General features: G+C 61.5%; 56 protein-coding genes (1 of these 56 only partly in view). 37 read left to right on the top strand and 19 right to left on the bottom strand.

All coding sequences use genetic code 11. The features are described 5' to 3' along the window. The 11 genes from prcA to CVS27_RS10420 all read left to right on the top strand — a co-directional run. On the top strand, window positions 1-212 hold the final stretch of the coding sequence (prcA, locus tag CVS27_RS10470) for a proteasome subunit alpha (RefSeq protein ID WP_103465687.1). It extends 535 nt beyond the left edge of the window; only the last 212 of its 747 coding nucleotides appear in the window; its start codon lies off the left edge, out of view; the stop codon is at window positions 210-212. A 14-nt stretch (window positions 213-226) separates the two neighbouring features. Next, complete coding sequence (gene pafA / locus CVS27_RS10465; RefSeq protein WP_103465686.1) at window positions 227-1600, top strand: Pup--protein ligase; 1374 nt, start codon at window positions 227-229, stop codon at window positions 1598-1600. A 178-nt stretch (window positions 1601-1778) separates the two neighbouring features. After that, window positions 1779-2762 carry an FKBP-type peptidyl-prolyl cis-trans isomerase gene (locus CVS27_RS10460; RefSeq protein ID WP_103465685.1) on the top strand — a complete coding sequence of 328 codons (984 nt, stop codon included), beginning with the start codon at window positions 1779-1781 and terminating at the stop codon, window positions 2760-2762. 21 nt (window positions 2763-2783) lie between these two features. After that, window positions 2784-3179 carry an FKBP-type peptidyl-prolyl cis-trans isomerase gene (locus CVS27_RS10455; RefSeq protein ID WP_103465684.1) on the top strand — a complete coding sequence of 132 codons (396 nt, stop codon included), beginning with the start codon at window positions 2784-2786 and terminating at the stop codon, window positions 3177-3179. Window positions 3180-3312: 133 nt separating this feature from the next. After that, complete coding sequence (locus CVS27_RS10450) at window positions 3313-5367, top strand: helix-turn-helix transcriptional regulator (RefSeq protein WP_103465683.1); 2055 nt, start codon at window positions 3313-3315, stop codon at window positions 5365-5367. 9 nt (window positions 5368-5376) lie between these two features. Further along, complete coding sequence (locus CVS27_RS10445; protein WP_103465682.1) at window positions 5377-5748, top strand: hypothetical protein; 372 nt, start codon at window positions 5377-5379, stop codon at window positions 5746-5748. Between the two features lie 21 nt (window positions 5749-5769). After that, window positions 5770-6081, top strand: coding sequence for a Sec-independent protein translocase subunit TatA (tatA, locus tag CVS27_RS10440; RefSeq protein ID WP_103465681.1), 312 nt, complete (start codon window positions 5770-5772; stop codon window positions 6079-6081). 59 nt (window positions 6082-6140) lie between these two features. Then, entirely contained in the window at window positions 6141-6935 is a 795-nt protein-coding gene (gene tatC / locus CVS27_RS10435) for a twin-arginine translocase subunit TatC (RefSeq protein WP_103465680.1), read from the top strand. Window positions 6936-6954: 19 nt separating this feature from the next. Continuing rightward, a complete protein-coding gene (locus CVS27_RS10430) occupies window positions 6955-9816 on the top strand; it encodes a DEAD/DEAH box helicase (protein WP_103465679.1) in 2862 nt (953 codons plus the stop codon). 80 nt (window positions 9817-9896) lie between these two features. Next, entirely contained in the window at window positions 9897-11540 is a 1644-nt protein-coding gene (locus CVS27_RS10425) for an amidohydrolase (RefSeq protein ID WP_103465678.1), read from the top strand. Between the two features lie 422 nt (window positions 11541-11962). Further along, window positions 11963-12694 carry a polyprenol monophosphomannose synthase gene (locus tag CVS27_RS10420; RefSeq protein WP_103465840.1) on the top strand — a complete coding sequence of 244 codons (732 nt, stop codon included), beginning with the start codon at window positions 11963-11965 and terminating at the stop codon, window positions 12692-12694. 440 nt (window positions 12695-13134) lie between these two features. Here CVS27_RS10420 and CVS27_RS10415 read toward each other — a convergent pair whose 3' ends face one another. Both CVS27_RS10415 and CVS27_RS10410 read right to left on the bottom strand, forming a co-directional pair. Beyond that, on the bottom strand, window positions 13135-14613 hold the full coding sequence (locus tag CVS27_RS10415; RefSeq protein ID WP_103465677.1) for an MDR family MFS transporter: 1479 nt from the start codon (window positions 14611-14613) through the stop codon (window positions 13135-13137). Between the two features lie 154 nt (window positions 14614-14767). Beyond that, on the bottom strand, window positions 14768-15187 hold the full coding sequence (locus CVS27_RS10410) for an Lrp/AsnC family transcriptional regulator (protein WP_103465676.1): 420 nt from the start codon (window positions 15185-15187) through the stop codon (window positions 14768-14770). A 68-nt stretch (window positions 15188-15255) separates the two neighbouring features. Between CVS27_RS10410 and CVS27_RS10405 the strand changes: the two genes are divergently transcribed. The 3 genes from CVS27_RS10405 (at window position 15256) to CVS27_RS10395 (ending at window position 17650) form a co-directional block, all read left to right on the top strand. Then, window positions 15256-15882, top strand: coding sequence for a LysE family transporter (locus tag CVS27_RS10405; protein ID WP_165788290.1), 627 nt, complete (start codon window positions 15256-15258; stop codon window positions 15880-15882). A 122-nt stretch (window positions 15883-16004) separates the two neighbouring features. Beyond that, on the top strand, window positions 16005-16382 hold the full coding sequence (locus CVS27_RS10400; RefSeq protein WP_103465674.1) for a YciI family protein: 378 nt from the start codon (window positions 16005-16007) through the stop codon (window positions 16380-16382). After that, window positions 16364-17650, top strand: coding sequence for an RNA polymerase sigma factor (locus CVS27_RS10395; protein WP_243400136.1), 1287 nt, complete (start codon window positions 16364-16366; stop codon window positions 17648-17650). The genes CVS27_RS10400 and CVS27_RS10395 overlap by 19 nt, the downstream gene beginning before the upstream one ends. On the opposite strand, the gene CVS27_RS10390 is transcribed toward CVS27_RS10395, so the two are convergent. Next, window positions 17619-18008, bottom strand: coding sequence for a VOC family protein (locus CVS27_RS10390; RefSeq protein ID WP_103465673.1), 390 nt, complete (start codon window positions 18006-18008; stop codon window positions 17619-17621). The two genes, CVS27_RS10395 and CVS27_RS10390, sit on opposite strands and share 32 nt — an antisense overlap. 484 nt (window positions 18009-18492) lie before the next feature. Then, a complete protein-coding gene (locus CVS27_RS10385) occupies window positions 18493-18837 on the bottom strand; it encodes a hypothetical protein (RefSeq protein WP_103465672.1) in 345 nt (114 codons plus the stop codon). A gap of 305 nt (window positions 18838-19142) precedes the next feature. Between CVS27_RS10385 and CVS27_RS10380 the strand changes: the two genes are divergently transcribed. From CVS27_RS10380 to CVS27_RS10365, 4 genes are all read left to right on the top strand, one after another. Continuing rightward, complete coding sequence (locus CVS27_RS10380; protein WP_103465671.1) at window positions 19143-20117, top strand: metal ABC transporter substrate-binding protein; 975 nt, start codon at window positions 19143-19145, stop codon at window positions 20115-20117. Beyond that, window positions 20114-20857, top strand: a complete 744-nt coding sequence (locus tag CVS27_RS10375; protein ID WP_103465670.1) for a metal ABC transporter ATP-binding protein — start codon at window positions 20114-20116, stop codon at window positions 20855-20857. The genes CVS27_RS10380 and CVS27_RS10375 overlap by 4 nt, the downstream gene beginning before the upstream one ends. After that, a complete protein-coding gene (locus CVS27_RS10370) occupies window positions 20854-21723 on the top strand; it encodes a metal ABC transporter permease (RefSeq protein WP_103465669.1) in 870 nt (289 codons plus the stop codon). The genes CVS27_RS10375 and CVS27_RS10370 overlap by 4 nt, the downstream gene beginning before the upstream one ends. Before the next feature lie 182 nt (window positions 21724-21905). Further along, window positions 21906-23099, top strand: a complete 1194-nt coding sequence (locus tag CVS27_RS10365) for a GDSL-type esterase/lipase family protein (protein ID WP_243400135.1) — start codon at window positions 21906-21908, stop codon at window positions 23097-23099. Between the two features lie 14 nt (window positions 23100-23113). On the opposite strand, the gene CVS27_RS10360 is transcribed toward CVS27_RS10365, so the two are convergent. Continuing rightward, complete coding sequence (locus CVS27_RS10360; RefSeq protein WP_103465837.1) at window positions 23114-23686, bottom strand: NADPH-dependent FMN reductase; 573 nt, start codon at window positions 23684-23686, stop codon at window positions 23114-23116. Window positions 23687-23873: 187 nt separating this feature from the next. Here CVS27_RS10360 and CVS27_RS10355 point away from each other — a divergent pair, with 187 nt between their 5' ends. The 5 genes from CVS27_RS10355 to CVS27_RS10335 all read left to right on the top strand — a co-directional run bounded on the left by CVS27_RS10355 (window position 23874) and on the right by CVS27_RS10335 (window position 27998). Further along, window positions 23874-24635, top strand: coding sequence for a dienelactone hydrolase family protein (locus CVS27_RS10355; protein WP_103465668.1), 762 nt, complete (start codon window positions 23874-23876; stop codon window positions 24633-24635). A 148-nt stretch (window positions 24636-24783) separates the two neighbouring features. Further along, window positions 24784-26103 (top strand): hypothetical protein, encoded by a 1320-nt coding sequence (locus tag CVS27_RS10350; RefSeq protein ID WP_103465667.1) that lies wholly within the window; start codon window positions 24784-24786, stop codon window positions 26101-26103. 21 nt (window positions 26104-26124) lie between these two features. Beyond that, window positions 26125-27126: a phosphoribosylaminoimidazolesuccinocarboxamide synthase gene (locus CVS27_RS10345; RefSeq protein ID WP_103465666.1), complete on the top strand. Its 1002-nt coding sequence runs from the start codon at window positions 26125-26127 to the stop codon at window positions 27124-27126. A gap of 18 nt (window positions 27127-27144) precedes the next feature. Further along, window positions 27145-27453 (top strand): AbrB/MazE/SpoVT family DNA-binding domain-containing protein, encoded by a 309-nt coding sequence (locus tag CVS27_RS10340; RefSeq protein WP_103465665.1) that lies wholly within the window; start codon window positions 27145-27147, stop codon window positions 27451-27453. Further along, complete coding sequence (locus CVS27_RS10335) at window positions 27444-27998, top strand: P-loop nucleotide/nucleoside kinase family protein (RefSeq protein WP_103465664.1); 555 nt, start codon at window positions 27444-27446, stop codon at window positions 27996-27998. Before CVS27_RS10340 ends, CVS27_RS10335 begins: the two co-directional genes overlap by 10 nt. A gap of 138 nt (window positions 27999-28136) precedes the next feature. Here CVS27_RS10335 and CVS27_RS10330 read toward each other — a convergent pair whose 3' ends face one another. From CVS27_RS10330 to CVS27_RS10295, 8 genes are all read right to left on the bottom strand, one after another. Continuing rightward, a complete protein-coding gene (locus CVS27_RS10330; protein ID WP_103465663.1) occupies window positions 28137-31250 on the bottom strand; it encodes a family 20 glycosylhydrolase in 3114 nt (1037 codons plus the stop codon). A gap of 56 nt (window positions 31251-31306) precedes the next feature. Beyond that, window positions 31307-32830 (bottom strand): sulfatase family protein, encoded by a 1524-nt coding sequence (locus CVS27_RS10325; protein WP_103465662.1) that lies wholly within the window; start codon window positions 32828-32830, stop codon window positions 31307-31309. A 6-nt stretch (window positions 32831-32836) separates the two neighbouring features. Next, window positions 32837-33859 (bottom strand): aliphatic sulfonate ABC transporter substrate-binding protein, encoded by a 1023-nt coding sequence (locus tag CVS27_RS10320; protein WP_103465661.1) that lies wholly within the window; start codon window positions 33857-33859, stop codon window positions 32837-32839. Window positions 33860-33928: 69 nt separating this feature from the next. Next, on the bottom strand, window positions 33929-34726 hold the full coding sequence (locus CVS27_RS10315; protein WP_103465660.1) for an ABC transporter ATP-binding protein: 798 nt from the start codon (window positions 34724-34726) through the stop codon (window positions 33929-33931). A 9-nt stretch (window positions 34727-34735) separates the two neighbouring features. After that, the gene (locus CVS27_RS10310) at window positions 34736-35626 is read right to left on the bottom strand and encodes an ABC transporter permease (protein ID WP_103465659.1); all 891 of its coding nucleotides are present in this window, start codon (window positions 35624-35626) and stop codon (window positions 34736-34738) included. 193 nt (window positions 35627-35819) lie between these two features. Then, window positions 35820-36986 (bottom strand): ROK family protein, encoded by a 1167-nt coding sequence (locus tag CVS27_RS10305; RefSeq protein ID WP_165788289.1) that lies wholly within the window; start codon window positions 36984-36986, stop codon window positions 35820-35822. Window positions 36987-37094: 108 nt separating this feature from the next. Further along, window positions 37095-37709, bottom strand: coding sequence for a phosphoribosylanthranilate isomerase (locus CVS27_RS10300; protein ID WP_103465657.1), 615 nt, complete (start codon window positions 37707-37709; stop codon window positions 37095-37097). 97 nt (window positions 37710-37806) lie between these two features. Next, entirely contained in the window at window positions 37807-38619 is an 813-nt protein-coding gene (locus tag CVS27_RS10295) for a metal-dependent hydrolase (protein ID WP_103465656.1), read from the bottom strand. A 372-nt stretch (window positions 38620-38991) separates the two neighbouring features. On the opposite strand from CVS27_RS10295, the gene CVS27_RS10290 reads away from it, so the two are divergent. Continuing rightward, window positions 38992-40179 (top strand): phosphotransferase, encoded by a 1188-nt coding sequence (locus CVS27_RS10290; protein WP_133162914.1) that lies wholly within the window; start codon window positions 38992-38994, stop codon window positions 40177-40179. A 53-nt stretch (window positions 40180-40232) separates the two neighbouring features. Further along, complete coding sequence (locus CVS27_RS10285; RefSeq protein WP_243400134.1) at window positions 40233-40448, top strand: helix-hairpin-helix domain-containing protein; 216 nt, start codon at window positions 40233-40235, stop codon at window positions 40446-40448. A gap of 7 nt (window positions 40449-40455) precedes the next feature. Here CVS27_RS10285 and CVS27_RS10280 read toward each other — a convergent pair whose 3' ends face one another. Continuing rightward, window positions 40456-41163 carry a YceI family protein gene (locus CVS27_RS10280; RefSeq protein ID WP_103465836.1) on the bottom strand — a complete coding sequence of 236 codons (708 nt, stop codon included), beginning with the start codon at window positions 41161-41163 and terminating at the stop codon, window positions 40456-40458. A gap of 206 nt (window positions 41164-41369) precedes the next feature. On the opposite strand from CVS27_RS10280, the gene CVS27_RS20780 reads away from it, so the two are divergent. From CVS27_RS20780 to CVS27_RS10270, 4 genes are all read left to right on the top strand, one after another. After that, window positions 41370-41534, top strand: coding sequence for a hypothetical protein (locus tag CVS27_RS20780; protein WP_165788288.1), 165 nt, complete (start codon window positions 41370-41372; stop codon window positions 41532-41534). Window positions 41535-41882: 348 nt separating this feature from the next. After that, complete coding sequence (locus CVS27_RS10275) at window positions 41883-42662, top strand: hypothetical protein (RefSeq protein WP_103465653.1); 780 nt, start codon at window positions 41883-41885, stop codon at window positions 42660-42662. Further along, window positions 42659-42790 (top strand): hypothetical protein, encoded by a 132-nt coding sequence (locus CVS27_RS21475; RefSeq protein WP_279325109.1) that lies wholly within the window; start codon window positions 42659-42661, stop codon window positions 42788-42790. The genes CVS27_RS10275 and CVS27_RS21475 overlap by 4 nt, the downstream gene beginning before the upstream one ends. A 26-nt stretch (window positions 42791-42816) precedes the next feature. After that, window positions 42817-44448, top strand: coding sequence for an HD domain-containing phosphohydrolase (locus CVS27_RS10270; protein ID WP_243400133.1), 1632 nt, complete (start codon window positions 42817-42819; stop codon window positions 44446-44448). Between the two features lie 4 nt (window positions 44449-44452). Here CVS27_RS10270 and CVS27_RS10265 read toward each other — a convergent pair whose 3' ends face one another. Next, window positions 44453-45130: a TetR/AcrR family transcriptional regulator gene (locus CVS27_RS10265; RefSeq protein ID WP_103465652.1), complete on the bottom strand. Its 678-nt coding sequence runs from the start codon at window positions 45128-45130 to the stop codon at window positions 44453-44455. A gap of 98 nt (window positions 45131-45228) precedes the next feature. Between CVS27_RS10265 and CVS27_RS10260 the strand changes: the two genes are divergently transcribed. Next, window positions 45229-46272, top strand: coding sequence for an NAD(P)-dependent alcohol dehydrogenase (locus tag CVS27_RS10260; RefSeq protein ID WP_243400132.1), 1044 nt, complete (start codon window positions 45229-45231; stop codon window positions 46270-46272). An 8-nt stretch (window positions 46273-46280) separates the two neighbouring features. Here the strand turns inward: CVS27_RS10260 and CVS27_RS10255 are convergent, their stop codons facing one another. Further along, entirely contained in the window at window positions 46281-47048 is a 768-nt protein-coding gene (locus CVS27_RS10255; protein ID WP_207767496.1) for a DUF427 domain-containing protein, read from the bottom strand. Between the two features lie 346 nt (window positions 47049-47394). On the opposite strand from CVS27_RS10255, the gene CVS27_RS10250 reads away from it, so the two are divergent. The 6 genes from CVS27_RS10250 (at window position 47395) to CVS27_RS10225 (ending at window position 51330) form a co-directional block, all read left to right on the top strand. Next, a complete protein-coding gene (locus CVS27_RS10250; protein ID WP_103465651.1) occupies window positions 47395-47859 on the top strand; it encodes a GatB/YqeY domain-containing protein in 465 nt (154 codons plus the stop codon). Window positions 47860-48153: 294 nt separating this feature from the next. Further along, window positions 48154-49656, top strand: a complete 1503-nt coding sequence (locus CVS27_RS10245) for a collagen-like domain-containing protein (protein WP_103465650.1) — start codon at window positions 48154-48156, stop codon at window positions 49654-49656. A gap of 2 nt (window positions 49657-49658) precedes the next feature. Further along, on the top strand, window positions 49659-50075 hold the full coding sequence (locus tag CVS27_RS10240) for a hypothetical protein (RefSeq protein ID WP_103465649.1): 417 nt from the start codon (window positions 49659-49661) through the stop codon (window positions 50073-50075). Window positions 50076-50158: 83 nt separating this feature from the next. After that, window positions 50159-50584: a phage tail protein gene (locus CVS27_RS10235; protein WP_243400131.1), complete on the top strand. Its 426-nt coding sequence runs from the start codon at window positions 50159-50161 to the stop codon at window positions 50582-50584. A gap of 6 nt (window positions 50585-50590) precedes the next feature. Beyond that, window positions 50591-51070, top strand: a complete 480-nt coding sequence (locus CVS27_RS10230) for a GNAT family N-acetyltransferase (RefSeq protein ID WP_103465647.1) — start codon at window positions 50591-50593, stop codon at window positions 51068-51070. Beyond that, window positions 51067-51330, top strand: coding sequence for a hypothetical protein (locus CVS27_RS10225; protein WP_103465646.1), 264 nt, complete (start codon window positions 51067-51069; stop codon window positions 51328-51330). Before CVS27_RS10230 ends, CVS27_RS10225 begins: the two co-directional genes overlap by 4 nt. Here the strand turns inward: CVS27_RS10225 and CVS27_RS10220 are convergent. Next, window positions 51327-52427, bottom strand: coding sequence for a hypothetical protein (locus CVS27_RS10220; protein WP_103465645.1), 1101 nt, complete (start codon window positions 52425-52427; stop codon window positions 51327-51329). The two genes, CVS27_RS10225 and CVS27_RS10220, sit on opposite strands and share 4 nt — an antisense overlap. Further along, window positions 52424-54262: a hypothetical protein gene (locus tag CVS27_RS10215; protein WP_133162913.1), complete on the bottom strand. Its 1839-nt coding sequence runs from the start codon at window positions 54260-54262 to the stop codon at window positions 52424-52426. The genes CVS27_RS10220 and CVS27_RS10215 overlap by 4 nt, the downstream gene beginning before the upstream one ends. 187 nt (window positions 54263-54449) lie before the next feature. Between CVS27_RS10215 and CVS27_RS10210 the strand changes: the two genes are divergently transcribed. Continuing rightward, entirely contained in the window at window positions 54450-55991 is a 1542-nt protein-coding gene (locus tag CVS27_RS10210) for a flotillin family protein (RefSeq protein WP_103465643.1), read from the top strand. 92 nt (window positions 55992-56083) lie between these two features. On the opposite strand, the gene CVS27_RS10205 is transcribed toward CVS27_RS10210, so the two are convergent. Continuing rightward, on the bottom strand, window positions 56084-56820 hold a 737-nt coding region (locus CVS27_RS10205), incomplete at its 5' end, for an HNH endonuclease signature motif containing protein (RefSeq protein ID WP_133162912.1).

Raw genomic sequence — 56820 nt, 5'->3', positions numbered from 1 at the left:
TGCGCTGGGCTGTCAGTGCCTTGGAGGCTCCCCGGCTCGAGGCCGCCACGACGGGTGCCGCCACAGCAGGTGCCGGCCCTGCGGTCCGGCTGGGGGCTCCTACCTTGGAGGTTGCGGTCCTGGATCGCAATGCGGCGGCTGTGGGTGGCTCGCACAGGGCCTTTCGGCGTTTATCCGCTGCAGATGTTGCAGCGCAACTGAGAACAGACTAGAGGGGAATTAGCTGGTGGACAGGCGAATTTTTGGCATTGAAACCGAGTTTGGTGTGGCCTATTCAGCCCCAGGCTCACGGCCTTTGTCGCCGGAAGAAGTTGCCAGGTACCTTTTTCGCAAGGTGGTCAGCTGGGGACGCTCCTCCAACGTGTTCCTGCCCAACGGCTCACGGCTGTACTTGGATGTGGGCTCACACCCCGAGTACGCCACGGCAGAGTGCGACGGGATCGCCCAGCTTATAGCCCACGACCGTGCCGGGGAAGCCATCCTGAACGATCTTGTCCACGAAGCCCAGGCACGGTTGGAACTGGAGGGTTACAACGGGCAGATCTTCCTCTTTAAGAACAATGTGGATTCCGCCGGAAACTCCTACGGCAGCCACGAGAACTATCTGATCACCCGCAAGGGCGAATTCAACCGTTTGGCGGATATCCTCATCCCGTTTCTGGTCACCCGGCAGCTCATTTCCGGGGCCGGGAAGGTGCTGCCGGCCCAGCAGGGCGGGCAGTATGCGTTTTCCCAGCGCGCCGACCATATTTGGGAAGGCGTCTCCTCAGCCACCACCCGCTCCAGGCCCATCATCAACACCCGTGATGAACCCCATGCCGATGCCGAGCTGTACCGCCGCCTGCATGTGATTGTGGGGGATTCCAACATGTCTGAAACCACCACCATGCTCAAGGTAGGCAGTGTCGACTTGATTCTGCGCATGGTTGAGGCGGGCTCCATCATGAGCGACATGCGCCTGGAGAACCCCATCCGCAGCATTCGCGAGATTTCCCATGACATCACGGGCAAGCATCCGCTGAAGATGGCCGATGGCCGCACCATGACAGCGATCCAGATTCAGCGACACTATTTGGACAAAGTGAGCGCTTTTGTCCGCTCGCACGGAGCACACCATGATTTGGTGCCCCGAATCCTGGATCTCTGGGAACGCACCCTGGATGCCGTGGAAAGTGAAAACTATTCCAGCATCGACACCGAAATCGACTGGGCCATCAAGGCCAAGCTGCTTGGCGCCTACGCTGACCGGCACAACGTCACGTGGGGCTCACCCCAGGTGGCGCAACTCGATTTGCGCTACCACGACATCTCCGCGGACAGGGGCTTGTTCAACATGCTCGAACGGCGCGGCGCCGCCGCGAAGGTGGCCACCGCCGAAGAAATCCTTGCTGCAGTGGATACGGCGCCGGCCACAACACGCGCCCACTTGCGCGGCAAGTTTGTCAGCGCGGCCAGGGATTCCGGACGGGACTACACGGTTGACTGGGTTCACCTGAAACTCAATGACCGCTCCCACCAAACAATTCTCTGCAAGGACCCGTTCAAGAGCAGCGACGAACGCGTCGATGAACTCATAGCATCCTTGCGCCACGAGTACTAAAAAAACCGTGTAGCAGTAGCCCAACCAAGGACATGTTGGGCTGCCACGCAGCTTTCGTTCAGTTTCAAGCGATAAGCTGGACGCAGCCCTTTTCATCCACGTGCTTGATGGGGCACCGTGTCATAGGGCGCCGCGTTATTGCCCTCCCCCCATCAAACCTGCAATCGAAAGAGTTTCTGTGCGCCGACTTCTTGCCCTGCTTCTTCCAGTGCTGTTGCTTGCAACAGCGTGTGCACCCGGTTCAACGGACTCCGCCGCGCCGGCACCCAGCGCCTCGGTGTCGATTCCGCCGTCGAACGCGGAGGCCTTGGCCTCCGTCAAGGTGGAAGACCTCGGCAAGGGTAAAGCACCCAAGGTCACCTTTGACATGCCGTTGGAGATCAAGGCCGAGTCCATGCGCCTGGTCACCCCCGGTGACGGCGAGCAGATCAAGGCCGGCCAAATCGTTGCGTTCCAGCAGGTCATGCTGAACGCCACGGATGGTGAGACCATCGGCGAGTCGTTCACCAAGGAACAGTCCAACAAGATCACCTTGGATGATAATTTCAAGACCCAGTTCGCCCTGGTCTACTCGACCTTTGCCGGTGCCAAGGTAGGCGCCTACATCGCCTACGCAACCCCTGCCGTGCCTGCCGGTGCAGGGTCAACGGAGGCCCCGGAGCAGCCCGAGCAGCCTGCCGCCATGAGTGTCTTCAAGGTCGTCTCCGCGACGGATGCGCCGGCGCCGGCAAAGCTCATGAGCGCTGATGACGTTGCGGCTCTTGCCAAGGACGGCAAACTGCCCGTTGCAAAGTTTGATGACAAGGGCGTCCCCAGCATCACCATCCCCAAGAACGATCCGCCGGCAGACATGGCCGTCCAGGTTCTCACCGAAGGTACGGGCGACGTCCTGGCCGCCAGCGATTCAATCTCCGCCCTGTACACCGGCTGGACCTGGTCCGACGGCAAGCAGTTCGACTCCGCCTATGAGCGTGGCGAGGCTGCAACATTCAGCTTGCAGGGAGTTATTGAGGGCTGGACCAAGGGTCTGACAGGCCAAAAAGTTGGTTCAACTGTGCAGCTGACCATCCCGGCGTCGTTGGCGTACGGCGAGGATGCAGCGGCCGGCGGCAAGCCTGCCGGAACTCTGGTATTTGTTGTTAAGATTGAAGCGAAGAAGTAACTAAAACCCGCAAGGAGAACCATGTCTTTTGGAACACGCGACTACGATCGCACCAAGCCCGAAATTGAATTCCCGGCACACGCCGTTCCCACCGAACTGGTCATTGAAGACCTCATCGAAGGCACCGGCACCGAGGTAGTCCCCGGCAGCACCGTTTCCACCCACTACGTGGGCGTCGCATTCTCCACCGGCGAAGAATTTGATTCTTCCTGGGGACGCGGCAACCCGCTGGAGTTCCGCGCCGGCATCGGCCAGGTCATCCAGGGCTGGGACCAGGGCTTGATCGGCATGAAGGTGGGCGGCCGCCGTCGTCTGGAAATCCCCTCCGAGTTGGCTTACGGCTCACGCGGTGCTGGTGGAGCCATTGGCCCCAATGAAGCGTTGATCTTTGTGGTTGACCTGGTGGCCGTGCGCTAAGCACCCCCACTCCAACTGACCCGCAGTAGTGGTCGAAAAACGGCGCGAAATCGCGTTTTTTCGACCACTACTGCGGGTCAGTTGTTTAAGAGCGGGTCAGTAACACAGTTCCGCTGCCGGTACGCTGGGCTGTGTGTCCACAAAAATTGATGCCACTGAACGCCTGCTGAATCTGGTGATTGCCCTTTTGGGGACCCGGCGCGGCCACAGCAAGAGCTACCTCCGGGAACGAATCAACGGCTACCCGCCGGTGGCTTCAACCTCTGCCGAGGAAGAGAAGGTCCAGGCGTCCTTTGAGCGGATGTTTGAACGGGACAAGAAGACCCTGCAGGAGCTGGGCATTCCCATGACTGTGACCACCAACTATGACACCGATGCCCAGGATCAATCGCTGTACCGCATTGATCCGGTGGACTACCGGGTTCCCGAGGTCCGCCTCGACGAGTCGGCCATGACGCTGCTGGCAGTTGCCGCCAATGTCTGGGCCGAAGCAAGTTTTGGTGCCGCGGCCCAGTCAGCGCTGCGCAAGATTGCCACCCGGGCAGGAACCAGCTGGTATGAGGATGCCGCCACCTCGCAGTCGCGCATCCGAACCGCCGATCCTTCCTTCGAGCCTCTTTGGACAGCGCTGCGCAGCCATCACCCCGTGACCTTTGGCTACAGCGCTGCCGGGGCCGCCACCACCACTGTGCGCACCGTTCAGCCCTGGGGCCTTGGCAACAAGTATGGCCAGTGGTACCTCTCAGGCTTTGACCTGGACAGGGGAGAGCAGCGCAGTTTCCGGCTCTCGCGCATCGCCTCTGAGGTCAGCGTCCACGCCCATGAGACGTTCAAACGTCCCGAAGAGTTCACCATCGCCTCCGTGTTGGATAGCCTGGGCACCGGCACCCCGCACACGGCCCAGATTGCTGTGCCGCGCGATGCTGCTCATTGGTTGCGCGGCCGCCAAGACACCGAACGGGTCACCGACGGCGCCTGGCACCGTGAGGGCTGGGAAGTGCTGGAGGTCAGCTATCGTGAGCCGGAGTTGATGGCCGACGACGTCGCCGCCATGGGTGCCCAAGCGCTGGTTATTGCTCCGCCCGCCTTGCGCGACGCCGTGGCCGCCCGCTTGCAGCGCGCTGCAGTGGCCGCCGATTCCGAACAGGGTCCCCTTGACTGGACCGTCCCGCTGCCGGGCCCCGCGGCCAAGAAAAAGGACTCACGGGACCGGCTCATCCGGCTGCTGTCCATGGTGCCGTATTTGGTGGCCAATCCGGGGGTGGAAGAAGCTGAGGTCTTGGCGGAATTCAACATCACTGCCAAGGAGTGGGAGAAGGACCGGGACACGCTGACCGTCTCCGGCCTGCCCGGCTACCTCCACGGCGATCTGATGGATGTCACCACGGAGGCCGGGCACGTATTCATCAGGGATGCCGAGACCCTGTCCAACCCGCTGCGCCTGACCCAGGAAGAAGCCTGCTCAGTTCTGGTGGGCCTCCAGGCGCTTACGGCGCTGCCCGGCACCGAGCAGGCCCATACACTCAACGCTGCCATCACATCGCTGCGCGCCGTGGCGGGGGAGGACGCCTGGCTGGCCAACGCCGTCGGGCTTCAACTGATCACCGGCCCCGAGGTGGAAACCATAGCTGTGCTGCAAGACGCCATCATCAACAAGCGTGCCTGCACCATGACCTATCTGGTCCGGGCCCGTGATGAACTGGGCGAACGCAGGGTGGAACCCATTCGGCTCTTCTCGCTCGATTCGCTCTGGTACCTGCGTGCCTGGTGCCACAAGGCGGGGGAGCTGCGCAGTTTCCGGGTGGATGCCATCAAGGAACTGGCCGACGCCGGAGCGCAAGACCATGTGCCTGCGGCGGGGCTCCCGTGGCAGCTCAACACCGGCATTTATGATCCCGGCAGCAACGACCACGCTGTGCAGGTGGTGGCAAGCGCCGCCGCCGTGCAACGGTTGGGGCCGGCTTACAACGCCTCGCTCTTTGCCCTGGCCGGCGGTGAGGTGGGTATGCGCCTGCTGGTGGGGGACATTGCCACACTCGCCCCGCTCATGGCCAGGCTGGGCGGGCAGGCGCGCGTGGTGGGTCCGCCAGCGGCCACTGCTCAAACGGCCGCCTGGCTAGCGCAGGCCGCGGCCAGCTATCACGCTGTGGGCGAAAACACCCCGGCTGTTCCCAGACTGGACGGCTAGACTCAAAAAATGCCTTGGTGGTTTTGGATCCTTCTCTGGATTGCGCTGATTGCGCTGTCCCTGCTTTTCATGGCCTTTTTGGGTCTCAAGCTCTGGCGCCAGGCGTCGGCAACCATGCGCACTTTCACAGATGTGAGTGATGAGCGGGCAGCGTACTGGGACCAGCAACTGTCGAAAGCCACAGTGGAGCACGTCACAGAAGAGCGAACGGTGGTTCCCGGCAGCGCCGTTTTTGCGTCACCTGAAGAAATGAAGGATGATTACCTAGCTACCAAGGAGGAACGGCGTTTTGCCCGACTTCAGCGGCGCGTCGCCCGCAGGAAAGAACGCGGACAGCTCCAATCCTTGCGCGACATCGAAGCATTACTAGACGTAGGATGAACCAAAAGGAAAGGCGTTACCGTGGGAAGACTTTTTGAGAGCCCCTGGGCTATCACCATCATCATCATTGTTGTTCTCTTGCTCTTCGCAGCCCCGAAGTTGCCCGGCATGGCCCGAAGCCTGGGACAGTCCATGCGGATTATCAAGTCCGAGGTCAAGGAAATGAAGAACGACGGCAAGGACGAGAAGCCCTCAACCACGCCGACCGCGTCAGCGGCCCCTTCGGCCACGGCCGCCCCTGAGGCCCCCATGGAAGGCAAGATCGTTAACAACCCGGCACAGGGCAACGTCTCGGGCGACGGTACCGGAACCGGTACTGGCGCTCAGTCATAGAAACGGTCGAAGAGCCGGTGGGCGCCACAAAGGGCCGTAAAGCCAATCCTGAAGGCAGGATGCCGCTTAAAGCGCACCTCATTGAGGCCCGCAACCGGCTTTTCAAGAGCGCCCTGGCGATGATCCCCGGCGTGATCATTGGCTGGATTATTTATGATCCGCTCATGTATGCCATCACTGAGCCGCTGCGTGACATCAGCCAATCCCGGAACATTGATGCTGCCCTGAACTTTGAGGGTGTCACCACTTCCTTTGACCTGAAGATTCAGATCTCCTTGATTCTTGGCCTGGTTTTGGCATCCCCCGTCTGGATTTATCAGCTGTGGGCCTTCATCACCCCAGGGTTAACCAAGAAGGAACGCCGCTACACGCTGTCGTACATGTTCGCCTCCGTGCCGTTGTTCCTTGCCGGCATTTACGCGGGCTGGTTGATGTGGCCCAACATTGTGCGTGGACTGACGTCCTTCACGCCCGAGGGCGGCAGCAACATCATGAAGGCAGTTGACTACTTGCAATTTGCCTTGCAGTTGATGCTCTTCATGGGCGTGGCCTTCCTGGTACCGGTTCTGCTCTTTGCGCTCAATGCAATCGGCATGGTGCGTGGAAAGACGTATCTGAAGGCCTGGCGTTTCACTATTTTGGGTGTCACGATCGTTGCTGCCATGGCAGCACCGGGCTCGGATGTCATGAGCATGTTCTTCCTGGGCGCCCCCTTGTTGGTTCTGTATTTTGGTGCCATTGGACTGTGCGTTCTCAACGACAAGCGCCGCGACCGGCGTGATGCGAAGAAGGTCAAGGAATCAGAGTCGATGGCCGATGTGGCCACGCCCTCAACGGATCTGGAAGTGCTCTGAGCTGACGTAGGCTTGTAGTATGCCAAGCTCCGAGATGACAAGCCCTGCCGAACGTTACCTGGCAGCCAAGGATCGAGTTCGAGACCAAGGCACCGAGTTGGGAGAATTCAAGGCAGGCCTCTCCTTTGAGCTGGATGATTTTCAAAACACCGCGTGCCGTGCCGTCCTGGCCGGCCGCGGTGTTTTAGTTGCAGCCCCCACCGGCGCCGGCAAAACCATTGTTGGTGAGTTTGCTGTGCACTTGGCTCTCACCCGCGGTTACAAGGCGTTCTACACAACTCCCATCAAAGCCCTGAGCAACCAAAAGTACCAAGAGTTCTGCGAGAAGTACGGTGTAGAAAACGTGGGCCTGTTGACGGGCGACACCAGCGTTAACTCCGAAGCTCCCGTGGTTGTCATGACAACCGAAGTGCTGCGCAACATGCTCTACGCAGACTCGAACACGCTCAACGGCCTGGCCTATGTGGTCATGGATGAAGTCCATTACCTGGCTGACCGCTTCCGCGGCGCCGTCTGGGAAGAGGTCATCATCCACCTGCCCAGTGAGGTTGCCGTGGTCTCCCTGAGCGCCACGGTCTCCAACGCAGAAGAGTTTGGTGCCTGGTTGGGCACCGTCCGGGGCGACACCGCTGTGGTGGTCTCTGAGCACCGGCCCGTGCCGCTATGGCAGCACGTGATGGTCCAGCGGGACCTGGTTGACCTGTTTGCCGAGAATGTGGCCTTTGACGAAGCTGCCCCCGGCAATGACACCGTGGATAACTCCCGCACCCCCAAGATCAATCCCGAACTGTTGAAGCTGGCGCGCTCGGAAACCGTCAGCGCCAACGGCCATTCACGCAACGGCCGCCGGGACGGCTCCGACCGCGCAGGTGGCAGGTACCAAGGCGGCGGCAAGTACGGCAGTGGGCGCACCAGCGGCTTTGGCATGACCCGCGCCGCCTCCAGGCCCCAAGTCATTCGCGCTTTGGAGAAGCAGAACCTGCTCCCCGCCATCACCTTCATCTTCTCCCGCGCTGCCTGCGACGCGGCCGTCAACCAGTGTGCCGCTGCAGGGCTGTGGCTCACCACGGATGCCGAGCGCATTGAAATTGCCCGGCGCGTTGACGCGGCCTGCGCCGAACTCCCCGACTCGGACAGGGACGTGCTGGGTTTTTGGGGCTGGCGGGACGGCCTGTTGCGCGGACTGGCAGCCCACCATGCGGGCATGCTGCCCAGCTTCAAGGAGGTGGTGGAGGACCTGTTCGTCGACGGACTGGTGCGTGCAGTCTTTGCCACCGAAACCCTGGCCCTGGGCATCAACATGCCCGCCCGCACAGTGGTGTTGGAAAAACTCGAAAAGTACAACGGTGAAGCCCATGTTGCCATCACAGCGGGGGAGTACACCCAGCTGACGGGCCGTGCCGGACGCCGCGGGATCGATATTGAGGGCCACGCGGTGGTGTTGTGGCAGCCGGGCACGGACCCCACTGCCGTGGGCGGCTTGGCCTCAAAGCGCAGCTACCCCCTGAACTCCAGCTTCCGTCCCACCTACAACATGAGCATCAACCTGGTGGCACAATTTGGCCAGGACAGAACCCGCGACATCCTTGAATCGTCTTTTGCGCAGTTCCAGGCAGACAGTTCGGTGGTGGACCTGGCCAAACAGGTGCGGTCTCGGGAAGCGTCCCTGGCCGGCTATGAAAAAGCCATGACCTGCCATCTGGGTGACTTCAACGAGTACGCCAAACTACGCCGCGAGCTCTCCGACCACGAGTCAGGGGCATCCGCGTCAAAGTCCAAGCAGCGCCGCAACGCGGTGGTTGATTCCATTGCCAGCCTGCGTGCCGGTGACGTGATTTTGGTGCCGGGCGGACGCAACCCGGGGCACGCCGTCGTGGTTGGTCCTGACAGCAACACGCGCGAACCGCGGCCCACCATTCTGACGGTTGATCGGGAGCTGCGGAAACTGAACCTGCACGACCTGACCGGACCGGTGGAGGTTGCCGCGCAGCTGCGCCTGCCCAAGGGATTCAATGCGAAGGTGCCCAAGGACAAACGCAATCTGTTGGCAGCGTTGGAGGCCAAGTTGGCCGAAACATCAGCGCAGCTCCCGCACCGGACTGCTGCTTTCCAATATGCCGCCACGGGCGAGGATGCCGCCATCACCACCTTGCGCAGGAACCTCCGGTCCCACCCCTGCCACGGGTGCAGCGATCGGGAGGACCACGCACGCTGGTCCGAGCGCTGGTGGAAGCTGCGGCGCGAGACTGACGGAATTGTGCGGGCCATCCAGGCGCGCACCAACACCATCGCCCGCACCTTTGACAGGGTCATTGACTTGCTGGCTGGCTACGGTTTTGTGGTTGCCGACGGCTCCGGAAAGTTAGTGCCCAGCGAGGACGGCCAACGCCTGCGCCGAGTGTACGGCGAGAAGGATCTGCTGATTGCCCTGGCTTTGCGACAGGGCGCGTTTTCAAGTCTGGACGCGGCCGAGCTGGCAGCCTTTGTCACCACTTTGGTCTACCAGGCCAAGCGCGACGGCGAAGGGTCCCGTCCCCGGATGCCCAGTGTGAGCCTGGAACAGTCGGTGGAAGATGTTGTCATCGCGTGGTCAAGGCTCCAAGACGCCGAGGAATCTCATAAACTGCCGCTGACCAGTGAGCCTGAGATGGGTTTGGTGTGGCCCATGTACAAGTGGGCCAAGGGTCGCAGCCTGCAGGATTCGCTGGCAGGCACAGAGCTGGCCGCGGGCGACTTTGTGCGCTGGACCAAGCAAGTCATTGACCTGCTGGGCCAGCTGGCCCAGGTCCCCGCCGTACCGGCCGGGTTTGCGCCCGTGTGCCGATCGGCCATTGAGATGCTCCGCCGTGGCGTTGTCACTTACACGGCCGTGGTGGACTAAAACCCCTACCCCGGCATCTCTGCGCGGATGCCCCTTGGAAAAAAGATTGTGAACAGTTTGTTGAAAGGACTGCATTTCTCATGTCATTGACTTTGTACAGGAATGGTTCTGTGTATAGCGCAGCCGATCCTCTCGCCACGGCCATGCTGGTGGACGGGGACGTGGTGGCGTGGGTCGGCTCCGAACATGCCGCCACGTCGCTGTTGGATTCAAGGATGCGGGAGGTGGATCTTGCCGGGGCACTGGTGGCGCCCGGATTTGTGGATTCACATGTTCACGTCACGGAAACGGGCTTGGCCCTGGACTCCGTTGACTTGGCCGGGGCCACTTCGGTGAAGGATTTGCTGGACAGTGTGGCGGCAGCCGCGGGGAACACCGTGGGACTGGTGCTCGGATATGGCTGGGACAGCACAGACTGGCCGGAGAACAGGCCACCCACTGCTGCCGAACTGGACAGGGCTACAGGAGGCCGCGAGGTCTATCTGGCCCGCGTGGACGTGCACTCGGGTGTTGTCTCCTCCGCCCTGGCGCAGCGCTGCGGACTGAGTTCCTTGGCGGGCTGGGACGGTGAGGGCCTGGTCAGTGGCGCCGCGCACATCAAGGCCCGAGAAGTGGCCCGTTCCCTGACTCCGGAACAACGCCAGGCGACCCAGCAGCGGGCCCTGCGCCACGCTGCTGCCAACGGTTATGTGGCCTTGGCCGAAATGAGTGCGCCGCATGTGGGCTCCATTGATGATCTGGCTGCACTGACAGCGTTGACCGCAGCCGATGCCGCCGAGGCGCTGCCGCAAATTTTGCCGTACTGGGGCGAACTGGTCTCCAGTGTTGACCAGGCGCGTGAGCTTCTGGCCCTTCTGGGCCCGGCAGTGCTGGGCTTGGCCGGCGACATCAACATTGACGGCTCACTGGGTTCCCGCTCAGCACTCCTGCGACTTCCCTATGCCGATGCCCCCAACTCCATCGGTGCTGCACATTTGAGTGTTGAACAAGTTGCGGACCATTTTGCTGCAACCTCTGAACTAGGCCTGACCGGTGGCTTCCACGTCATCGGTGACGGCGCCATGGACCTTGCCCTTGAAGGCCTCGAGATTGCTGCTGCGCGGGTAGGCATCGACAAGATCCGGGCTGCCGGCCACCGTCTTGAACATGCTGAAATGGTTGACGCGCAGGCCATGGCAACTTTGGCACAGCACGCTGTCACGGTCTCCGTGCAGCCGGGTTTTGACGCCCTCTGGGGCGGCCCGGAAGGCATGTATGCCCAACGTCTTGGTGTAGAGAGGGCCCGTGACCTTAACCCACTGGCGCGCTTCTATGAGGCAGGTGTTCCGCTGTGCTTCGGCTCGGACGCTCCCGTGACACCGTTGAACCCCTGGGCCAGTGTCCGGGCTGCGCTGAATCACCATGAGTCGACCTCCCGCATCTCGGCGCGGGCAGCCTTTATTGGCCACACCCGTGCCGGGTGGAGGGCAGCAAAGTCCGAGAATCCATTCCTTGGCCAGCTGGCTCCGGGCGCCCCGGCCAGCTTTGCCATTTGGGATGTGGATGCCCTCATGGTTCAGGTGGCCGATGACAGGGTGCAGTCCTGGTCCACGGATCCGCGCGCCCGCACTCCATTGCTGCCAGCCCTGGATACCGGGAACGACCCACGTTGCCTGCAAACGGTGCACCTGGGCCGTGAACTGTACTCCAGCGAAGACTTCAGCACCGCAGACACACAGCCCTAGTATTGGGAGGTTTTTCAACTGCCCACCAGCAATTACCTCGCGGTAACAAGTACTCTGACCTGCACAAACACCTATCCGTGCAGGTCAGGAACGTGTTGACAGGCAGGTCTTGGGCAATTAGTTTTAGGGGAGCGGAGAACCTCCTTTGGGAGAGTCCCGGTCGGTGTTAAGTTCAGCTTGACCGACGCTAGGGAGATAGGTTCACGCGCCACTAGAAAACAACTAAGCATGGTGCCATTGGCGCGTGTCTTAATTGGTCCGAAGGTGCGTGGACTTATCTTTGCCCCAGCCGCTTCGCCTATAATGGTCATTTGGCGCTGACTTCCCCGCCGCTGTGTGGAATATGCCATGACCTGGCACCAGCGGTTGCTGACCAGGGCTCTCCACTCTTTTCTACATTCACCACGGAAAGGCACCAATTGTTGCGTGTCCTTGTAATCATTCCCACCTACAACGAGATTGAGTCGCTGCCTAAAACGCTGACTCGCCTGCGTGCAGCCGTCCCGCACGCGGATGTGCTGGTCGCTGATGATAACAGTCCCGATGGAACAGGCCAATGGGCTGACGAGTTCGCTGCCCACGATCCCGCTGTGCATGTGCTGCACCGTGCGGGCAAGGAAGGCCTGGGGGCTGCCTATTTGGCGGGCTTCACCTGGGGCCTTGACGCCGGCTACGACGTTTTGGTGGAAATGGATGCCGACGGCTCCCACCAGCCCGAGCAACTGCCCCTGCTGTTGGATGCCATTGACCAAGGCGCAGACCTGGTCCTGGGTTCGCGCTGGGTTCCCGGTGGAAAGGTGGTTAACTGGCCGCTGCACCGCAAGCTGATCTCCACCTGCGGCAGCTTGTACTCACGCGTCATCTTGGGCATCTCGATCCGCGACGTGACTGGCGGTTACCGGGCCTTCCGTCGCAGCACTCTTGAAGCGCTCGATTTCGACGCTGTTGAGTCGGTGGGCTACGGCTTCCAGGTGGACATGCTCTGGCGCGTTTGCCAGAAAGGCATGAAGGTTGTGGAAGTTCCCATTACCTTCGTGGAGCGCGAATTTGGTGCCTCCAAGATGAGCGGCAACATTGTCCAGGAAGCCATGGTCAACGTAACCAAATGGGGCTTGACTGCGCGCTGGAACAAGCTGACAGGCCGCAACAAGTAGCTTCTTTGCCTTTGGCCCCTTTCGCTCACGACGGCGGAAGGGGCCTTTTGCTGTCCCGTGGGGTTTTGGTGTGGGTTCGATGGGCGCCGCCTCCATACGCGACGCGGGCTGCCGCAGGCGGTGGCGCCGGTGGATAGCGCTGCGATGCGGCGTCACGTGGCCTGACTGCGTGGTCACTGGGCAGATCATGCCGCCAAAATCCGCTGAAGCGGCATGATCTGTCCAGTCAGGGGCAAGAAATCGCCTGCTTCGCCTCTGCAGCCTGCTCATTGACGCCCAAGCCGGAACCCAATAGCAGGGCCCATGAAAAATGCGCCCCGTTCCGCTTGTGGCGCCCCGTTAACCGGGTGCCACAAGCGGAACGGGGCGCATTTCTCGAACGGGAGGGCGTGGGGACTACCCTTCGACGCCGAGCGTCTTGTTGATCAATCTAGAGAAGGCTAGTGAACTCCCTGGCTGGACAGTTCATGGTTGTCCAAAGCCGCTTCGGCCTTGGCCTTTTTGGCCGGGGCCATGAAGGCTGCGATCACCACGATTCCCAGCGAAACGAACGCTGCCACCATGAATCCGTTGCTGAATCCGCTGGCCTGTGCAGCAATGGCATCCTTGCCTGCCTCTGCGGCTGACAACGTTCCAGCCGTCATGACACCAATCAGCAGGGCCGTGCCCGCTGCGCCACCCAGTTGCTGAAGGGTTGAGAGCATCGCGGAGCCGTGTGAGTGCAGCGAATGCGGCAGCGGGTTCAGTCCGGCGGTGAAGGCCGGGGTGAAGATGAACGCCAGTGCAATGGACATCAGCAGGTGCAGGCCAACAATGATGACCAGCGAGGTGTTTTCATCCAGCCGGGTGTAGCCGAACAGGACAGCGGAGAGGAGCATGCCGCCGGGGATGAGGAGCGGTCGGGCGCCTACCTTGTCAAATAGCTTTCCAACAAATGGTGCCAGCAGGCCCATGAGTAGCCCGCCGGGGAGCATCAGCAATCCCGTGTTCAGGACTTCCAAGCCGCGCACGTTCTGCAGGTACATGGGCAGCAAGATGATCACACCGAACAAGGCCACCATGGCCATGACCATCAGGGACAGTGACAGCGTGAACTGGCGGTAGACAAACGGGCGCATGTCCAGCAGGGCGCCGTCGTTGCGCTGCAGGCGGAGCTGGAGCAGCACGAATGCCAGCAGGGAAATCAGTGACACAACAAGGGCAACTATGGCCAGCTGCTGGGTGGCTGCATCAACCGAGCCGATGCCACTGAGCCCGTAGACTAGCCCACCAAACGCCGGGATGGAGATCAGCACGGAAGGAATGTGGAGCCTTGAAGCAGCCCGTTCGGAGGTGGTGGGCAGCAGGCGTGAGCCCAGGATCAGTGCAATGACCGCAATGGGCAGCACAAACAAGAACATGAAGCGCCAGGACAGGGAATGCAGGATGATCCCGGAGAGCGTGGGGCCAATGGCCGGAGCCACCGAGATCACGATGGACACGTTGCCCATCACAGCGCCGCGGCGGTGGGAGGGAACCAGATCCAAAATGGTGGTCATCAGCAAGGGCATCATGATGGCCGTACCCGATGCCTGGATGACGCGGGCTGCCAGCAGAACCTCAAAGCCCGGAGCCAGACCGGCAAGCAAAGTTCCGGCGGAAAACAGCCCCATGGCCAGGATGAAAACTGTCCTGATGGGGAAACGGGTCAGCAGGTAGCCCGTTGCCGGGATCACCACTGCCATGGTGAGCATGAACGCGGTTGCCAGCCATTGGATGGCGGAGGCGGAGACGTCGAACTCATGCATCAGGCGCGGCAAAGCCACGTTCATGATGGTTTCGTTCAAGATCACCACGAACGCCGAAACCAGCAGCACTGTAATAGTGGTGCGGTCCCGCGCCGAGAGCCGTTCAGGCACGGTTGTGCTGGGTTTTGACATGAATGGTTCCTGATCCTGGATGTGAAAATGTGGTGGTGCCGAGGCGCCGCAGTGCTGGGTTGCCGCTTGCGCTGCCGACTCACTCCTTGCAAGCGCTGAACTGACTGTATCTATTCCCGGGCTTTGGAACATTCTTTCCCATGGTCTGAAGGTTCTAACGCAGGGCCAGCCGAGTCTGCGTCTGAGCGGCGCCGCCGTCGGCCTTGAGTTTGCGCAGCAGCTGGTCAAGGGCCTTGGTGCTCGGCACCACCACGTGAAGGATGTAGTCGTAGGGACCGGTGACATGGACGGCATCACGGATTGCGGGCTCGGCGCTGGTCCAGGCGAGGAATGCGGTCGAGTCCCCGTCAGGCTTCAGGCGTACATCGATGAAGGCTTCAAGATGGGGTCCGTTCTGGGTCACGTCACCGGCAAGAACGGCCTGATAGCCCACAATTACGCCCCTCGTTTCAAGCCGCCGCACCCGGGCGGATGCCGCGTTGGTGCTCAGCCCTATGCGGGCACCCAGCTCACTGAAGGAAATCCGCGCTTCCTGCCGGAAAATGCTGAGAATAGTCTCGTCTGTACTGTCCATGCCGCGATTCTATCCGTTGAGCCGTCAGATTCTCAGTGAACGCGATGGCAGTGGCAGATAGTGAATCCATGGACATCACTTATGCCTTCGCCGGGGGACTGCTAGCCGGGATCGGACTGGCAGCACCCCTGGGAGCCATCGGCATACTTCTGATCCGGGAGGGGCTCACCGTCGGTTTCAAGAGAGCGTCACCGGCCGCCCTTGCCGTGGGGCTTATGGACGCCAGCTACTGCGCCCTGGCCGTGGCCGTGGGGTCAATGGCGGCACCCATCGCGGCATCGTGGGGCAGCATTCCGCGCTTGCTGGGCGGACTGGCACTCATCGCCTTGGGCGGAACTGGCCTGTTCAAAACCCTCGCTGCCAATCCTTCACGCCACGAGCTGACTTCACCGCCGGCCAAGGGACACAGATTTCTGATCTTTGCAGGCCTCACCGCGATCAACCCAGCAACGCTTGTCTACTTTGCCGCGTTGACGGTGGGTCTGGGCGCCGCTCTGGGCTCACCTGGCGCCGCACTGGCCTTTGTCCTGGGCGTTGCCGTGGCCTCGCTCGACTGGCAGCTTGGCCTGGTGTTGGTGGGACATGCCCTGCGCGGCCGGATCACCTCCCGTGCCCAGCGCCTGCTGAACATGGCGGGACATTCACTAGTTCTGGCCTTGGGAGTGGCCGCCATCATCTCTTCCGCGGCCACGTAGAGGTTCCCCGCGCCGTCGAGCTCGTGTAGTTGATCCTGCGTCGATTGGGGTCGCGGTCAATCGTCATGGCTATGAAGCACCGTTCCCTAGACGGCGCCACGAGGAAGTAGGAGACTTACGTCATGCGCTACACATTGTTATTGCACTACCCGGAGGGTGATGTTGAATCGATCGGTGCCGAGGCGATGGCGGAGGGCCAGCGCGCCTTCGCCAGCTATGCCACGGCACTCCAGCAAGCCGGTGTCCTGGTCAGCGCGGAGGTTCTCCAACCGTCGGGGAGCACCACAACCCTGAGCATGCCCGACGGCGTCCTGCAGGTTCAGGATGGGCCGTTCGCCGACACGAAGGAACAGTTGGGCGGGACGTTCGTGATCGACGTGGAGAATCTGGACGTCGCCATCGGCTGGGGCAGGCAGGCGCCATCCATTGCGTGGGGTGCGGTGGAGGTGCGGCCGGGGGCGACGTACACGGTTGACGGAACGTGGCAGCCCAACACCTGAGCTCTGCGGAGGCCCGGGTCGCTGCCGAGCACGTGGCCCGGGCCTCCTACGGACGCCTCATTGCGCTGCTCTCCGCTTCCACCGGAGATGTGGCGTTGGCCGAGGATGCCCTTGCCTCAGCGTTTGAGCAGGCTCTCGTGAAGTGGCCCGGCGGCGGTGTTCCCCGCAATCCGGAAGGGTGGTTGCTGACTGTGGCCCGTAACCGGCAGCGCGACCTTTGGAAGTCCTCGTTTCAGCGCACCTCTGCGCCGTTGGATGCTGCCGCAGACAGTGCATACGACGCCGTGTCCCCTCTGGGTGCCGTCGATCCTGACGCCATTGGCGACAAACGGCTGGAGTTGCTCTTTGTGTGCGCCCATCCCGCCATAGAACCTGGCGTGCGCACCCCGCTGATGCTCCAAACGGTTCTTGGCTTTGACGCTTCGCGGATAGCTGCGGCGTTCGCGGTACCTGCCACTGCCATGGCGCAACGGCTGGTACGAGCCAAACAGCGGATTAAGAATGCCCGCATTCCCTTTGCCGTGCCGGACCGCCACGCCATGCCGGAACGGCTGCCGGCAGTGCTGGAGGCCATTTACGGCTGCTACGCCATCGGCTTCTCCGATCACGGCAAGGACAGTGGGGATCTCTCCGGCGAAGCACAGTACCTGGCGATCACACTGGCTGCCTTGTTGGACTCGGAGCCGGAACCGTGGGGCCTGGCCGCGCTCATCACGCTCTCCCTGGCCCGGACACACGCATCAGTACACGGCTTTGTTCCCCTTGATGAGCAGGACACAACGTTGTGGGATGCGCGCCTCATCGTTGCAGGGGAGCAGTTCCTGCGCCGGGCAACGTCGGCGGGCACGCCCGGGCGATTCCAGCTGGAGGCAGCCATCCAGGCCGTTCACTGCAACAGGTTCCGCACTGCGCAGACCGACTGGGCTGCACTGCGCACCCTGTATTCTGCGCTATTGGTGGTGGCTCCCAGCTTTGGATCGCGCGTCGCCCTGGCGGCAGTCATGGGGCGGGCCGAGTCAACGGCGGCAGGGCTCGCGGAGCTGGAGGCCATGGCGGCAACGGACAAGCGCACGGAAGCATCCGCTGTCGAGAATTTCCAGCCTTTTCACGCCACACGGGCGGAGCTTCTGGACCGGGCCGGGCGAAGTGCAGAAGCCCAGGCTGCCTTCGCCACGGCAGCTGCCCTGACTGGGCGGCCCGCAGTGCGCGAGTACCTCCTGCACCGCGCGGCTGACGTCAGGGCCGAACCGGATCGGTTTGCGCCATGATGGCCAGAGTGTGGCCGTCGGGGTCGGTGAAGAACGCCATCCACTCCTCAGCACCGGATTCGTGCCTGAAAATCATGTGCGGGGCGGCTGCGAACGTGACCCCTCGCGCCGCCAGCGCCAGGTGGGCGCCGTGGATGTCCGGCACCTTGAAGTAGAGGACTGATTCGCCTGGATTCCCGGGGTCTTCATCCGCAGTGGTCAGGTACAACCGCGTGCCGGCCAGGTCAAAGAACGCAAGCTCGCCAAAGGTATACAGGTGCGTCAAGCCCAGGACGTCCCGGTACCAGGCAACGGCCTGGTCAATGTTGCCCACCCTCCGGGAGATCTGCCCCACCGGGCCCAAATTGATGTCAGTCATGATGATTCCCTTCGTTGCAGCCCTACCCACGCGGTAGATTTCCCGGCCAACGCCAGCTGGCAGTCGACGCAGTGCTCGATTTCCATTTTTCCCTGTGACTCATTCCACGTTTTGCATGTGCATGCGTGACGGACATTTCGTTGGGTCTTGGTCGTCGGCCAAACCAGCATTCATGGCGCAACGACGATCGGTAGCGGTGGAGCCGGCCCAACCGGCGACAGCCTGCGTAACCGAGACGTCCGCCCAAACATGGGGCAGCACCGAACGGCAGCGGACCGGGCCGCACGGCTGATTGGCTGTGGCCCGACGCAACGAGGTGGCCAACTGGGCTTGCGGCAGCACGTGACGAAGCGCTTGTTGCCGACCAAGAACGCAGCGCGGATGCCAACACGATGACTGTCGCCACGTGCGGTCGTTATTGGCCTGAATGATCAGACGTTGGGGCTCCGGTCTGGCCCCGGATTCGGGTTTCTGGGCCGTGCCTCTAGTGGTTAAGCAATTCACCCGGGCAGGCCGCGAGGGCTGCCGGGCTGCCCAGCACGTAGAGAGACAGGTGATCTCCGGGCACTCCACGGTGCACCAGCACGTGCAGGGGATGTGTCAGGCCGTCCGCCTCGATGATGTCGACGTTGGGGTTGCCCTGGAACACGGCTGTGGGAAGGTCGACCTCCGATTCACCTGAGCCTGCGGCCACAGTGATGCATTCGCCGTTGCCGACAACTTTGACGTGGGTGTGGTCGGCCAGTGCTGGCCCGGAGGCTCCGAGCACCAGCAACACTGTAGCGGCCGCGGCCGGTACTGCCAGTCGGATTGCCTTGTTGATTCTCATGTCCAACCCCTTCGATTGTGCGGGACAATTATGCGGGCAACTCGGCCAACGCCCAGCAATGAACGAGGTGTCACACACTCCACATTGGCAGAAGCACCAGCCCCGGTCAATAGGTCGATTCTGTCCCAAGCAGCCATCTGAAAACGCCGAACATCAGGTCAAAGGAGAGAATCTTCGCCGGGTTCCGCGGGCTGCTTGCCGTGGACGGGGACAGGAGGTGCACATGGCCGCACAACATGCCACGAGTCGTATATTACGGCGCTCCGACATTTGAAATTTCGGCGCGCCTAAACTATTCTCAGGGCATGGCAATATTTTCCTCCACGCGACCCAAACTCCTTCGTCGTGCGCTGGCGGCCGGTGCCGCTTTTCTCGCCTTGACCCTCACGGCGTGCGGGGCTGCTGACCTGCCAGACGGTGGCGGCCAGAATGACCGCCCCGTGGTGCTGACCACCTTCACGGTTCTGGCCGACATTGCCCAGAATGTGGCTGGAGACAAGCTGCGCGTCGAATCGATCACCAAGGTCGGTGCGGAGATTCACGGCTACGAGCCCACCCCGGCGGACATCCGCAAGGCCAGCAAAGCGGATCTGATCCTGGACAACGGCATGGGGCTTGAAGCGTGGTTTGGACAATTTGTGCAGGACGTGAAGGCGCCGCACGCTGTGGTGAGCGACGGTGTGGAGTCCATCAACATCACAGAGGACGCCTACAAAGACAAGCCAAACCCGCACGCCTGGATGTCGCCGGCCAACGTGCAGATCTACGTGAACAACATGGTGAAGGCCTTTACCAAACTGGATCCGGCCAACGCTTCCGTTTATGAAAGCAACGGCGCCGCCTACAACGCGACGCTTCAGGGGGTGCAGGATGACCTGGTGGCAGATCTGGCGGTCCTGCCGGAAAACCAGCGTGCCCTGGTCAGCTGTGAAGGTGCCTTCTCCTATTTGGCCCGTGATGCTGGACTAACGGAAAAGTACATCTGGGCCGTCAATGCAGAACAGCAGGCCACACCCCAGCAGATCTCCGGGGTGATTGAATTTGTCCGCAGCAACAAGGTTCCGGCTGTTTTCTGCGAGTCAACCGTATCCGCGGCCCCCATGGAGCAAGTGGTGGAGGCCACCCATGCCAGCTTTGGTGGAACGCTGTACGTTGACTCGCTGTCAGCAGCCGACGGCCCCGTCCCCACCTACCTGGATTTGATTCGGCACGACGCCAAGGTCATCACCACCGCCCTCACCGGCGCACCCGCAGGAACCCAGCCAGGAGGCACATCATGAGCGTCGCCATTGATGTTAAGGCTGTAACCGTCCACTACGGGGATGTGCTGGCGCTGGACCAGGCCACCCTCAGCCTTGACAAAGGGCGGATTTGCGGCCTGGTGGGCATGAACGGTTCGGGCAAATCCACCTTGTTCAAGGCCATCATGGGTTTGGTGAAGCCCGACGCCGGAACCGTCACCATCGACGGTGCAACGCCAGCGAAAGCCCGCCGGTCCGGCGTCGTCAGCTATGTTCCCCAAAGCGAGGACGTGGACTGGCAGTTCCCACTCTCGGTGCAGGATGTTGTCATGATGGGCAGGTATGGACACATGGGGCCAAGCCGCCGGCCACGCAAGGCAGACAAGCTGGCCGTGGCCGAGGCCTTGGACCGTGTTGAGCTCGCCAAGTACGCGCACCGCCAGATTGGCCAGCTGTCAGGGGGTCAGAAGAAGCGTGCCTTTGTGGCCCGCGGCATTGCCCAGGAGGCAACCACCCTCCTGCTCGATGAGCCATTTGCCGGTGTGGACAAACGTTCCGAGGCCACGATCTGTGAGCTCCTGCGGGAACTGGCCAGGGACGGTGCCACCATTCTTGTCTCCACCCACGACCTCCATGCGCTGCCCGATTTGGCTGATGAAGCCGTGCTGCTCATGCACAGGGTTCTGCTGCATGGAACGCCCAACGACGTATTGCAGCCAGAAAACCTGGCGCTTGCCTTTGGCCTGGATATCGCCACCCGAAGCGAGAGCACCCCATGACCATCTTTGATTTCCTGCTGGAACCCTTCGACTACGTCTTCATGCAGCGGGCACTGGCCGTGACAGTCATAGCTGCTGTGGTTTGCGCCGTCCTGTCGTGCTGGCTGGTGCTCATTGGCTGGTCACTCATGGGCGACGCCGTCTCGCACGCAGTCCTGCCGGGGGTTGTCCTGGCCTACATTGTTGGCGCGCCTTTCGCCGTTGGGGCCGTGATCTTCGGCGTCCTGGCCGTAGCCTTGATCGGCGCCGTACGCGACACCAGCCGGGTCAAGGAGGATGCAGCCATTGGTATTGTGTTCACCACGCTGTTTGCCCTGGGACTGGTGCTCATCTCCGTCACGCCCAGCCAAACCGACCTCAGCCACATCATTTTCGGCAACCTGCTGGGGCTCAGCCACTCCGACCTGATCCAGGTGCTGGTGCTGGGCGCCATCACCCTGGTCATCCTTGTCATCAAGCGCCGGGACTTCACCCTCTTCGCGTTCGACCCCACCCACGCCCACGCGATCGGGCTGAATCCACGCATGCTCGGGGCGTTCCTGCTGGGGCTGCTGGCGCTGACCTCGGTGGTGGCACTGCAGGCGGTGGGTGTGGTGCTGGTGGTGGCCATGCTGATCATTCCCGGGGCCACGGCCTACCTGCTCACCGACCGTTTCGGTCGGATGCTGATCCTGGCCCCCAGCATCTCGGCAGTCTGCGCCGTGGTGGGCCTTTACGCCAGTTACTACCTTGACGCCGCTTCCGGAGGCATGGTGGTCCTGACTCAGGGCGCAGCATTTACCCTGGTTTACTTGTTCAGTCCGCGTCATGGCTTGCTGGTCACCCGTATCAAAGCCGTACGACGCCGGAAGCTGGCTGCCGCCTAAGCGGCTCCAGAGCGGCGACCCGGCCCAGCGTATTTGCCCCGCCGGGACTGCTTTGGCGCCGTTCGTCGTCATTCCTTGCATGACTGGCAAGCTAGCGTATTAGGCTGGTCTCCTGGCCGGATTTTCGGTCGAGCCCAACACGAGGGACCCAACGTACAACCCCATGCGCCCAGACGGTGCAGGTGAAGAACGGGAGCATTGCCATCTTGAACTGGACCACCACCTCACCCATCCCGGCAGGCTTCTTCAAAGGTGCGCAGGAGCTTGAACAAACAGGCCGGGGCACTGTGCCGCACCGGCTCCCGGCAAAGGCATTGGCCCAAGCGAACCACGACGCCCAGTTAGTGATGGCGGAAGCCCAGCCCTCCGGGGTGCGCCTGGCCTTTCGCAGCAGCGCCAGCACGGTGGAGCTGGACACAGTGCGTTCCAGACTTTCCTACTCCGGTGCTCCGGCGCAGCCCGACGGCGTGATTGAACTTGTGGTGAATGGCGCAGTGATGGCCAGCTCCGCCACCCGCGGCGGCAACACCACCACCATCGACATGGCCACCGGTGCCGTCAGCCAGGCAGCGGGCCCGGTGTGCACCAGTCGCTTCACTGGGCTGCCGGAGGGCACCAACTCCATTGAACTGTGGCTGCCGCACAATGAGCAGACGGAGGTCGTGGCGCTGCGCACGGATGCCTCCGTGGAGCTGGCTCCGGCAACCGGGTTGCCGGTGTGGTTGCACCACGGCAGTTCCATCAGCCACGGCTCCAATGCCACCCGGCCTACGGCGATTTGGCCGGCCGTTGCTGCGCGCTTGGGCGGTGTGGAGCTGAGCAACATGGCATTGCGCGGAAGTGCACTTCTGGACCAATTCACTGCACGGGCCATGCGCGATGCCCCTGCCGATCTGATCAGCGTGAAAATTGGCATCAACCTCGTTAACCTGGACTTGATGCGGCTGCGTGCCTTTGGGCCGGCAGTTCATGGCTTCCTGGACACCATCCGTGACGGCCACCCCACCACGCCTCTTCTGGTGGTGTCGCCCATCCACTGTGCCATCCATGAGGGAACTCCGGGCCCCGGGGCTTTTGACCTGGCGGCACTGTCATCCGGTGAGATTCGATTCTGTGCAACAGGGGACCCGGCTGATATTCCTGCCGGGAAACTCACGCTCCAAGTGATTCGGCAAGAGCTGGAGCGGATCGTTCGCCAGCGGGCCCAAGACGATGTCAACATCCACTATCTGGACGGGCTGGCACTCTACGGCGCGCACGATGAGAACGAGCTCCCGCTCCCTGACGCCCTGCACCCCGATGAAACAACGCATCACGTCATCGGGGAGCGCTTCGCCGCGCTGGCGTTCGCTCCAGGGGCGCCCTTCGGTGCCTGAGCTCGGCCACCGGCCTACACGGTGATCTTTTGCGCACCCACCACCTTGACAACAAAAATGTGGAACTCCTGCAACCAGTGCCGCAGGAATTCCTCGGTGCTCGGAACGGTGACGTTGCCGTCATCGTCGATCAGGCCCTCGGTGAAATGGATGTAGCACTCCGGGTTGGCCAATTCGGGCGAATTCACAAACGACAGGATGCTGCGCAGGTGCTGCTGGGCCACAGCCGTGCTGATGTGGCCGGGGGAGGTGCCGGTCACGGCTGAGGGCTTCTTGGCAAAAGAATTGGAACCCCACGGCCGCGACCCCCAGTCAATGGCGTTCTTCAAGGCGCCGGGAATGCTGCGGTTGTACTCCGGGGTCACAAAAATGATCGCATCCACTGCGTCCACGGACGCCTTGAAGGCGCGGGCTTCGGCCGGGAAATCGGCGTCGTAGTCGCGGCTGTACAGCGGCAGCTTGCCAATGGGAATGTCCACGAGCTTGAGTTCCGGCGGCGCCAGTTTCACCAAGGCCTTTGCCAACTTCTTGTTGATGGAATCTGATGCCGTGCTGCCAACAAAAACTCCCACTGTGTAGCTCATCAGCTGTCCTTCCGTGGAGACTGTGCCGGGCACTTGCCCGCAGCTCTCAATGTAGACCTCGCTGTCCGCCGCGTCCATGCTTTCCCGCACACGACGGCGGCCCCTAAAACGTCTGGCGCGCGGGAGCCAGCCGCGGCTACACTAGGCGCAATGGGGCAGCATTCCATCGGGTTGAAGCTATGGGGGCCACATGACTGAGGCGGGCGCCGGGGCGAAATGGCCCCCGGACCATTGGCAAGAGCATTCCTTTCCGCACCTGGACCATGCCCATGCCTTCTATGTGATCGACCATGGCCGAGCTGAATTTGAGCTGCCGAGCGTCATGCTTATGCACGAGTTTCCTGGAATCAAGCGGAACCTCGTACCGTTGGTCGACACACTGTCCCAGGACTTCAGGGTGGTTGTTCCGTCCATCCTTGGGCGTGATGGTGAACCGAAGGGCTTGCAGTCGCTCAAGCAGATATGCGTGCGCCGCGAAGTGCATGTCATGGCCAGGCATGGGGTTAGCGCGGATGTGGGCTGGCTCAGGGATTTTGCCGACGAACACGTGGCGCGTCGGCGCAATGATCCATACGGTGTGATCGGGATGTGCTTCTCCGGCAACTTTGCGCTTGCGCTTGCCGTCGATCATCGTGTGGCGGCGGCTGTGATGGCCCAGCCCGCCATTCCGGTTTGGCCCTGCGCCTTGGGGCTCTCCCGTAAGGACCGTGACGATTTGCAGAATCGCACTAATCTGAAGGTCCAGGGCTACCGTTTCCGTTGTGACCTCATATCACCTGCCGCCAAGCTCACGGCCGCCCAGAAACTGCTCGGAGACAAGCGAATGCAGACGTTTCCCTTGAGCGGATCCGAAGAACGCAAGCACTCCACCCTCACCGGACCTTCGGCCAGCGGGGAAGCTATTGCCGGTGTCCGCTCGTTCCTGCGTGAGCGCCTGGTGGCTGCGCCCTGACGTCGGTGCCCGGCAATGCGTGGCATACGTTTCATTGTCCGTTTGGACAATTGACACCCGCTTTCACCGGGCGGAACATTGGGGTAACAATGGCGAGGTGGCTGTGGGGCGCTGGGGAGCGGTAGGCCGCCTGGGGCAGGGGGCTGTGATGTCTGCTGGATTGGCGGAAGTAGTTCCAGCCGCTGTCCGCGAGGTGATGGCCGTCGATCGGCCGCCCACATGGCGTGGGACACCCTTCCGAGTCACTTACATCTACACTGACCGTGAAGTTTCCGGTGCCGAACTCCTGGGCATCCATACGTGGGCGGCCGAGGAGCACCTTGAAAACCCCCGCGTCATTTCACCGTTCTCACTGCAGTGGGCTTCAGTTTTTCACCCCCGTTTCTACCAGGCGTCTGTCCGGTCAGGGATCTCCGCCGGGTCCCCGATGGCACCCACGCAGGGCCAGTTCGGCGATGGCGCCCTGCAGCGGCTGTGGCTGGAGTCGGTGATGTTTCTGGCCTCGGTGACGCTTTCCGCCGCCGTGGTCCAATCCCGCTACAGCTCCGGTACCTTGGGCAGCAAGTACGACCGGCTCTGGCAGGCAGGCAGGTACGCTTCCATGGGTTTGATTCCCGGTGTTTCAGGCCAAACCTTGACGGATGAGGTGAATGCTATGGCCCACAGCTCCGACATCGCGGATCTGGACAGGCTTCTGGGGATCCGCCGCTGTTTTGAAGAAATCATCAACCATCTTGACGGTCCGGGCACTGTCACCGAAGTCCGCCTGTCGCACGGCGAAGTCCCGTTGGAGCTGCGGCCGCGGTTTGCATTCATGAATGACCTTAAAGAACGGCTCGGCCCTGAGCTCGAGTGTGTGGTGGTGTATGGCTCCAGTGTGAACAGCCAGAACTTTGCCGACTACGATCTGGTCCTGGTGGTGAAACATCCGGAAACAGTTCTGCGGAAACTGCATGGCACCTCGCCCAGCTTTGCCGGCAAGGAATTGAACGTTGGCATCTACTCGGCGCAGGAACTGTGGCGTATGCAGTGTCTCTCGGGCGACAATCTGGCCAGCTACGGCCTCTGCATCTACGGTGAGGCAAGGGTGCCAGCCAAATCCACGCCGGATCTGATGATGCGCAACCTCAGCTTCGGAATGGTCCGGCAACGCCAGCAGCTGGGGATGGTGGGCGCTGCCCTGGCGCATCAGCCGGATTCAGGAGATGACCTGCACAACCTTTTTGAGTATTTTGTGAAGATTCCAGCCAACATCGCCAAGGGAACCTTTGGTGCCATGGACCACAAGCTCACCAAAAACCAGGTACATGAGTGGTTGGAGTCGGTCTGCGGCTTCCGCACCCCCGAGATGCAGCGACTTGTCGGCGAGGGTGACCCCGGACTGGCGTTGGCGGAATCAGCGGTGGCAACAGGTGCCGCGCTGCGTGCCCTGAACGAGCGCTTTAGCGTTGTCCGCCAGCAAGCGTGAACCGAGAAAAGGAGATCACCCATGCCCACCTCCACCCTCCACCGGAGTCCGGCCGCCAGCCTCATCCTTGACCAATGTCTTGACGTGGAGCTGGAGGTGGAACTCCTTGCCTCCACCGCGGCGCAGGTAGTCCTGAGCGGGCCCAGCGGTGAGGAATTGCGGGTGGACCTGAGCCACCCACGGCACTCCTTCATGGACCAGATCCTGCAGCAAATCACGTTTGATTTTGGGGCTCTGCCACTCCTGGTGCTTGGCGACAGCAAGGAAATTCGCCTATTGACCCCCAAGATTGCCTTGGCCAAGCTCTTGCCCACTTTGTATTCGTTCACCAACAACCGTTATGGGGTGGTGGAGGGCACCGAGGAGATTCGGGCCCGGTTCTCGGCAGAAGTCTTCCGGGCCATGGCGTTGTCACCGGGAGCCTATACCCTCTCCTCGGCCTTTCTTGCCCTGGTGGAGTCACCGGCAGGTCCGCTGCTGGCGGAGCGCCGGGTGGAGGTGTGCAACCTGGAGACGCGCGTCAAGCGGTACCACATTGGTTCTCCGATCCACAGGTATCTTTTCACAGACGAACACCCCACTGTCTCCGGCCCGGCGCTGCAGCGTTGGGACCGCTTCGCTGATCCAATCGTCTGTTTCGACTGGCGGCACCCCCTGACGGATCGTGAGGGCAACCGTCTGGCTGACGAACCGCTGCCAGACGACTACGCCGCGCTGTGGACCAAAGACGTGCAGCGGGCAAAACACCTTGCTCGGGACACTTTCGGCTGGCTGGAAGATTTTTTCACGGCCGGAGGGCTGAAGCTCATCGACATCTGCTTCTTCATCGATCAAAGTAGCGGCACTGTCTACGGGGAAATCAGCCCTGACTGCATGCGGGTGCGAACCCATGCCGCGGATGACGCTGACGCTCTCGACAAGGATCAATGGCGCAGCGGCGGCGGTCCGGACTCGATTCTTGAACGCTATGCCCGCCTGCATTCCATGCTTTTTGGGCCATCACACACCAGCCACCAGCAATAACGCAAAGGAGATTCCGTCATGAGCACGTTAACCATCAAGAACACCAGAACAAAGGTTTCGCCCGGGGGTGTCATCACCTTGCCGGTGTCTGCGCGCAAGGCCCTGGGCATGAAGCCCAAAACCGGCTCCCGTGTGACAGTTGCTGTTAAGGGAGACGTTGTGCTTCTCGCCCCGGCAACGGCCGACGGCGGATTCCGGGTTTCGCCCAGCGGCCAAATGGAGGTGCGTGGGGACGCCTTGAAGGTACTCGAAGGCGGCAAGGAGCGGCATTTCTACTTCGAATTGGATGACGAGTCGCACACCGTTGCGTTGCATCCATGGGGGTAGTTGATGGGCAGGTCATTCGGGGCGTGGTGGGCATCGATGGCCATGATGGCACCGGAAAGACCACCATTGCCAAGAACGTCGCTGCCCAGTTGGGCATGTCCTACCTGCGTCCCTTTGGGGGGAGCCGTGGGCAGGAACTGACCCGAGCCAGCGAGTCGGGAGACACTGCTGAGGTGCTCCGCATTGGCGCATCAGCGCTGGAACACGCCCTCGAGTCAGCGAGCCAAGCTGGACCTGCCATTTTGGACAGGTCGTGGATGACTGTGGCTTCGCTGGTGGATGGCAAGGCTTTCCAGGACCACTGGACGTTGTGGATCCCCACCATTTTGTGCTGGACCGACCTTCCCACAACGCTGGCTAGACTGGCGCAACGTGATGAGCCCGAAGAATCCCTGGCCGCGCACCGCCACTACATTGCTCGATACAAAGAGCTTGCTGAGGCCAACGGGTGCACCGTCGTAGACACCTCCCATGCCAGCGAAGAAGACTCAACAGCTGAAATGGCCTTGGCAGTTCTCGCCCTGCTGGGAAACGCCGCGCACTAAAGTCTTTCGCTCCCTCAGCCCTGGACGCTGCTGCGGAATCGGGACCAAGAACTTGGGGCGGGCACCGGAAGTGGTTTCCGGTGCCCGCCCCAAGGACAAGCTGACTGCTAACTACTGACTGCTAACTACTGACTGTGGTTAGTGGCTGGCCGTCCTGCGACGGTTCACCGCGAACACGGCGCCACCTGCCAGGAGCAGCAACACTGCCAGTCCGCCAAACACGGTGGCGTTGGCCCCGGTGTTTGCCAAGTCATCCTCAGCCGGGGTGGTTGTTGCAGCGGTTCCCTGGGTGGTTGTCGGGGTGACTGCTGCAGCCGTGATGGTCAAAGCAGCACTCAGCTGACGGGCCTGGCCGTCAACACCCACACCATCAATCACAATGGAGTGCTGGCCAGCAGCCACATCCGCCGGCAGGCTCACACTCAAGGACACAACACCCTGGGCATCAACCGTGGCAGTACCCAAGTTCACCGGCGTGGAATGCAGAGTGAAACTTGCACTCGTCCCCGGCTTGAGGCCCTTGCCGGTAATCGTGAGCTTGCCACCGGCAGAGACACTGTCCGCGCTCAAGCCAATGCCACCAGCCGGAGCCGACGCACTCTGCGTTGCGGACGGTGTTGCCGAAGGAGTGACTGATGCGCTCGGTGTTGCCGGTGCCGTGGTCGCAGGCACAGTGGTGGCTGGCGCCGTAGTTGCCGGTGCTGTCGTGGCTGGTGCCGTTGTTGCTGGTGCCGTTGTCGCCGGAGCCGTTGTTGCGGGAGCAGTCGTTGCTGGCGCGGTGGTCGGCGGAACCACTGCAGCGATGGCCACCGAGCCAAACCCCGTCAGGGTCCCGGTGGCGCCCTGAACACTCACAATGTGGGCCCCAGCGGCAAGTCCCGTGGGAATGACTAACGGTGCCTCGCCGGCGGCATTGCTGCGAACCCACTCGCCACTGGCGGTACGTGGGTTGATCCCTGCGCCGTGAACTGTTGCGAGCAACCAGGTGTCTGCGGGCAGGTTCTTCAGGGTGAGGTATTCGCCGCCGCTAAGTTCGGTGCCCGGAACAGCCAAGTTGACGGGTGAGGTGGCCGGCAAGGTCGCCGGATCCACAATGGCCGGTTTGGCTGCGGGGGCCGCAGGAGCAGTGCTCCAGTTGATGCCGGCTGTCTTGAAGTGAGTCAAGTCCTGGAGGGCCATGCGCCCGCCAAGAGTGCTGGCACGTTTGCTGAAGTCGGTGTATTTGCGGCTGGCCTGAGGTGACCAGGCAACCTCGGCCGTGGCCAGGGTGCGCGGGTACTGGTAGGTTTCGGTCTGGTCCATGCCGCGGATCCATTCGCCCCACTGCACGGTTTCCACGCCCAGCACCCGGTCGTCGCCAACACCGGGCAGGTACGTCCCCGGATCCCAGTCATAGTGGTTTTGCAGGGTGCAACCACCACCACCGCAGGCCCAGGTGCCGCCGGCGGTCTGGCTGGCGTCCTGCTTCTGCGGGATGTAGGTCTTCTCTGCGGGGGAGAGGATCACCTTGGAGTTGTTTGCCAGGACCCTGTTAGCAACTTCCTGACGGTTCCCGGCCCAGTACTGAACCACGGCGCCTGCGGGCAGCGTGGCCTGGGAGTACTCGTTCCAGCCGATGACCTGCTTGTTCAGGTCCTTGACCTGAGCCGCAAAGGCCTCAATCATCGCCTTGTACTTGTTAATAGGAGTGGAATGCGACTCGTCACCGCCAATGTGCAAATACGGGCCGGGTGTCATGGCGGCAATCTGCGTCAGGACCTCCTTGGTGAACTCATAAGTTGCTGCGCTGTCCGCGTCGAAGGTGGAGGCGCCCACATTGCCGGAGCCCTGGAAAGGTGCGGTGGTCTGGCCAGCCAGCGGCTTGGGTGCCGAACCGGCTGAGTTCAGCTGCGGAATGGCATGCAGCGCGGCAGTGGTGTGTCCGGGCATGTCAATCTCCGGAACCACCACCATGCCGTTCTCACCGGCGTAGCGGACAATCTCCTTATAGTCAGCCTTGGTGTAGAAACCCGTGTGGCCCAGCTCGGTGCCCTGGAGAACGCCGGCATCGTTGTAGGTCATGGCGGTTTTGCCGGAGATGTCCGTCAGATCCGTGTACTTGATTCCGGCAGGGCTGGTTGCCGGCTGGTCAATGGCAATGCGCCAACCCTGGTCATCGGTGAGGTGCAGGTGCAGCTTGTTGTATTTGAACTGGGCTGCGTTGTCGATGTGCTCCTTCATCTCATCAACGGTGTAGAAGGAGCGAGCCACATCGATCTGGATGCCGCGGTGCTCATAGCGCGGGTAGTCACTGATGACCGCACCGCCCACAGTCCACGGCGTGTTGACAACAATGTCCGATTCAATCCACTGCGGGAACAGCTGGCGCAAGGTCTGCACGCCGTTCAACGCACCGGCTGAGGTATTGGCCGCCACCTTGACTCCGTTGGCATCGGCCTGGATGGTGTAGCTTTCCGGCTTGGCTTCGGAGCTGTCGGGCGCCACGGTGAAGGATACGTCGGCGGCGGTGGCGGTTCCGGCCACCACAGGCAGGGCAAACCCTGTGCTCTTGCGAGCTTTTTGGGCGAAGTAGTTGGCCGCGTCAACAGCTGCTCCGGAGGCAATAATGCGACTGGACGGGGTCAACCGGAATGTTCCCGCCGCGGTCACGGCGGAGGCCACGGGCAACGGCACCAAGGACAGATTCTCAGGCACCACGGGCTGGGGCTTGTCATAAATCTCAAACTCGGAAATGGAGTAGCCGAACGTCGCCCACTGCTTGGCCAACATCACCCGTACGTATTTAACGTTGGCAGCACCCACCAGGATTTCGTCAATGCGTGCCGGACCGGTGGTGCTGGTCACGGACTTGACATCAGTCCACGTGATGCCATCCGCCGAGGTCTGCAAGGTGAATTGACGTGCAGCGCCGGCGGGCCAGTTGATCCTCACATTGTCTACCGGGCCGCTGGCTGCCAGCTCTACTTGGAACCAGCCGGCGTCACCGGCTGATGAAGACCAGCGCGTGCCGGTGTTGCCATCCAGGGCGTTTGCGGCAACGTTGCCCGGGATGGCGGCCTCAACAATATGCGCAGTGGCGGTGCCTGTCCTGGCAATATTGATGGGACTTGCCGCCGGTGCCGGCGCAGGCACCACAATCGGGGCTGCCTGGGCTTGCGGGGCTGTAAAGGCTGTGGGCAAGACAGCAGCAAACAGGCCGAGCGCGGCGGCGCAGGCGAGCCCGGCCGTCGTCGTTCTTCTAAGTGCTTTCAATCGATTACTCGCTTTACTTCTCTTGGGACCGCAAGAGGCATCCGATTCGGGTGGTGCTACTGAGTGATGAAACGTTCGACGGCGGTCACTGGGCGTACGCGCTCATTCGCGGGAATGTCACCGGCAAAGGCCAGCCACTGGGCAAACTTGTCGCCCCGTTCAACCAACTGGCGGTACATTTCCCGGCGCATGGCCGAAACTCGTTCCCGATAGATGGGGACGTTGATAACGTTGTTCAGCTCATCGGGATCGGCCACCATGTCGTAGAACTCGTCAATGCCTTCTGGGTTGGCAATGTACTTCACGTCCTTGTTGCGCAGCATGCGCTGGGCGTACGGGAAGTGGTGGCCGTGGAATTCGCACAGAATATCCTCGCGCCAACCCTCAACCTCCGCGCCGGTGGCCAGCGGCAACAGGCTCCGTCCTTGAACGCCGGATGCGTCAGCGCCGGCGATCTCATGGAAGGTGGCGGTGAAGTCCAGCAGGCTGATGAAACGGTCTTCACGGCGCTCAATCTCGCCGGGAAGGGCCAGGATGGCGGGTATGCGGTAAATGTCCTCATACATGGCCGGGCCCTTGTCGTTGAGCCGGTGGGCGCCGGTGAACTCGCCGTGGTCGGCGGTGAACATGACAGCTGTGGAATCAGTCAAACCAAGCTCATCCAGAACAGCCAGGATGCGGCCCACCTCGTAGTCGATCATCGAGACGTAACCCCAGTAGACGGCTGTGAGCTTCTTCCATTCATCCACCGTGAAGCAGTCGGTGGACCAGTATTCGGCGTAGGCCTGCTGAATGAGGGGCTTGCCTTGGAACGTTTCGGCAAAGGAGCCGGGCAGTTCCACCGTGGACGGATCCACCATGTCATACCACTGCTGCGGGATCAGGTACGGCAGGTGCGGGCCAAAAATGTGGCAGGAGAGGAAGAACGGTGTGCCGTCTTCCCCCTGCAACGCCCCGGCCGCGAATTCACGCAGTTTTGCGATGGTTTGATCCGCCAGAAAGGCCTCAAAGGTGGCTTCCGTGGGCTGGTCGGTGACGCCGGCAATCAGGTGGCCCTGGCTGCCGTCGGCACGTGTGGTGTACACGGGGGAGGAGATGCGGAAGTCCGGGTGGTCGTTGGCCTTGAGCCAGTCCTCATAGCCCGGATCATCGAACACGTTCAGTGCCCCGGGCAGGTGGATTCCCTCAAAACCGTAATGCTCGGGACCGCGGTCCTTGCCCACATGCCATTTGCCCACATGACCCAGCCGGTAACCCTGGTCAATCAAGGCTGAGGAGAAGGTGGGCAACCCGTCGGGAAGCTCCTCCCGGTGCCCGGAGTTCCACTCATAGTTGGCCAACAAGCCATGCTCAAAGGGTTGCAGGCCTGTGAGCAGGCTGGCGCGTGCGGGGGTGCAGATGGCCGTGGGCGTGTAGGCCCGGTCAAACGTTGTCCCGCGCGCTGCGAGCCTGTCAAGGTTGGGTGTGTGCTGTGAGGTGTTGCCGTAGCAGCCCAGGGTGTCGATGCGTTGCTGGTCCGTCATCAGGAACAGCATGTTTTGGCGCTTGTTTGGAGCGCTCGACGGTGTTGGCGAAGTCATGGAGAGCTATACCTTCGGTGCGCTGACAAACAGTTCGGAGTTGTAGAACGTCTTGGGGTCCACAACTTCCTTGATCTTTTCAGCCGTCTTGAACTGTTCCTGCAGGGCGTTCAGCCAGGTGTAGACGGTCCCTTCCGAGGAAAGAGTTTCCAGTTCCTTGGAGGTGAACAGCTTGGCCACGCCGGCCTGGGCCTTCATGTCCTCTTCCTTGAGCTTGAGGAACGTGGCGGTCAGGGCAATGGTGGTGTCCTGGTTGGCGTGGCGGTAGTCGTTGGCGCTCTTGACCACGGAGATGAAGTTGGTGGCCAGCTCCTTGTCCTTGGCGGCACGGCCCGGTCCTGCCACGAAGGTGGAGGGGAAGGTGAGCTGGTCGATGAAGTCTTCGTTGGAGTACAGCTCCACCAGGTCCGGCTGACCCTTCTTGGCGCTGTCGATCAGCGGGTACCAGAGGGCTGCGCCGTCCACCTGCTTGGAGGCGAAGGCTGCCACGATTGCCGGCGGTTCCATGGCAGTGACCTCGAAGTCTTCGCGGGTGAGGCCTTCCTTCTTCAGGGCCAGTGAGAACAGCTGGTCGCCCGAGGTGCCGGCCGGAACCGCCACCTTCTTGCCCTTCAAATCAGCCAGGGTCTTGTAGCCGGGCTGTGCAATGATCCGGTCTGCGTTGGAGACGGAGTTCACGGCCCAGATCTCTGCCTTGCCCGACGCCGGCAGCCACAGTGCACCGGAGCCGATGTAGGCCACGTCAATGTTGTCGGTGCCCAGTGCCTGGATGGCCAGCGGGCCGTTGGTGAAGGGGAGGTACTTGGGCGTAAGCCCTGCCTTGGCCCAGTAGCCTTCTTGGTCTGCTACGGCCATCAGGGCTGCGCCGTTGTAGTCGGCGATGTAGCCAACCTTGATCTCCACAGCCTCTTTGACGGCTGCGTTGGCGCCAGCCTCGTCAGTTTTTGCGCCGCAGGCGGCCAGCAGGGAGATGGCTGCGGCACCCATGGACAGTTGCAGGACGTTGCGGCGGGAAAATGTTGAGGACATGGTGTCTCCTGAAGAGTTGTTGCCCGTCTCGGGGCAGGGGGTATGAAGGGGATGACGCGGAAAGCTGTGTTACTGGTGGGCTTCTGCCACGCCTGGCTGGTGGTAGACGGCTTCCCAAACTTGGGCGCGGAGGCGGGTGAACTCATCCGAGAGCCGCATTTCCTCGGTGCGAGGGTAGGGAAGGTCTATCTTGATTTCCTTAAAGATGCGCCCGGGCCGGGCAGCCATGACAATCACGCGGGAGGCCAGGAAGACTGACTCGTCCACGTCGTGGGTGACAAACATGACCGTGCGGCGTTCCTTGGTCCAGGTCTCCAGCAGCTGTTCCTGCATGTGGACGCGGGTCAGTGCGTCGAGGGCGCCGAAGGGTTCGTCCATGAGCAGGATTTCCGGGTTCACGGCGTAGGCGCGGGCAATGGCGCAGCGCTGCTTCATGCCGCCGGAGAGTTCCTTGGGCAGGGCGTCGGCAAAACGGGTTAGGCCCACCAGTTCCAGGTAGTGGTCCACAATGACACGGCGTTCCTTGGCGGGAAATTTCTTCAGCTCCAGGCCGAACTCCACGTTCTTGCGAACAGTAAGCCAAGGGAACAGTGCGTATTGCTGGAAGATCACGCCGGTGCGGGTGCTGGGTCCGTCCACCTCGCGGTCATCAACCATGACCCGCCCGCTGCTGGGATCCAGCAGGCCGGCGGCGGCATTGAGCATGGTGGACTTCCCGCAGCCGGAGGGGCCCACCACGGTGACGAATTCGCCGTCGGCAATGTCCAAGTTGACGCCATTCAAGGCGGTGAACGTGGTGCCGGAGAGGGTGAATTCCTTGCGCAGGTTTTCAAAGCGGATCATGGCATTTTGAGTTGTGGTTGTCATGGGTGGTCCTTAGCGGCGTTCTTGCCAGCGGGTCAGGTGGGCTTCGATCATCAAGAGCAGGCGGTCCATGAGCAGGCCCAGGATGCCGATGACGATGACGTTGACCAAGATGGTGGGCATGTCGTAGAACTGCTGCGCCTGCTGCATGCGCATGCCCAGACCGTTGGGGGCGGCCAGGAGCTCGGCGGCCACCACCGTGGCCCAACCGGCGCCGAGACCAATGCGCATGCCCACCAGGATGAACGGTGAGGACGCCGGGACCACGACGCGGCGGAAGATGACCATGCTGTTGGCCCCAAGCACACGGGCCGCGTTGATCAAGGTCTTGTCCACGCTGACCACACCCTGGTAGGTGGAGATCACACAGGAAAGGAAAGCTGCCAGGAAGATCACGAAGATCTTGGGTGTTTCGCCGATTCCCATGGTCACCATGACCAGTGGCAGGAGGGCCAGTGGGGGAATGGTGCGGAAGAACTGCACCCACGGTTCAATGATGGCGCGGCCAATTTGGTACCAGCCCATCAGGAAGCCAACCGGGACGGCTAGCAGGCTGCCGATCAGGAATCCGCTGAGAACTCGGGCCAGTGAGGCGCCTGTGTCCTCTGCGAGGGTGCCGTCCGCCAGAAGCTCCCCACCCCGAATCAGGACTTCGCCGGGACCAGGCAGTCCCACAATTCCGGCGCTGGAAACGATGGCCCACGCGCCCAGACCGGCCGCGACCGAAGCAAAATTGATGGCTACCAGGGCCTTGCGGCTGAGCTTGCCGGTGCCCGTTGCGGACTTCTTGCTTGCCGACTTGCTTGCTGGCGCGGGGGACTTACGTGGTGCTTGATGATGTGCGCTGCGCTCTCTGCGGGCGGTAGGGTCCGCCACGGAGCTGAGGGTATCTTTCGGTGCCATGGATAAAACTTATGGCACGGATCACACATTGTCAAGGCTCTTTACATAAGTAGGGTTTGCGTTAAGTTTTACGCCGAATGGGTACTTTTGCACGACGAAGCAAGGGCTCACCCTGCGCTATTTTGGCGCGCCTGAGCTTGCTTCCCCTGCATCCTGCTGGGGTGGTGCGTGCGCTGGATGTTGGGTGAGGTCCCTAGCTGAGGGTTGCCATGGCCCAGTGCTTGAGTGCCATTTGGGCCGCGCCGTCACTGCCTGCGGTTGGCGCGAAGGGGGTGGTGGTGATGCTGGTGGTGCGCGGCCCCAACCCCAGATGCTGTTCTGCCAAGGCGCTGCGGACGGGAGTCAGCAGCTGTTCACCAAATTGCGAGAGTTCACCGGCAAACACCACGCGGCTGGGGTCCAGCAGGACGCAGGCGCCCACGGTGGCGCGGGCCAGCAGTTCCCCGGCCCACGCCACGACTGCTGTGGCGATTTCGTTTCCGGCTGCGGCAGCTGCGGCAATGGCGGCAATGGATTCAAAGGTTTGTCCGCGGTTCGCAGCCTCGGTCAGCACACTGGCTTCGTTGAGGAAGCTCTCCAGGCAGCCGCGTCGCCCGCACCAGCAGTGGGGGCCGGTGAAGTCAACGCTGATATGCCCCATTTCACCGGCGATGCCGTTTCCGCCGCGCAAAGGCGCGCCATCGACAACCATGGCTGAGCTGACGCCGGCGGCAAGGACCACATAGAGGACATTGTCGCTGGCCTTGGCGTAGCTCAGGGCGGCGAGGCGAATGTTGTTGTCCCACAACAGGGGAATGGGCAGGGCCTCACGCAGCGGGGCCAAGGTGGCGCCGTCGGGGTCCAGCTGGTGCTCCTCGCCGTCGGAGAGGGAGTTGGGGTTTGCGTGGCGGCTGGCAATTCCTACACCCATGCCTACGGCCGTCTCGGGGGTGATCCTGCCGGCCCGGATCATTTCGCCAAGCATGTCTGCTGCGAGTTGAACTTTTCCCTGCAGGTCAATGGATTCGGTGAGTTCCCAATGTTCATGGGCAACCGTTGAACCGTCAAAACCTGCCACCGAGATGCTCAGGCGGCGACGTCCCAGCTCGATGCCCACGGCGGCTCCTGCGCCGGGGTTCAGTTGCAGCACCTTGGTGGGGCGGCCATTGCGGGCGGCCCCGATGCGTTCCTGATCAAACTCGGTCAACACGCCGCGGTGGCGCAGATCCCCCACGATGGCCGAGAGTGTGGTGCGGGACAGCTTGGTGTCAGTCTCGAGGTCGCGACGGGTCCGGTGGCCGTGGGTCACCAGGGAATCCAGGACTCGGAGCTCATGCCGACGCCGCACCGCCTGCAATGCGCTGTCATCGGGTGTCAGCAAGTCCGCCTCCTTGAGTTGTAGACCAATCGGCCATGACGGCTTATGTAAAGTCTATTGTTTTATTGAGGTTTTGAGCACGCGCCACGCGGTTCTTGCGCGGGGCCAGTCCTAGCTGATGCTGCGGGCTGCCTGAATGAAATCCCGAATAAGCATTGAGTCCTTCACGCCCCGGCTGGATTCCACGCCGCTGGACACATCCACGCCATGAGGATGCAAAGCCCCAACGAGGGACGCCACATTGCTCGGGTTAAGTCCGCCTGCCAGAAGCCAGAATCCCTGAGGCGCCCCCTGGGCCAGTTCGCTGCTGTCAAAGGTCTCTCCTGCGCCAGGTTCGACGGCGTCCAGTAAGATCCGCTCGGATTTCCACGCACGCTTGTCCTCAGGATTCAAGGCATTGTAGGCGGCGACTGAAAATGCCCGCAAGGTACGGAAACCCGCCGCATGCAATCGCGTGACATCTGCCAGTGGTTCATTCCCGTGGAGCTGGACGGTTGTCAACTCCGCTTCACGGGAGGTTGCCAGAACCTCGTCAAGGGGCTGATCGCGGAACACGCCCACGGTTTCAATGCCCTCGGGGACGCTGCTCACCAATGTGGCTGCGAGCGCGGCCGTGATGGTCCGGGGGCTGCCGGGGGCGAAGATGAATCCCACGGCGTTGGCGCCGGCCTCCACAGCGGCTGCAACGCTTTCGACAGTCTGCAGGCCACAGATCTTGATGTACATTTTTGAATTTCGGTCCATTCATCTCGACATCGCTCCGGGGCGGCACTCACAAGTGCGGGGCCTGCTCCCATATTAACAGCCATGTCTGCGAAGGATGTTATGCGCTGAAGACGGCGTCGGCTATGGCCCAGATGACATAGCCGCTCACGGGTATCAGAACCAGCCATTCGCGCACCGATCCGGCATTGCCCAGCAGGGGGATGGCTATGTTTCCGCTGGGTCGCCAGATGTTCTTCACCAGCGGTATTTTGCGCAGCATCCGCGGGGGCCTGATGCGCAAGGGCCATAGGAGGTTGCAGCCGCCGGTGGTGAGCATGTCTCCAACAATGTGGATGCTCACGCCCAAAGCCATGGACAAGGGGAACCAATATGGTTCCTGCGGGGCAAACAAGGTGACAAAGGTGCCCACAGCCAGCCCCACCACCCACGGGAACTTTCGCATGGTGTCAGGAATGAACTTCAGTGACTTGGCGGCGAAGGAAGCAAGGAGAACCGCCAGTAGGCCCGCGCCCGGAAAAATCGTGCCCAGGTTCGCCACCTCAACAGTCCACATCCCCGCCAGCCAAGCTATACCCACGAAAGCCGCCAGGCCCAGGATGGAGTGGGTGCCATGACGGTGCCCGCCGGACATCTTGCCCACCTGAATGCACATGATGTTGGAGAGCGGAGGCAGCGAATGGGCAATGGTGGCATGCCGATGGTCGGCGTCGGGCACCAGCGCCGCCCCTGCCGTGACAAGTGCGCCGGCCACCACCGCTGTGGGGGTGAGATCAAGGAGCCCCATGCCAAGGGAGATCTGTTCGGGTATGTGCGGCAGGACTTGGTGCACGGCGCCCAGGTTAACGTTGAATTGTGTGGTCAGGGCCAGCCATACGGCGGCGCCGCTGGCAGCGTGATGGGCTCCCATCATGAGGGCACGTCCTTGCATACTCGGGTTCTGATGTTCTGATCCCGTGATACGTGGACAAAACCTGCTGATTCAAGCCTAGGGGAAGCCCGTGACATCCACGCGTGGGCGCCGCCGCAGGGGAAAGATCTGTGGGGAGGCTCATAGAGGACGCTTATTCGGATCAACGTTCGAATCTATGTTCGAACAAGGGGATTGGCTGGCTTCCAGTCTCCGGAGTAAGGGTGAAGCCGGACTCGCAGCCAGGAACAGCCTGCGATGGGCTCACCCGAAAGCATTGACTCCACACCGAGTGGAACTCTAGCTTTACAGCTAAAGCACGTTCACCCCTTCTGAGTCTGGTGAACGCCCATCGCCACAAGAAGGGACCCAGTCGTGGAAGCACCAAGACTGGCAAGCCTGGACCAACTGGGCCCAGCCGCACCAAACCCTACAGCGCTCGCAGGCATAGCCGAAGCTGCCCTGCAGCAACCATCCGTGACAGGAGTAGTGGCTGGCGCATCGGCCATCGAGATGCCCGTGCTCAACATGACCACTGGTGGGTTGTGGCGGGTGCGGGGGACTGCCTCGTTGGCTGGTTCTGCTGAGCCGCAGGTGCCGTTCAGCGCCGTCGTGAAACTGGTTCAATCACCACTGCTGTGGCAGCATATTGATCAAGTTCCACCGCATATGCGGGAGGAGCTCGCCCTGCGGTACCCGTGGCGCACTGAAGTGCAGGTCTACGCCTCGGATCTGGGACAGGTGCTGCCCCCGGGCGGCCGGCTTCCTGAGATCTACCGAATCATCGAGGTTGATCCGCAGCGCACCGCCATCTGGATGGAGGATGTCCAGGAGCACCCAGCTGCCACGTGGTCTGACGCCACATTCACCCACGCCGCGTACTGGTTGGGGTGTCTGGCCGGAAGCCGCGCCGTCGCGGGCTTGGGCCCGCAAATTTCTGCGGCAAGGGATGCCGACAGGCTGCGGTTCTACCTAGATGGCGTTGGTAGAAACGTGTTCATTCCCGGCATTGAAGGCGATGACCTGTGGCAGGTGCCGGCCGTGGCTTGTGCTGCAACCCCCGGACTGATTAGCGGATTGCGGGCACTGGCCGGACGGGCCTACGAGCTGGCCGATGAGATTGTGCTGCTGCCCACCTTCCCGGCCCATGGCGATGCCAGCCCACAGAACCTCTTGATCGAGAACATACCCACCGGGCCCGACGGTCGCACGGGCTTCGTGGTCATTGATTGGGGCATGTACGGGGGCGCCTGCGCCGGCTTTGATCTTGGCCAGTTGTTGTCAGGCTGGGTGAATGAGGGAGCCATGCGCGGGCGCGACCTGTACCGGCTGGAGCCGCTCTGCCTGACAGCCTACTGCGACGGCTTGGCCGAGTCTGGCGCCGCCATTGCAGAATCCGTGGTTCGGCGGGGCCACGCCCTGTCCATGGCACTGTTCACGGGCCTGTCAGCCGTGGCGAGTCAGCGGTTGGGGGAAGCTGATTCGGATTCGCTGCGCGACTTCATGGCAGGGCGGCTGGAGATGGCCCAGTTTGTGTTGGACTTGCTGGCGGAAACGCACTGACGGGCGCCACTGGGCAACAATGGACTCACCATCTAAATCTGGGAGGAAAAATCGTGCCGGAGCCAAGCCCCCAACCCGCCATGGAGTTCCCGCGCGCCATGGGTCAGCCTGCCACGCGGGCCTTGGCCTTGGCTGGCCTTACCCGCTATGAACAGCTGGTCGATGTCAGTGCGGCGGAACTGTTGCAACTACATGGCGTGGGACCCAAGGCAATCCGCCTGTTGCGTGAGGAGCTAACGCTGCGCGGCTTGGCATTTGACGGCGACTAGCCAGTTCCTACTTGTTCAGTTGAAGCAACATTTCAATTGATCCGGAGTCCTCAACCTTGACGAAGCCCAGGTTGGGGGCGGCGATGCCAAAATCGGAGAAGGTGATGGGAATGGATCCCTGAACCTCCACGCCGCTAGCGGTGGTTTGCGCATTCAGGCTCACGGTCACCGACTTGGTGACGCCCGCCACCGTCAGCTCACCTACCGCGCTCACCGAGGCGACGCCGTCCTTGATGGCGGCTATGTCCACGGCCTGGGTCAAGGTGAAGGTTGACGTAGGGAATTCCGAGGTCTTCAGGATGCCCAGGAACTGTGAGTCGCGGCTGTTGTTGTCAGTGGCAACACTCGTCATTGACACGGTGACTTGGGCGGCGCTCAAGCTCGTCCCGTCGATGGTCACCTGGCCCTCGACGTCGTTGGTCCTGCCCACCACTGTGACATCCTGGCCATTCAGGACCTCCTTGACTCGGTAGCCAGCCTGCGAGCCGGAGCTGATTTTCCAGTCACCGGCAAGGTTTGCAGGGGTTTGGGTGCTGGTGTCCCCGGAAGTGGTGCTTTCGGTGGCGGTGCTGCTTGCCGCGGCGGTGGGCGTGGACAGGGCCAGCTGCTCTGGAGCTCTGTCGTTCTCAAGCGAAGCGTAGATGGCACTGCCGCCCCACACGCCGGCGATGAGCACCACCAGTGCAATTCCTATGACGATCAACTTTTTTCGCATGGTCTTCCCCTTGATTGGACGCACCTTCTCTGTTTGGAATTCTGCCGGTGCGAGCTGAGCGGGAGCTGTGACCACTCTGTCAGGATTCTGTGCCGATGTGGGCAGTGTGTCTTCCGGAGTCTCGCACCATGAGGCAGGCAGGCAGGCAGGCAGGCAAGCCAGCAGGAGGGGTTCACGAATCTGGTGGATGGGCGTAGGGTCGAAAGATGAACAAAGAACCAGCCCATGGCCAGTCGGGCAGCGATTCCACCCACGGCGACGACACGTCACCCCTGGAGGAATTCATCGGTCTCATAGTCCCGGCGCCCGAGCTGCTCGAAGAAGAATCCACCACCGACCCCGACATTGAGCCCCGCGTTACAGGGTCCTAAGTACCGGGCTGCAAGCATCGAACACAAGAGAGGGTGAATATTGTGACCAAGCCAGAGCTGCCGCTGGCCGGAACCTTGCACGCCACCATTCCGGATCCCAGCCGACCACCCATAACACCGGATCCAACGCGGCCACCCGATCCCAACCGGCCCCCGCCACCCGGGGAGCCTTTCCCTCCGCCGTTCCCGCCGGATCCCAGCTTCCCGCAGGACCCCATGGCGCCATCGGATCCAAACGCCCCCTGACTGCGGCCCGCTGCCAAGCAATCCCGAAAAGATGGGGCATCTGCCCCATGCAATGTTTCGGCTGCGGTTTTAGGCTCATCACATACCGTGAAGGAGCCCCACATGAAAACCACAACACCACAAACGGCAGCAGCCCAGGCGGAGTCTGACGCCTTACGTTCCCCGGCAGCAGTGCCAAATTCACTGCTCAACGATACGGCCGAACGATTCGCCGGCTATGCAGTCATGGGCATGCCATTTAGCTCCGGCTCCTACCTGGCCTTCCGGCGCTTCCCTGCCAGCTCCATTGGCCCCGGCTATCATGCCGTGTGGCTGCGCAGCCCGGAGCAGCAGTGGAGCGTTTATGCCGATGCCCCGCCAGAACTTAGCTGTGCCAGGTACTTTGGCGCCGCATTGACGGAAACCAAGTACTCGCCGGTCTCAGCCGAGTGGATCGGTCCGTGTCAGCTCACGGTGAGGGTGCCCGGTGTGGTCCATTGGGAGCTTGAGATGAGAGCAACCGTGAGCACAGCCGCCGTCACCGCGATGGCCCGCCGGATGCCCCCGTCACTATGGCGCAATGACCGCGTACTTGGTGCCATGGGCACGCTGATGGGACCTGTGCTGGGTACGGGAAAGCTGTCCTTCGCCGGGCGGGTCCCCAACGGCCAATCCTTCCAGGCGAAGCCGTTGCGGGTGTGGGCTGTCGCCTCAAGCCGTGCCTCAATCGGCGGCGTTGACGCAGGTGTGCCGCGGCCGTTGCCTCAACAGGACAGGCTGGCGGACTTCTGGCTGCCTCAACGCGGGCTGTTCGTGGCAGAACTGGACCTGCGATTCCCCTCGACCGCCTCGGTTGAAGGACCAACAACTGCTGTGCCACGCAAGGAAAGCCGGGCGTCATGAGCATCGCAGAACCCATCCCAGAAATCCTGGTCACAGGACGTGGCTCCCAGATTTACGCCGATGACCAGCTGGCCAACGGCAAGAAGTCGCTGACGTTCATGGTGGCGGAGGACCTGATGTCCCGTTAGGTCCCAGCCAGCCGTAAAATGGGTGTGTGGCGGAGCAAAGCTCAGGCATCTCTCACCAGCCACCCACAGCCTCCGGGCCAGCGGGTCCTTCGCTGCGCAATACCGCGGCACCAAGCCGTCCGGAAATCTTGGCCGCCTTGTCTTTGGCCATCGATCTGGGACTGGGCCAGCCCATGGAACACATGCTCCGAGCCACCTTGCTGGGCTTGCGGATAGCGGAATTGATGGGCGTTGACCAAGCGGGGCGGGGGCGAATCTACTACGCCAATCTGCTGGCCTGGATTGGCTGCCACGCCGACTCCTTTGAACTGGCAGCCCTGTTTGGCGACGACATCGGCTTCCGATCCGACTACTACCTCCTCGACGCCCACGGCCTGCCCATGCTTTCGTTGATGCTGCGACACACGGGAGCCGAGCTGCCGCGCTGGCAACGTGCCGTCCGCCGTTCCGAATTTGCGGCAACAGCAAATACTGCTGTCAAATCCCTGATCCGCTCGCATTGCACATCCGCCGGGCAGCTCGCCAACAGGGTGGGTTTGGATCATGGCATGCCGGCCATCTTGAACAACACCTTTGAACGCTGGGACGGAAAGGGGCTCCCCGCGGGGAAATCCGGTGTCCAGATTCCGCTCGAGATGCGGATTGCCCAGCTCGCGGACACGGCCGAGGTCTTCTTGCGCACGGCCGGATTGGAGGCAGCAACTGCCACCGTCGCGGACCGCCGCGGAACGCAGTTTGATCCGGCCGTGGCGGACCTGTTCTGCGAGCGGGCCAAGGAGCTGACCGCGGGGTTGCTCGAGCTGGATCCCTGGCCGGCTGCCTTGGCCGCGGCCCCCCATGACGCCCCCTTGACCGATGCTGAGCTGGATGCCGTGCTGGCGGCCATTGGTGACTTTGCCGATCTCAAATCCCCTTTCACGGCCGGACACTCCCGGGCCGTTGCCTCGCTGGCCGCGGCCACTGCGGGGGAGTGCGGGCTCACCGCGGCCGAGCAACAGGCGCTTCGCCGGGCCGGCTGGACCCATGACTTGGGCAGGATGGGCGTCTCCAATGCAATTTGGGATAAGAAGTTGGCGCTGTCGGCAGTTGATCGCGAACGGCTGCAGATGTACCCGTACCTGAGTGAACGGATTCTGGGCCGGGTTCCGGGCATGCGGAAAGTGGCTGAGTTGGCTGGCGCACACCATGAACGCCTGGACGGTTCCGGGTATCCCCGGGGAATCAGCGGTGCTGATCTCAGTACCAGCCACCGTATTCTTGCTGCTGCTGACGCTTATCAAACGTACTTGGAACCTCGCCCGCACCGGCCCGAGATGACCCCGCTGCAGGCCCAGCTGCGGCTGCGCGAGGAGGTACGCTGCGGACGCCTGGATGGACATCTCGCCGACGCCGTTCTGGTGGCGGCCGGCCAACGGCAGGCGCTACGGCGCAGCTTGCCGGCCGGCTTGACCAGCAGGGAGCTTGAAGTGCTCAGGCTGTTGTGCCAAGGGATGAACAACAAGGGCATTGCCGAGTCCTTGGTCATCGCACCAAAAACGGCGCGCAACCATGTTGAGCACATCTACCAAAAGATTGGTGCTGGAAACCGGGTTGCAGCCACTTTGTTTGCCCTGGACAACGGGCTGTGGGAGCGAACTGGCAGCCGGCCGCTACGATGAGCCGCTAGCGCGGGAGCCACCGGGCCAAGCCCTCGAGGATGAGTGTTAAGCCAATCTCAAATTCGTCACCAAACTTGTAGCCGGGTTTCAGGACATGCTCCATGGCAATCTCCACCAAGAACGGGAACTCCCCTCCGGAAAACTGTTCCACCATGGGAGCGGCAATCTCCGCCACGTCGTCGCCGTCGCCGGTAAAGGGCAGGGAATTCTCTTGGAGTGCAAAGCCGTATATAAAGCTGTCGATGAGTGCGTAGGCGTGGGCGCTGAGAGCAATGGAGAATCCCGCCTGGCGCAGCACACCCAAGGTGGCGTTGTGGTGGCGCAGGGTGGCCAGTCCGGGCTCCGTACGCGACTCCAACAGGCCAATGGCCCAGGGGTGGCGACCCAGCGCCCGGCGGACAGAGTGGGCGCGAACCCGCATGGCCGCCTCCCAGTGCCCCGTGTTGGTGGGTAGCTCAACCTCGTTGAAAACTATGTCAATGAGCCCGTCAAGAAGGGCGCCTTTGTTGGCCACATAGTAGTAGAGGGACATGGGTTTCACCCCCAACTCAGCGGCGATGGAGCGCATGGTCACGGCCGCCATGCCTTGGGCATCGGCGATACCCACGGCGCAGTGTAGGACTCGTTCCCGGCTCAGGGGCTCGCGAACTTGGCCGTTTTGGGCGATTTCTTCCGCTGACATGACGCCAGCCTATCGCATTGCCTTACATTGTAAGATAAGGTGACTTACTAAGTAAGGTAATGCGTCATTGGGGATCACGGAAGCAAAGGACTCCAGTCATGGTCAACGAAGAAACGCAGGATGCAGGCGGTGCAAGCGAGACTGCCAGTCAGGCAGGGGAGTTCATGAACGCCGTCGTGCAGGATAAATACGGCGACGCCGAGGTGCTGCACGTGGCGCTGGTCTCCAGGCCCACGCTGGCAGACGACGACGTCTTGGTGCGGGTTCATGCGGCTGGTCTTGACCGTGGAACGTGGCACCTGATGACGGGCCGGCCATACTTGCTGCGGCTGGGATTCGGCTTTCGCGGACCAAGGAACCCCGTTTCCGGCATCGACCTGGCCGGTACGGTGGTGGCTGTGGGCCCCGCCGTCACCCGCTTCGAACCCGGTGTGGAGGTGTTCGGTTTTGGCAAGGGAACCTTTGCTGAGTTTGCCGCCGTCAAGGAGAACCAGCTGGCTGCCAAGCCGGCCAGCCTCAGTTTTGTGCAGGCAGCAGTGGTGCCCATTTCGGGCGGCACGGCCTTGCAAGCTGTGCACGACGCCGGCCGCGTCAGTGCCGGCCAAAAGGTGCTGATCACGGGTGCCTCAGGGGGAGTGGGCAGCTTTGCCGTGCAAATCGCGAAGGCCGCCGGGGCAGAGGTGACTGGTGTGTGCAGCACCGCCAAAATGGATTGGGTTCGCTCGCTCGGAGCCGACCACGTCATCGACTACACGGCCGAAGATTTCAGCACGTCTGCCGAGCGGTATGAGGTGATTCTGGACTTTGCTGGCAACACCCCGGTGCGCCGCATGCGGCGCATGCTGACGAAGCGGGGCACCTTGGTGGTCGGCGGCGGGGAACAAGGCGAAACCATCACCGGCATCAGCAAGCAGCTGCGTGCGGCGTTACTTTCTCCCCTGGTTTCCCAACGGCTCATCATGTTTATCTCCAAGCAGCGCGTCAGTGACTTGGAGAAGCTCACTGTTCTGATGGAGGCGGGCTCCGTTGCGCCGTGTGTGGACACTGTCTACCCGCTGGGGCAGGCGCAGGTGGCCATGCGGCATCTGGCCGAGGGCAGAGTGCGCGGCAAGATCGCCATTTCGGTGCTGAATCCCAGGTAGCGTTCCGCTCAATCGTTTACTGGCCGGTGCTTCTTCAGCGAGAAGACGCTCTCGGGGCGGGGCAGATCCACGCCATCGACGGCGATGTCGACGAGCTCGTTGTAAAACGCCACTCTGCCTTCGATGGCTTGAACGCCGGGATACGGATGCGGGTAGGACCAGGCGACGCCTGGGGTATTTGGCGCATCCCAGTACTCGTCGGCAAACCCCTTGTACGGGCATTGGCTGCGATTGTGGCTGCTGCGCAGCTTGCTCAAGTCCACATCCGCTTTGGGGAAGTAATAGCGGATGGGCAGGTAAGTTTCAAAGAGCAGCACGGGGCTGCTGGTTTCGGCGAGGGTCACGCCGTCGAGCGAAACACGCACATGGCGTGAACTATGCAGCGCTTCAACCCGCTTGTAGGGGTCGCGGGGATGGCTGTGGACTTCCTCGTCCTCCTCAAGCCAGTGGTCCAGGACCCCTGCCTGCCAGGTGAAAACGATCCGGTCATGCACGGCCGGGTCATCGCGAATCCATGCTGCATTGTTGAAGACCTTGCCGTCAACATGGAGGTCGAACCACTGGGCCACGGGACCCTTGGGCAGGTGAAAGAAGTTGTGCGATGCCGGATTTTGCTCCGTGGGGATGAGCAGGTCCGTGCGGACATCGGCTGCCGCGAAGGCGTAGGAGGGGACGGGAAATGAATCCTCCCAGAAGAGCATGGGCGTGCGGGTGTCCACTATTGCCGTGCCGCCCACCATGGCCCGCACCCATTTTTCGCTGATTTCGGTTCGCACCAGAACCACCTGATTTCTGCCGGTGAATTAGAAAGAATTCTACGCCCCTACAGGCGCCTTTGCTGGACAGTTCCGCCAACTTTCCAGCACGGGTGCGCCCTACAAAACGTACGAGAATACCCGCATCATGCCGGCACCGAGAAAGGATGTTGGGTCCAGAAACTCTGCCTGGGCACAGAAACTGATGGACCGGGCCAGCCGTTGCCTGCTGCCAAGGAATCCTCCATGGCCTTGGGTGCCGATCCAAGGCGGCGTTGACGGGTGCGTGCAGGTGCTGCGGGAAGGGGGGAGGATAATTACTACCGCGGCGTTCGTGTCGCAACGTTTTCAAACCGTAAGGGAGCTCATGTCCAAGCTGAAGCAGCAACTGAAGTCCGACGTCGTCGTCCATATGAAGGCTGGCAACAAACTGGCCTTGACCACCGTGCGCAACGTCTTGGGTGAAATAGAAACGCGTGAAAAGTCAGGCAAGACCCCCATTGAGCTCGACGACACCCAGGTTACCGCCTTGCTGCAAAAAGAGGCTGCAAAGCGACGCGACACTGCCCAGATTTACACTGAGGCGAATGAGCTGGACCGGGCTGCAGCGGAGATCAGCGAGGCTGAGGTCATCGAGGCCTACCTGCCGCAGCCGCTGAGCGCCGACGAGGCGGCTGGCATCGTGGACCGGATCATCACTGCACTTGAAGCTGAGCAGGGTGAACTCTCCATGAAACAGATGGGTCTGGCCATGAAGCCCATTACTGCCGAAATTGCCGGACGCTTTGACGGGAAAGCCATTTCTGAAATGGTGCGCAAGCGTCTGGCGTAACAATCCACGAATCAGCAACCATTTAGTGTGAATATCAATCCGTCTGATCTGTTGACAGGCAAATAAAGATTGACGGGGCCCGCACCGGGAATAGTGAGTTGCTCACACGGTGCGGGCCTTTGTGTTGTCCACTGGCTGATGAATCAGGACATATTATGAAGATTACGCACGCAAGAATGCCGGAATGCGAATTCCCACGTATTGTGTACCTGAAATCCCGTATTCACGGAACCTAGAATTCACCCCTGCGGAACAGCCTCTTGTGTGAGCCGCGCAGAGACCCAGAGGGAATCCATGTCGCAAGACTTTGCCCAGAATCCGAACACTGCCCGGACCCTACGTTCGCGCAAAACCATCCTGCCCGCTGTTGGTCTGGCCCTGTTGGTTGGTGTAGTTGCAAGTGGTTGCACGCCGGCAAGCAACGCCAACGCAAGCACTATTTCTGGCTGCCTCGACACCGCAGGAACGTTGACCCAGATTGCCAGTGGCAACTCTGCCGCCGATTGCGCGGACGGAGCCGTGCGTGTTTCCTGGGGCAAAGAAGCTGCCGCAGCCGTCGACGGCAAGACGGGCCAAGATGGAACAGCGGGCAAGGATGGCGACGTAGGACCAGCTGGAACTTCCGGCGCAACGGGTCCCGCCGGTGAACCTGGCGCTAACGGCGAGAATGGCCAGGACGGTGTTCCTGGTTCAACTGGCCAACAAGGCATCAAGGGCGACACAGGAACTAACGGTTCCAAGGGCGATACCGGCACCCAGGGTGCAACGGGAGCCACCGGATCCACAGGTGATACAGGCGCCGCAGGTCCCACTGGGGCAGCTGGTTCGAATGGCAGCAACGGCACCGATGGTGCCACCGGTGCCAAGGGCGATACAGGGCTCACAGGTGCCACCGGTGCCAAAGGGGACACCGGAACCACGGGTGCAATCGGCGCTGCAGGTGCCCAGGGCGATACAGGGCTCACAGGCTCGAAGGGTGACGCTGGGCTGACCGGCGCTGCAGGTGCCAAGGGCGACGCCGGACCCACGGGTCCCACTGGAGCCCAAGGCGCAATGGGTGCAACGGGCGCTCAAGGAGCCACTGGCGCCCAGGGCATCGCCGGGACAAACGGCAACTCTGTGTTGAACGCTATCGGCGTGCCGAATGATGCGCTGGGAACCAATGGCGACTTCTACTTAGACCGGGCTACCTACAAGATGTACGGTCCCAAGGCTTTGGGCGCGTGGCCCTTGCTGAGTCAGTCCTTGATTGGCCCACAGGGCGCCATTGGGCCACAGGGCCTTCAAGGCCTTACGGGAAACCAAGGCCTCACTGGTGCTGTTGGCGCCCAGGGCAGCATTGGTGCCGCCGGGCTCAAGGGTGACAAGGGTGACACCGGACTAACGGGACCGGTTGGTCCTGCAGGCCCCGCAGGCGTGGCAGCGGCACAGAGCATCTTTACCGGGTCAGTGAAGTTTGTGGATCCATCCGACGGGGTTGGATTCTTGCCCTTGGCAGGTAGTTCAAGTGTGTCGCCAGCGGTTGGTGACGCGGCAGTGACTCTGCCTCAGGGTGGCACCTTGAGCGGCTTGAACGCCAACATCAGTGCAGGTCCCGCCGTGAAGCTGACAATCGTCGTGAATGGCGTAGCTACTCCCGTTACGTGCACCATCGCCGCCAGTGCCACCAGCTGTAACAGTGCAGTCTTGGAGGCGCCCATTGCCGCGCAGCAGAATGTGGCAGTAAAAGTTGAAAACACCACGACGGGTCAGCCCGTGCGCAACTTGCGGTTCTCCCTAGCCTTCAAGGGGAACTAGTCATGGGCAACGTACAGAATTTGAGCAGGCGGTCACTCATCGCCGGCGGTTTGGGTGCTGCGGCACTGCTGGTGACTGCCCCTCAAATCTCAACCGCCACCGCCCTGGAACCGTACTCTCTTCAGGCCTGGTCAAATCTTCTAGGCAAGGAGGTGATGGTCGACGGCGGCGCAACCCTGCGCGTGGAGCAGGTGGTTGATCTTCGCAAGCCGGCCGTGAAAGGTGAAGTCGACAGCAGCGCCGACCGTTTCCGGCTGCATTTTGCAGTGGTGGCCGGGGTCTTGGATGCCGAGCTGATCACCGTGCAGCACCCCCAAGCAGGGCCCGTAGTCCTATTTACCACTCAAGGAACCGCCACGGCCGTGGCGTCCATCGACCGCAGGGGCGCCGAGTGGCTGTCCCCAGAACTTAAGGGATAACTATGTCAGATCCATTTCTTGCCGAAATCAGAATGTTTGCCGGCAATTTCGCGCCCAGAGGATGGGCGCTTTGTAATGGCCAGATGATGTCCATCTCGCAGAACTCGGCCTTGTTCTCGCTCCTGGGCACAACGTACGGCGGCGACGGTCAAGTAACTTTCCAGCTCCCCAACCTCCAGGGGCGGGTTCCTGTGCACCAGTCGTACACAGGCGCAAGCGCAGCGGCGCAGGTTCTGGGTAACCAGTTCGGTCAGAATACTGTATCTCTGACCCAAGCCAATATGCCCGCGCACACTCATGCGGTCCCTTCAGCAGACGGCCAGAGTTCCGACAAGCCGGGCGTCGGCCTCGCACCCGCGCCCGGCGGATCCTACGGTCCAGTTGCCTCATACTCTGTCATGGCACCGGACCTAGTGGTGGGAAGCAATCAACCGTTTGACAACACACAACCAAGCCTAGTTTTGAACTTCATCATTGCCTTGGAGGGCATCTTCCCTTCGAGGTGGTGACGACTGTTGCATGATCTCATCTTGTACCGCGCGCCACGAACCACCGATGCGCAGTGGCTGCTCGCCCTGTTCACGTCGGCATCACCAGGACGCGAGCATCTGCCCCACGACATGCTGGAGCTGCAGGAACACCTTCAGCGCCAGCAGTGGAGCAGCCATTGGGGAGACGGGGAATCAATAGTGGAGCGCGACGGCGCCCCGGTGGCCCGAATTTGGGTGGCTTGGGGCGCCTCGGGTGTCCGCGTCGTGGATTTGAGTGTGGCTCCCGGCCTTCGTGGTGAAGGTCTGGGCCGGGGCATCATGTCTGATCTCTGCGATGCGGCGGATGCGGCAGGGCTTGCCCTTGAACTCTCGGTCAACACTGACAATGCGGTGGCCCGCCATCTCTATGAGAGTCTTGACTTCCAGCCCTGCATGAATGCGGGGGACACCAGCGGGCTCTCATTGACCATGAAGCGTGCTGCTAAAGAGGAAACAATTTCATGATTAGACTCAAGCAAGATGCTGAAGGCTTTGTCCGCATGAGCCGGCATTTTCCGTCGAAAACCCTGATCTCCATCACGTTTGCCGATGGCACCGAGGGTGAGTACACGGGGCTGCGACTCAATGGTTTGTACGATCAGGCGCTGGCAGACTTCAGGCTCCACAACAACATGGACGCCAAAGGTTTCGACCGCCACGACAAGAAGATCCACCGCAGGAACGCCGTGGAATTTGTTCCCGTTCAGGCAGGGATGGAGCCCTAACCTTCTGGTGTCGGCGCCGGATCGCCATTGGGGCGGGTTATTGCCTTACGCCGAAAGACTGCCCAGGGTCCCATGCTGAACAGCGGGGCCCCTAACCCTTCCCTCGCGGACCCGGCGTCGGATCCCCGGGGAGCGGGATCCGGCAAGTCTTCGCTTGCTTCCTCGAGGATGGAGCGGCATTCAGCCTCGGTCTGGTCAGCGATGTACTCTTTGCGGGCCTTGAGTAAGACCTTGCCCACATCACAGCGGTACTGCCCGGCAAAAGCTGCAATGCCCAAGAGGCTGGCAACGGCCCAGGCCACCGCCAGTGAATCGTCGGTCCCGCCGTCGCCGGGAGCCACCAGCTCCTTGGCGGCAAGAACAAACGACAGCCCCGCGAGTAGACCCAGGGGCAGCAACCATTTGCCCGCCGCCAGCCGGTAGTTGAGAAATAGCCTGCGGTGGAGGTACGTGGTTCGCGCGCGGCGTTCCGGGTGGTTCCTGAGGTAGCGGATCTGCTGGCGCATGCGAGGCCGCTCCTGCGCCTCCTGTGCTGTGAACCAGCGGTCAAAGTCGCCGTCGGTGAATTGTTTGGCTCGATCCCCATCTCGGGTTTGCCGCAACTGCTCCAGCTCGGCCGAGTAGTGCGCGATCTGCCGGGGGCTGTCCAGAGCCCCGAATTTTCTGGCGTCGTTGAGGTCGGCCAAAAGTTCGGGGAGCTCAATGCGTTCGTTCTTCAGGAACAGCGCTGCGATCACCACGATGGATGCGGCATAAATGCTCAGTGTTAGTCCGGTGAATCCAATTCCCGGCAGCGACAGCAGACTGATCGGGTCCGTGACGTCATCAAAGTGTGAGGCGGCCATGCTGGAGGTGATCCCGGTGATGTAGTTGACCACCACCGTGATCAGGCCAAGGACCAGGACGGTATAAAAGAACAGTCGACTTTTCTGGCGAGTCTCCTGATTGTGTCCGGCCTCCACCACCAGCTTCCTGCGCTGCCGCGAATTTTCCAGTACTTGCACACCAATGGAAATGAGGGCGATGACAAGAAATAAGATGACCAGCACCGGCCCGTCGTCCTCAATGATAATTGTCACCGAATCTACTTCCGTCATTTATTGACCTTGCTCGCAGGCGGCGGGGGAACACGGGCAGGCAGTGGTTTCACTGGACGCCCTGCAAGTGAGATGACAACAAGCACGGCGAAAAGCCCCACGTAGCCGAGAATCCAGATCAGGGGCAGTCCCACCAGAACCGGTGCCGCGGACATGGTCACCACAGCCGCCGGAACGGCCACGCTCAACAGGAAAACGGCCGCCAGGTTCAGGACCAAGCACTCTTGCCCCACTGCTTCCACAGGTTTCCCGTCACTAGTTCGACGCCGTTCAACTCTCCCATGCAGCAACACCCACAGCCACCTGTTGAGTATTTGCAGGATGATCACTCCCAAGAGCGCAGTCACTGTAAGCCACGTTAACTCATCATTCTGCCGGAACCACTGCATCTGCGGCATATTCACCAGAGGTAAGCGGAACAGTGTTTCGGTGACAGCAGGGTTGCTGAGTAACTGCCAACTCAACAACGCCCCCGCCGTGAACGCCAGCACCCTGCCCAGGCCTAAACATTTCACCATCCTCTGGTGCACTCTCATGCGGGTGTCAATTATCGGGTTGCCGGTTGCCAAGGGCGGCAGCCAAAGGTCACCGGTTATCTTTTCGGGCGGTATGGCACAATCTCTAAAAATGAGCTGCGCCACCGGATCAATGACTTCAATCCTATTCTTGGAGTAAACAATATGATCTTTGATCAATGCGGAGCTGTTGTAGATGGCGTGTTCTTCCGGGCCATAATCGCTGCCCAGGGTGCCTGTGGACATATTCTTGAAGGCTTCCTCATTGTCTTGCCCGGCAGTGCCACCCACGGGGCCTGCAGGAACAAAATCAAACTTGGCCCAGAGATTGACCCACCGCAGATTCGAGGCATGGTTCTTCCAGTCCCGGATCGGATCCTGTTCAGGATTTGGAGTGACTTTTCTGAGGCCAATCGCCCCAAAAATTGATTCGTCATGTTTGTGGTGCTTGCGAAGGATGAAGTCACCCCAACGGGCATACCCAAGCAAGGGAAGCCCATTCCCCACACAAATGAAGTTCTGCGCGTGCACGCCGCCCTGTAAAAGAACTTGGGCGCTGATGGCAGCGCCCTGGCTATGCGCCAGGACGGTGACTGGCGTGGCCTTCACCTTCTTCTCCGGGTCGCCGGACCATTTCAGAAGGGCGTGACTAACTCTCTCGCGCATGGCGGCAGCCTGCAGGGGCTTGCGCTGCCACGTTTCAGGATCACCCAAAAAGTCGGCAAAGAGGGAAATGAAGCTACCAGTCAGGCGCCCTACTGCGGGTATCGGGGTCAGCACGATCAGCACTCCCAGCACGATCAGGCCCACAGCAATCAATGGAGACGCCAGTATCGTGACCAGCACAGCCAAGATCCACCGCAGCCAAGGCATATGCTCACTCACGTGCTTGGCCGCCACTTGTGGCACCATGTTCCAGGAGACCAGCCGGGCGGCGCGGAAAATGACCTTGACAGCGCTGGGCCATGCCCAACCATAGGTGGCACCTGCAGTTGCAGGCAGAAAATCCTTCCCCCATGAAGCTTCCGTAATCAATATCGAGGCGTAGTCGTCCTTGTATCTGGGATTCGCGCGAAGCACTCTGATGAAGGTGTTTGGTGATTCGCGGACGGCGTCTGCTGAGTCGATGATGAGCGGTGGCAGCGTCCGGAACTCCGGGTCCGTTTCGTCGCGATCCCTGTAGTCAAGAGCAATGTCGTTCAAACTCTGCAACAGCGGCTGCGTCCACTCCTGCAGGGTTCCACCCTTGAGTGCTTTGCCCATGCCATGAACCAAAATGACCACATGATCCGGGTTCCTCCGAGTAACTGGATTGTCCATACTTCATGATGGGCCACTGTACGGTTTCTGTGAAGCGTCTGGGAAAGACTCATGTACTCCTCAAGCGTCGACTCTGTGCGCCAGCTTTACTCCATCATGTGGAGAATTCGGTTGAGTTCCGTAGGATCGTAAGGAGTAGGCGGGCTGGAAGTCTCAGAACAGGCCGCCGTGAAACCCGAAAGGTCTCATGTTACTGACCCTCATTCCCTGGATTGTTGCCCTAGGCGCAGTGGTGGTGATTGCCATCATTGCTGCTGTCGTTTCCCGGATGGCCCTGCATATTGCCAGCCCGGACCAAGCGCTCGTCATCTCCTCCAAGGATAATAAGAGCCAGCCCGATCCCAACAGTCAGCGTGTGGTCTTTGGCCGCATCTTCATCAACCCCTTTACGCAACGCGCATACCCTCTTTCGCTGGCATCCCGGCAGGTTTCCTTGAAGATTGAGGCGATCTCGATGAATGGGATCAAGCTCCATCTCACAGGTGTTGCCCAGGTGAAGGTGGGCGGGGACGCCGATTCGGTGCGCAAGGCGGCCCAACGTTTCCTGAACCAACAGGACGCCATCGACCATTACACGCAGGAGACGCTCTCCGGTTCCCTGCGCTCCATTGTGGGCACCCTGACGGTGGAATCAATCATCAAGGACCGCGCCACCTTTGCCAAAAGCGTGAAGGAGGAGGCCGAACACTCAATGCACAATCAGGGGCTGGAAATTGACACCTTCCAGATCCAGTCGGTTGACGACGATTCGGGCTACCTGCTCAACCTGGGCCGCCCGGAAGCTGCGCTGGCGGAGAAGAACGCCAAGATTGCCGAAGCACAGTTCCTGCAGGAAGCCGAGCAGGCCAAGGCCCTGGCCGATGAGCAAGTGGCCCTGGCCCAGCAGCAATTGATCATCAAACGTGCCGAGCTCAAGGAAGTTGCTGACGCCCGGCAGGCGCGGGCCGATGCGGCTGGACCCCTGGCTGCCGCCGAGCAGCAGGAGCAGGTTATCCTCCGAGACCAGCAGGTGGCCCTGCGCCGGGCGGAGTTGCGTGAGAAGGAGCTCGACACCGAGGTGCGCAAACCGGCCGACGCCGAGAAGTACCGGCTCATTCAGCAGGCAGACGCAAAACTTGAGGAACGACGTCGTGCATCAGAGGCCGCTGAAATTGAGGCAACCGTGGAACTTGCCAAGCGCAAGCTCACCGCCGAGGGTGACAGGGTTGCGGCCGAGGCTGATGCGGCTGCCTCAACTGCCCGCGGTACAGCCCAGGCTGCTGTGATCGAGGCCAAGGGCCGTGCCGATGCGGCAGTCATCAAGTCTCTGGGCCAGGCCGAGGCTGAATCCACCGAGGCCAAGGGCGTGGCTGAAGCGGCCGGTATTGCCGCGCAGGCTGAAGCCTATGAGAAGTTCAATGAGGCTGCAATCCTTAGCAAGGTCCTGGAAGTTCTCCCGGCCATGGCCCGTGAAGTTGCGGCGCCCATGTCCGCCATCAAGAACATGACTGTTGTCTCCAACGACGGTGCCAGCCAGTTGAGCAAAAACGTCTCGAACGGCGTTCAGCAAACAACACAGCTGATCAAGGACTCCACTGGATTGGACATTATCGGCCTCCTGCAGGGCATGATGGCCGGTGCGCCTGCTGTTGAGGATCCCAGTCAGGGAGCCACGCCCGTTGCTACTCACAGCAACAAACCGGCTGCCGGGAATGAATCCGTTGACGATGAGCTGGAGTTCATGCACTAGAGGCTATTTACCTGCCCGGCACGGCTTACATGGACAACACGGCGGCGGCTCACCTGGGGGTGGGTCGCCGCCGTGCGTTTGATGCGGTAACACTAGAAGGGTGCTGGGAGGTCTTCTTCGTTTTGCGTGTGGAGGTACACGCGGCCGGTGGGTGTGGTGGTTTTGGTGATGCCAAGACCTTCAGGCTCGACTGTCCATCCTGTGCTGGGGTCGTCCTTGAGGCGGTGGCAGTACTTTGACCGGGGGCGTAGGTTCTCGACGCTGGTTTCACCTTTGGGCAGGAGGGTGCCGTCGGGGCTGTAGTGGTTTTGGTGGAAGGGGATGGTGTGGTCGATCTCGCAGGTTCGTGCGGGCGTGTCGCAGCCTATCCCGGTGCATACCGGGTCCTTGAGTCTGACGAGCCGGACCATGTCTGCCGGGGGCTTGTATGATTGGCGGCCGATGCTCAGTAGGGTGCCTTTCTCGGGGTCGGTGAGTATCCGGTGCCACGAGGTTGCCCCGGCTGCCAGTTCCCGGGCTTGTTCGGGCGGGATGGGTCCGTAGCCCTCGAGCATGCCTGGTTCCTGGGAGTCCTTCAAGAGGGTCAGGAACGGGATGCTCACACTGACCTTCGCGGGGATGCGGTTCCGGAACCAGGACTCGTGGGCGGTGCTGTTCGGTTCACTGGGGGCTGGTTCTGAGTTGTTGTTGGGGTGGTTGTTGTTGGAGCAGTTGTCGCAGGAGCAGTTGGTGCAGGTGGTGGCGGGGTGTAAAAAGGATTGGTGGATCAGGTCCAGGAAGCAGTCGGCCAGGTAGTTGTTCAGGCTGCGGGAGGGCCGCCCGGTGGGGG

This window comes from Arthrobacter glacialis, assembly GCF_002909445.1.
Taxonomy (GTDB): domain Bacteria; phylum Actinomycetota; class Actinomycetes; order Actinomycetales; family Micrococcaceae; genus Specibacter; species Specibacter glacialis.
Note: the sequence above shows the minus strand (reverse complement) of the source record. Positions and strands in the feature narration are given on the sequence as shown.

Excerpts from the sequence above, each read along its gene's own strand:
- CVS27_RS10265 (WP_103465652.1), bottom strand. The coding sequence starts at position 45,130 with ATGTCAGCGGAAGAAATCGCCCAAAACGGCCAAGTTCGCGAGCCCCTG.
- CVS27_RS10400 (WP_103465674.1), top strand. The coding sequence starts at position 16,005 with ATGCGCTACACATTGTTATTGCACTACCCGGAGGGTGATGTTGAATCG.
- CVS27_RS10300 (WP_103465657.1), bottom strand. The coding sequence starts at position 37,709 with ATGTACATCAAGATCTGTGGCCTGCAGACTGTCGAAAGCGTTGCAGCC.
- CVS27_RS20780 (WP_165788288.1), top strand. The coding sequence starts at position 41,370 with ATGAACAAAGAACCAGCCCATGGCCAGTCGGGCAGCGATTCCACCCAC.
- CVS27_RS10370 (WP_103465669.1), top strand. The coding sequence starts at position 20,854 with ATGACCATCTTTGATTTCCTGCTGGAACCCTTCGACTACGTCTTCATG.
- CVS27_RS10320 (WP_103465661.1), bottom strand. The coding sequence starts at position 33,859 with ATGTCCTCAACATTTTCCCGCCGCAACGTCCTGCAACTGTCCATGGGT.
- CVS27_RS10310 (WP_103465659.1), bottom strand. The coding sequence starts at position 35,626 with ATGGCACCGAAAGATACCCTCAGCTCCGTGGCGGACCCTACCGCCCGC.
- CVS27_RS10455 (WP_103465684.1), top strand. The coding sequence starts at position 2,784 with ATGTCTTTTGGAACACGCGACTACGATCGCACCAAGCCCGAAATTGAA.
- tatC (WP_103465680.1), top strand. The coding sequence starts at position 6,141 with ATGCCGCTTAAAGCGCACCTCATTGAGGCCCGCAACCGGCTTTTCAAG.
- CVS27_RS10225 (WP_103465646.1), top strand. The coding sequence starts at position 51,067 with ATGATTAGACTCAAGCAAGATGCTGAAGGCTTTGTCCGCATGAGCCGG.
- CVS27_RS10220 (WP_103465645.1), bottom strand. The coding sequence starts at position 52,427 with ATGACGGAAGTAGATTCGGTGACAATTATCATTGAGGACGACGGGCCG.
- CVS27_RS10355 (WP_103465668.1), top strand. The coding sequence starts at position 23,874 with ATGACTGAGGCGGGCGCCGGGGCGAAATGGCCCCCGGACCATTGGCAA.
- CVS27_RS10295 (WP_103465656.1), bottom strand. The coding sequence starts at position 38,619 with ATGATGGGAGCCCATCACGCTGCCAGCGGCGCCGCCGTATGGCTGGCC.
- CVS27_RS10240 (WP_103465649.1), top strand. The coding sequence starts at position 49,659 with ATGGGCAACGTACAGAATTTGAGCAGGCGGTCACTCATCGCCGGCGGT.
- CVS27_RS10275 (WP_103465653.1), top strand. The coding sequence starts at position 41,883 with ATGAAAACCACAACACCACAAACGGCAGCAGCCCAGGCGGAGTCTGAC.
- CVS27_RS10325 (WP_103465662.1), bottom strand. The coding sequence starts at position 32,830 with ATGACTTCGCCAACACCGTCGAGCGCTCCAAACAAGCGCCAAAACATG.
- CVS27_RS10280 (WP_103465836.1), bottom strand. The coding sequence starts at position 41,163 with ATGCGAAAAAAGTTGATCGTCATAGGAATTGCACTGGTGGTGCTCATC.
- CVS27_RS10335 (WP_103465664.1), top strand. The coding sequence starts at position 27,444 with ATGGGGGTAGTTGATGGGCAGGTCATTCGGGGCGTGGTGGGCATCGAT.
- CVS27_RS10405 (WP_165788290.1), top strand. The coding sequence starts at position 15,256 with ATGGACATCACTTATGCCTTCGCCGGGGGACTGCTAGCCGGGATCGGA.
- CVS27_RS10390 (WP_103465673.1), bottom strand. The coding sequence starts at position 18,008 with ATGACTGACATCAATTTGGGCCCGGTGGGGCAGATCTCCCGGAGGGTG.
- CVS27_RS10350 (WP_103465667.1), top strand. The coding sequence starts at position 24,784 with ATGTCTGCTGGATTGGCGGAAGTAGTTCCAGCCGCTGTCCGCGAGGTG.
- CVS27_RS10430 (WP_103465679.1), top strand. The coding sequence starts at position 6,955 with ATGCCAAGCTCCGAGATGACAAGCCCTGCCGAACGTTACCTGGCAGCC.
- CVS27_RS10375 (WP_103465670.1), top strand. The coding sequence starts at position 20,114 with ATGAGCGTCGCCATTGATGTTAAGGCTGTAACCGTCCACTACGGGGAT.
- CVS27_RS10210 (WP_103465643.1), top strand. The coding sequence starts at position 54,450 with ATGTTACTGACCCTCATTCCCTGGATTGTTGCCCTAGGCGCAGTGGTG.
- CVS27_RS10445 (WP_103465682.1), top strand. The coding sequence starts at position 5,377 with ATGCCTTGGTGGTTTTGGATCCTTCTCTGGATTGCGCTGATTGCGCTG.
- CVS27_RS10245 (WP_103465650.1), top strand. The coding sequence starts at position 48,154 with ATGTCGCAAGACTTTGCCCAGAATCCGAACACTGCCCGGACCCTACGT.
- CVS27_RS10345 (WP_103465666.1), top strand. The coding sequence starts at position 26,125 with ATGCCCACCTCCACCCTCCACCGGAGTCCGGCCGCCAGCCTCATCCTT.
- CVS27_RS10315 (WP_103465660.1), bottom strand. The coding sequence starts at position 34,726 with ATGACAACCACAACTCAAAATGCCATGATCCGCTTTGAAAACCTGCGC.
- CVS27_RS10410 (WP_103465676.1), bottom strand. The coding sequence starts at position 15,187 with ATGGACAGTACAGACGAGACTATTCTCAGCATTTTCCGGCAGGAAGCG.
- CVS27_RS10250 (WP_103465651.1), top strand. The coding sequence starts at position 47,395 with ATGTCCAAGCTGAAGCAGCAACTGAAGTCCGACGTCGTCGTCCATATG.
- CVS27_RS10235 (WP_243400131.1), top strand. The coding sequence starts at position 50,159 with ATGATGTCCATCTCGCAGAACTCGGCCTTGTTCTCGCTCCTGGGCACA.
- CVS27_RS10380 (WP_103465671.1), top strand. The coding sequence starts at position 19,143 with ATGGCAATATTTTCCTCCACGCGACCCAAACTCCTTCGTCGTGCGCTG.
- CVS27_RS10340 (WP_103465665.1), top strand. The coding sequence starts at position 27,145 with ATGAGCACGTTAACCATCAAGAACACCAGAACAAAGGTTTCGCCCGGG.
- CVS27_RS10415 (WP_103465677.1), bottom strand. The coding sequence starts at position 14,613 with ATGTCAAAACCCAGCACAACCGTGCCTGAACGGCTCTCGGCGCGGGAC.
- CVS27_RS21475 (WP_279325109.1), top strand. The coding sequence starts at position 42,659 with ATGAGCATCGCAGAACCCATCCCAGAAATCCTGGTCACAGGACGTGGC.
- CVS27_RS10425 (WP_103465678.1), top strand. The coding sequence starts at position 9,897 with ATGTCATTGACTTTGTACAGGAATGGTTCTGTGTATAGCGCAGCCGAT.
- CVS27_RS10260 (WP_243400132.1), top strand. The coding sequence starts at position 45,229 with ATGGTCAACGAAGAAACGCAGGATGCAGGCGGTGCAAGCGAGACTGCC.
- CVS27_RS10215 (WP_133162913.1), bottom strand. The coding sequence starts at position 54,262 with ATGGACAATCCAGTTACTCGGAGGAACCCGGATCATGTGGTCATTTTG.
- CVS27_RS10385 (WP_103465672.1), bottom strand. The coding sequence starts at position 18,837 with ATGAGAATCAACAAGGCAATCCGACTGGCAGTACCGGCCGCGGCCGCT.